We start from the raw sequence: 57,671 nt of genomic DNA, 5'->3' as shown, positions 1-57,671 counted from the left end.
CATGTTAGTTATTGCACTATCATTCATAGGTGTTGCCATTCATAGTGGTAAACGCATCAGCTCAGAAACAGCCCACATGACGAATCGGGATCAGAGCATATCGGATATGTTGTCATGGTTTGAGACAAATCATGATCCACAAAGTTATCTTACAGCGTCAGCATGGTATCAAGAAGGTATGGATGAAGGAGCTATCTATTATAAAATGATGGACCAGTTAAAAGAAGAAATGTCAAAACAGTTTCCAGATAAAGAACAAAAAATCGTTAATTCAGCAGCAGAAATTATCTTTGAAAAGATGATGAATGACAGATAGGGCTAATAATAGCCCTTTTAATATACTGGAAAATATGAATTGCACTAAATATGTGGGGGATAGTATGAGCGTTCGATGGAAATATGCTGTAGCATTTATTTGTTTATTCTTAATTGAAATTATAATTGCGTTATATGTGGATGACCTATGGGTTAGACCCTATATAGGTGATGTGTTAGTTGTGATACTCTTGTATACATTGATAAGAAGTTTTACAGAGAAGCCTAAGCGCTATTTGCCGATTTACTTGTTCCTATTTGCTAGTGGTATTGAATTATTACAGTATGTTAAGTGGGTAACGTTCCTTGGCTTACAAGAAAATCATGTCTTAGCAACCATTATGGGAACAACGTTTGATGTAAAAGATATAGGGTGTTACGCTATAGGCACACTTTTACTGATGGTTTGGGAAATAAAATGGTCGAGTAAGTAGCCAGCGTTGAGTAATTAAGATAAATGACAGTTTAAATGATAATTTTTTAGGAGGTTATTGGATGTTTGAAGGGAATGCGTATTGGAAGAATTATATGGTAGGTTGGTTTGGTGAAGGGTTAATTGATAAGTGGTATCAGCATGTTAAGGTAGAAAAAATCCAATCCAACCATCAAGACATCAACCTTGAGGTATATGATACAGGTAATAAGGATGCAACCACCTTTATATTTGCTCATGGTATTGCAGGGTATGCAAGAGTTCTATTACCATTTACAATGCCACTATTTGAATGTGGGTATAACCTAGTCGTACCTGATATGCAGGGATACGGTTATAATGATGGGTTAAAAGGTGATTTTGAATGGAATGCACATAAGCAAAATCTAAAAGACTGTATTGATTATGCTAAAAAAAGATTTACAGGAAAAATCGTAATTGGCGGTGCTAGTATGGGGGGGCCATTAGCATATGCAGCAGCATGTGAAAGAGAAGACATAGATGGTCTTGTTTGCTGGTGTTTATGGGATTTTAGTGACAGGGAATTTATGCTAAATGAAACCAACACTAAAGGTTTTACATATGTCTTAATACCTATATTAAAATGGGTATCCAAGTATTTGCAGAAGGTAAGGATTAAGACATACAGCCTTATTTCCTATGATACATTGACAGACTCAAAAGAATTTAATGACTTAATTAAGCGTGACCCTCAAGCAGGTACCCATATCACATTAAAAGGAGCGGCAAGTCTTGTCTTACAAAGTAAACCTTATATACCCCATGATAAATTTAATAAAAAAGTACTTATACTACAACCAGAAAAAGACGAAATGACCCCTAAATATTACACTGAAAAAGTGTATAAAAAACTTGGGTCAAAGGAAAAAAAGTACATAGAGATTAAAAACTCAGCCCATTTTCCTGTAGAAAAAGAATACTATTTGCAATGGAAAGAAGCAGTCAATGCTTTTTTAGAAACGGTATAAGGAGTAGAACATAGGTGGTAAGCGTTCTTAAAGAATCAACTTGCTTTGCAAGGCGCGACATAGTCGCTTTATTGTGGTTATTCTTTCTTTACAAGCTCTGAGATGGGGTGGTCCACTTTTGACAGCAACATGCCAGTGATAGCCACAGTTAGCCCTCTAGGCATACACCGATTAAGTTGCCTTAGTAGATTATTCTTAAAACCAACGACTTTATAAGACTGATTATTCATAAGCGCTTTATAACCTAAGTAAGCAACCTTTTCTACGGGGAGCATGGATTGGAAAATCCGAGCTTTACCAGAACCTTTTGCATGCTCAGTAAAATCTGTTTTGGTAGGACCGGGACATAATGCTGTCACTGTGACACCATAGCGATTAAACTCATGATGAAGAGCTTCACTGAAATGAAGGACATAAGCTTTTGAAGCAAAGTAGACTGCCATATAAGGACCTGGTTGGAAAGCACTAGTAGAGGCTATATTCAAAATCTTTCCATAGCCTCTTGCTGCCATGTCTTTTGAAAAAAGTTTGGTCATATGCGTCACACATTGCATGTTAAGTTGAATTAACTGTAACTCTTTTTCCAGGTCTGTTTCTATGAATGGCCCGTAGGTGCCAAACCCAGCATTGTTGACCAATATGTCAATTTGGATTTTTCTATGTTGTAATAATGTATAGATAGCTTGAACATTCTCTTTTTTAGTTAAATCCCTCTGAATAAGGGAAACGGGGACATGATAATCGTTTTTAAGTATATCCCTTGCCCGATAGAGAGCCGATGCATCTTTACCAACTAAAACTAATGGATGGCCATTTTTTGCAAATGTTTTTGCAAGCGCTAATCCAATCCCTTTATTACCACCTGTTATTAATACGTAACCTTTTAACATGTTGATCACCCTTAACCATTTATAGACGTATTTTTAGTATTAACGGGTCAATTTATTCTACATTCATATAGAAAGATATGTGAAACGTATTAAAAAGGATAATCGTTCTTTTAATTAGGGAAAAGGTTTTTGAAAGAACCTTGTGTTGTAGTTGGTTCTTTTATCAGTAAGTGACCAAATAGAGTGAAAAAGCTTAATTGACACACTATCATTCATATGATATGCTTATTTGTGTATGTTTCTTAAGTAGAATGATGAAATAGAAATGGTGGGATGTTATCCGTTCGCCTTAGTGTTATAGATAATCACATAACATAAGTAGTCTGGAGAAGATAAAAATTGTTAACTGCATGATTAGGAAAGCTGTTACATAACAGTTAAGTGGTATGTAAACCATACTTTTTTTAGTGAACCTAATTATGCGTTAACAATCAATCTTCTCTAGGACTACTTTTTTAATGCCCTAGAGTAAAATTAAGATACTTTAGGGCATTTTTTGGTTAGCATACATCATCTACTTAAGATACTTCATTAAAATGAATAGAAAAAAGGAGATTAATCATATGAAATTTGAATCAATAAAGAAGCTATTACAAGATGTAAAACCTTATGATAAAGGAACCCACACCATGTGGACAGATCCTTATATATCTAAACAGTTACTTCATTATCACTTGAACCCAGATATGGGTGCTGCAAGTCGAACAGAAGAAGCCATTCACCATACCATCCAATGGATTGTAGAATGCTTGAATCAAAGCACTGGTACAATATTGGACCTGGGATGCGGGCCGGGTTTATATACCAGTCGATTAGCTAAAAAGGGTTATACTGTCACAGGTGTAGATTACGCTGCACATAGCATCGCCTATGCAAAGCAATATGCGAATGAACATCACTTGACCATCGATTATATGTGTGGGGATTATCTTGAAATAGAAATGGATACCCGTGAAAAATACGATATGGTGATGATGATTTATTGTGATTTTGGGGTATTGATACCAGAAGACAGAAAAAAGCTGATTCAACGTGTTTACAACTTACTGAAGGTTGGTGGCATTTTTATTTTTGATGCATTGGATCAAGAAGGTATTGTAGATATGTCTTTTCAAAAACACTGGGAATGTGATGAAGGTGTTTTTTGGCAGCCTGAGCCTTATATGCTTTTAACCAACAGCCTACATTTTCCAGATTACAAGGCATTACTTGACGAGCATATTGTGATAGATAAAAGGGGGGACTACAAGCTGTACCGCTTCTGGAACCACTATTTTAGCCCACAAGATGTCGAAGATATATTTAAAACAGAAGGCTTTCGGCGTATAGACGCCTACCCACAGCTTCTTAAAGGAGAGGGCGCATATAATGATAAACATGTTACATTTTATAAAGTAACGAAGTAGACCAAGTTTAACATTAAACATGCTGACTGATAGTTAAATACTTAATGAAGGGAATTAAGTCTATGTTGATTGTATAAAGACTTAATTTCCTTCTAAAATATTAAGATTTACCTTTTTGGATATGATTCATAAAGGTCTTAGAGGCTACGGATAGAGGAACATTTTTATGGGTAACCATGGCCAGTTGACGTTTTGGAAATGGTGTATGGAGCTTAAGGGGAAAGACCCGCTCCATAGGCTCATGTTTAATGCAGTAGTCAGGGACAAGGGAGATACCGATATTGATTTTAGCCAATTCAACCAAAAGGTCGATGCTGGTTAACTCTACTTCTGGCTGAAGCTTAAGGTGATGTTTTGTAAAGATCGATTCTGCATATTGGCTTGTGGTTGTGTTTTTTTCCAGCATAAGGAGAGGGTAGTTTAAGATATCCTCTAGTGATAATGTTGTATGCCGCAGGTGGTCAAAGCGCGTACCTGCTATGAAGATATCTTGAAAGGTGTAAAAAGGTTCCATGGTCATGGTAGAGGTAATCTGTTCATTAGGTAGGTTGGTGATGATAAAGTCGACGGTACCCTGTTTGAGGAGTTGTACACATTTCAGGGAGGTTCGGTTGGTGACTTGAAGGTGGATGTCAGGGTAGGCTTGGTGAAACTGTTGGAAATAAGGTAGGAGTATATGTTTGCAGATGGTATCGCTGGCTCCGATACGTATTTTACCTTGCTGTAAAGAGCGGTTAGCCAGAATGTTATTTTCACCGTGGTGGATCAGGTGGATGGCTGGTTCAATGTGTTGAAGGAGCAGTGTGCCTTCATGGGTGAGAGTCACTTTTTTTGTGCTTCTATGGAAGAGGGTGGTTTGGAGTTTTTCTTCAAGGGTTTTGATGGATTGGCTGACGGCGGACTGGGAGATATAGAGGTTGGTTGAGGCTTTGGAGAAGCTGAGGGTGGTGGCTACGTGGTAGAAGACTTTGTAATGTTCGTAGTTGATATTCATATATTAGTACTCCTTATGGATTGTATTAGTATTATTAATTTTACTTAATAATGGTAGCATGGTATGATGGGGATGTAAAGAAAATATTTGATTTTATGTATTTAGATAAGTGTAAGACGGCGTAGAGGGGTATATGCATGTAAATTCGTTCATGTCAAATGATTGAAGTCCTTCTAAGTTCGCTACAATACTTCTTACTAAACCTTAAGAACTCCTGCTAGTCAGACACTTAAGGTTCTTAACGTAAGAAGTATTTTCGCTCACTAAGAAGGACTAACAACCATTTGAAAATCACTCATTTACATGCATATACCCATCTACTGGGCTATGTGATGGCTATATGGTGGTTGTGTGGTGTAGGGTGTATGTTGGTAGGAAGGTTGGATAACCAGGTATTTAGTAATGTGTGTGTAGGTTATTCGAATAATATATCTTGAAATGTTACCATGGATTGTTGAGTAATTGGATAATAAATATAATATGACTTAGGAGGTACAGTGTGATGGAGAGCATTAGGCGTGTGTTTGTGGAGAAGGTTGATGGGTGTGATGTGCAGGCTAGGCAGTTGTTGGGGGATTTGAGAGAGCAGTTGGGTCTTGGTAGGTTGGAAGGTGTTCGGATTGTTAATCGTTATGATGTGGCTCATGTGACGGATGAGGCTTATGATGAGGCATTGCATACGATTTTTTCGGAGCCTCAGGTGGATAAGGTCAGTGAAGAAGAGATGATTATGGGGGAAGATGAGGTAGCTTTTGCGGTGGAGTTTTTACCGGGACAGTATGATCAGACGGCAGATCAGGCGGCTCAGTGTATTCAGATTTTGAATGGGGATATGCGGCCTACTATTCGTGTGGCAAGGGTGATGGTTTTAAAAGGTGATCTGAAGCAAGAGGATATTGATCGGGTGAAGAAGTATTGTATTAATCCGGTGGATTCCCGTGAGGCTTTGCTTGAGAAGCCTGAAAGTTTGGCATTGGCTTTAGATATGCCAGATAGTGTGGACGTTGTGGAAGGTTTTATAGCCATGTCTAAGGAAGAGATTAGGGGGTTATTGGAGACCCTTTCCCTTGCCATGAGTGAAGAGGATTTATTGTTTACCCAAGGGTATTTTGCTAAAGAAGAGAAGCGTAATCCTACGATTACGGAGATTCGTGTTTTGGATACTTATTGGTCAGATCATTGTCGGCATACGACTTTTTTAACGGCTATTCAAGACGTTGATTTTGATGATGGTCATTATAATGAGCCAGTGAGGAAAGTGTATGAGCAGTATCTTGAAGACCGTTCTGTCATATTGGGTGACAAGGATAAGGATAAAGATGTGTGTTTGATGGATATTGCGTTGTTAGCTATGCGTAAGTGTCGGGCTAATGGGCTGTTAGATGACCTTGAAGTATCGGAAGAGATTAATGCTTGTAGTATTGTGGTAGATGTAGATGTGGACGGGCAGGATGAAGAATGGTTAGTGATGTTTAAGAATGAGACCCATAATCATCCCACAGAGATTGAACCATTTGGTGGAGCGGCAACATGTCTTGGTGGGGCCATTCGTGACCCGTTGTCAGGGCGTTCATATGTGTATCAGGCTATGCGTGTGACAGGTTCAGCTGATCCAAGGACATGTCTTAGCGAAACATTACCCGGGAAATTATCTCAGCTAAAAATAGCCAGGGAGAGTTCACATGGGTATAGTGCATATGGTAATCAAATAGGACTAGCTACAGGTATGGTTCATGAAATCTATCATCCCAATTATGTGGCGAAACATATGGAAATTGGTGCTGTGATAGCTACAGCTCCAAGGAAGAATGTCATAAGAGAGACATCAGACCCAGGGGATATGATTGTGTTGCTTGGGGGACGAACAGGTCGCGATGGTTGTGGAGGTGCAACAGGTTCTTCTAAAGAGCATACGGAGGATTCTATTCATACATGTGGTGCAGAGGTTCAGAAGGGTAATCCGCCAACTGAACGAAAGATACAACGTTTTTTCCGTCATGAGTATGTGGGGCAGATGATTAAAAAGTGTAATGATTTTGGAGCAGGTGGTGTATCCGTAGCTATTGGGGAATTAGCAGATGGTTTAATTATTAATCTTGATTTGGTGCCTAAGAAATATGAAGGACTAGATGGGACAGAACTGGCAATATCCGAGTCACAAGAGCGGATGGCTGTCGTTCTTGACCCGAAGGATGTTGAAGCATTCATACAAGCTGCTCATGAAGAGAATCTAGAGGCCGTGGTGGTGGCTCATGTGACTCAAGAGAAACGCTTAGTCATGAAGTGGCGGGACCAAGATATCGTTAATGTGAGTCGTGATTTCTTGGATACCAATGGTGCAACGGCAACAACGGATATTCATGTATTAGCGCCAGATATGCAGGATACGTATTTTAATATACAGGATAAAAAAGAAGAGCAATCGTTTGAACAGCGGTGGTTAGGTAAGATGGGTGAGCTTGAGATGGGTTCACAAAAAGGCTTGGTGGAGAAGTTTGATAGTTCCATTGGGGCATCCAGCGTTTTCATGCCCTTTGGAGGCCAATACCAATTAACACCAACAGAGTCCATGGTGGCTAAGCTTCCATTACTTAAAGGGGATACAACGACAGGTACCATTATGAGTTACGGTTATAACCCTTATCTCATGTCATGGAGTCCATTCCATGGTGCCGTCTATGCAGTGGTAGAGTCATTAGCGAAGGTTGCAGCCACTGGTGGAGATTACCGTAAGACACGTTTGACATTCCAAGAATATTTTAAACGCTTAGGTAAAGATAAGTGTAGATGGGGTGAACCCTTTAGCGCTTTATTAGGTGCATATCATGTTCAAGATGTATTAGGCATTCCATCTATTGGAGGGAAAGATAGTATGTCGGGTACATTTGGTGATATTGATGTACCACCTACTTTGGTTTCATTTGCGGTGAATGTAGTGGATGTGAATCATGTTATTTCACCAGAATTAAAGCAGGCAGGAAGTCAACTTATTTTCTTGCCCTTGCATCGTGATGCTTACAATTTACCTGATTTTGAACAGCTGAAGATGAATTACACAAGAATCCATGAGCTTATACAAGATGGAAAGATTTTATCCGCCCATACCGTATCAGATGGAGGTTTAGTAGAAGCTATATCTAAGATGGCCATGGGGAATAAGATAGGTGTTCATATCAATGAAACCATTGGTGAAGAGCGTCTTTATATGAAGCAATATGGTAGTATCCTGTTAGAGATAGATCACGCACTTGATTATGGCAAGTTATTAGAAAATCTCGATTACATCCATGTTGGTCATACCCAATGTGAACAAGTGATTCAATATAAAATGAGACGTATTCCATTGGATGAAGTGATTGACGTATGGGAAAATGTGTTAGAGAAGGTATACCCAACCAAGACAAAAGAGGAAGGTGACATCCTTCAACAGGTATATGAGAGCAAGCATGTCTATGTGTGTAAACATAAAACAGCTAAACCTAAAGTGTTTATGCCTGTATTCCCTGGGACGAATTGTGAATACGATACAGCGAAAGCTTTTGAACGAGCAGGGGCAAGTGTGGACATGTTGGTGTTCAAAAATCTCACATCTCAGGATATTAAGGGGTCCATTACCCAGATGACAAAACGTATAGAAGATAGTCAAATGGTGATGATTCCAGGTGGCTTTAGTGCTGGGGATGAGCCAGAAGGTTCTGGTAAATTTATCGCTACTGTGTTCCGCAATCCTTCTATTAAAGAAGCCGTATTCAAGATGCTCTATGAGCGTGACGGATTGATGCTAGGTATTTGTAATGGTTTCCAAGCGCTGGTTAAATTAGGCCTTGTACCCTATGGGGATATTCGCCAATTAACCCATGAAGCACCAACCTTAACCTACAATACCTTAGGACGACATATCTCTTGTATGGCACATACGAAAATTGTGTCCAACAAGTCACCTTGGTTAGCTAATGTTCAAGTGGGGGATGTACATGCCATTCCAGTATCCCATGGTGAAGGACGTTTTATTGTAAGGGAAGAACTTGCTAAGGAGCTATTTGATAACGGACAGGTGGCAACACAATATGTGAATTTTGAGGGTAACCCAACCATGGATATCACGTTCAATCCCAATGGTTCTATGTATGCCATTGAAGGGATAACCAGCCCAGATGGTCGTATTTTTGGTAAAATGGGCCATTCCGAGCGGATTGGTAGTCATGTGGCAAAGAATATTATGGGTAAGAAAGATCAGATGATTTTTAAATCTGGCGTTGAATATTTTACAAAATAGGTTTAGTTAAGTAATAGCTAGAAGGAGATAGGTAAGTTAATCATCTATCTCCTTATTTTTTTGTACACACATGTGTAAAAGTATATAAAAAGTTTTTTTTAGTCCTAGAAGGATGTCATATGGATATGGTAAAATAGAGGCATACATTTTATGATTGATTTTAGGAGGTAATGAAAAGATGAATAACCCTGATAAATTATATATACTATGGACCAACGCAGATGTATTAACTTCGGATAAAATGGTGATGATGTATGCAATCAATGGTAAGATGCATCATTTTTGGAAAGACATTACCATTATTATATGGGGGGCAACAGCTAAGCTTGTATCAGAAAACCTGCTTATACAAGAGAAGATTAAGCAAGCCCTTCATGTAGGTGTTCACGTATCTGCTTGTAAAGCTTGTGCAGACCAGCTAGGTGTAACAGAAACATTAGAAGGATTAGGCATAGAGCTGAAGTATTGGGGAGAAGGTTTAACGGAGATTTTAAAAGAAAATGAACGGTTATTAACCATTTAAACTGTTTAGTTGATTTCACACCCATGTACAAGGGATATGTATAAGGAAATAAAACTTTGTGAATATTGTTGATATATGATTTGTTTTTAGCTATAATTAGAAACAGCCCAATAGATGTGCACGAATGTTGAATAAAGCTATCGGGAAAACTTGATTTAATGTTCATTAACTTTCAAGGGATAAGATGGAGGGAGCGTACAAATGGAAAAGAGGCAGTCAAAGAGTAAACGCCTTATGTTGATGGTGATTGTTCTAATAGGCGTTTTGTTGTTCTTTTGGTTAAAAGATATGATAGCTGTTAGAGCGAATACGACGAAAAAAGACGCATACATGGTTATACAAGTGAATAATTTAGAACCCAATCATGTACAAGCTTTAGCTGTAGGTGATGTGGTAATTGGTGAGAATAGTCGTCAAAAGGATGTGATTGAGGCTATTGAAGTGACCGATGCAGATATGATAGCAGAGGCTAAGGATGGGGAATTAACCGCTGCAAAAGACCCAACAAAGAAGAACATAACCATTGGTATGAAGTGCAAAGTAAGTGTAAGTGGCCCATATATGACTTGCGGTGGCCAGGAGGCGAAAATTGGATTGTCTTACACCATATACACCCATAATGCTGAATTAGTAGGTATGATTCAGGATATCAAGTTTGATTAAGGTCATTGTGTTTTTCGTAAAATATGATTTAATCCAAGCTAAGCATATGCCAAATACATGATTATAGGCACCAGAAAATCCATGAAGGATTTCTGGTGCTTTTTGTTTGCCTTAAGAAAAGACCTTGAATTTAGCATGTATTTCTATAATGTATTTTACAAAACTTTACTAACCCTTTTATTGTTGACTTATTATAATTATCTCATTCTGCTTATCAGGATAATATTATTAATAAGAAGCTGCAATTACCCAGTTAAATCAACCATTGGCATGAATTTAATCATAATATGATGACTTATCACATAGTGTTAACATATATGGAAATTAGAACTTGGTTAAGGTGTATGACGTTGAAGTTGACTCTTTATGTCTACAGGGTGTCATAGAAATGGACATACAGGAGGACATCAGTCACAATATACAGTGGTATGGTGATCAAAAGATAATTGACAAGTTGCGGGAAACACGTGTACTTAGATTAATACATTTCAGCCTCTAGCATGTTTCGCTTTCATACGAGACTTAAGGATTTTAAAAGTGGTAAACAGAATGGTCTGTTTATCCCTTTAAAATAATACAAAAAAAGGGGAAATGAAAATGAAAAAAATAGTATCACTTTTTTTAGTATTCATCCTTGCCTTTACCATTGTAGCATGTAACAAAAAGGCAAAAGACCCAGAGCCAGATAATGACCCTGTTGTTGCGGATGAACCATCTGAAAAAGAGAATGAGGAGGACGAAAAAGAGCCAGAGCCAGAACCAGAACCAGCAGAGCCTTCTGGTCACATCATGATTGGTAACCCCAACTTCAATGGCGAATTCATTGAAGGATGGGGGAATAGTAGTTATGACAAAAATATACGTACACTTATATTTGGCGGTGGTTTGCTAACGGCTGATGAAGGTGGTAAATTCTTACTCAACTATATGACGGATTCAAGAGATATGAGCGAAGATGGTTTAGAGCATACGTTTACATTAAAATCAGATATTGTCTTCTCTGATGGAGCACCCCTGACAGCAGATGATGTACTGTTTACCTATGAATTTTTCCTAGACCAAGATAACTTACTTGGAGCAGGAGGCTCTTCGTCCATTAATGAGTATTTGGAAAGTGTAGAGAAAATGGATGACTTAACCATTAAATTTAAGGTAAAAGAGAAATTCTATACGACAGATAGTTCGGTGTTTACTTATAACATTATGAGTAAGGCTTGGGCGATGAAAGATAAGCCAGAAGATAAGTCTGTTCAACAACATGTAAAAGATACCGTATTCAGTAATCCCATTGGTTCAGGACCCTATAAACTTGTGGAATTTGTAGAAAATCAATTTGTTAAGCTAACGATTAATGACAAGTTCCCAGGGGATTTCAGAGGTCAGAAGCCCATGATTAAAGATATCATTGTGAAAGTTGTATCCGATGAAACAGATATTGACGAGTTACTAACAGGTAATATTGATATTTTACCTGGCGTTGTAGAGGCAGAGAAAATTGATGCGGCTAAAGCAGATGGTTATAAATTCTCTAATTATCCAAGACATGGTTATGGCCACCTCACTTTCCATAATGATTATGGTCCTGTAAGGCATAAGGAAGTGCGTCAAGCCATTGCTTATACCATTGACAGAGGCGTGTTTAGAGAAGCTTTCCTTGGTAAATATGCTATGAGTACCGATGGACCATATTCCACCAACTATTGGATGATTGATGAAGACTGGGTAGATGATAATCTGACTAAATATACAGCAAATAAAGATAAAGTAGATGAGCTGTTATCTGGAGCAGGCTGGGCGAAAAATGCAGATGGTATATGGGCGAAAGATGATGAAGTACTTGAAATAGAGTTATTAGCACCAGGTCAAAGCTGGGCAGATACACTCAATCTAACCCTTGGTAAGACAGGTGAGGAGTTTGGTATTAAGTTCAATGTATCCGTTATTGATTTCTCCATCCTTCTTAATCACTACTATGGTAAAGAAATTACCGATGTTAATGAAAGAAAATACCATATGTTTGCTTTGGCAACAGGTTTGACCATTGTATTTGATGGTTATGTCAACTGGCATTCGGATAAAGTTCAAGAGCCATGGGGAAGTGCTACAAGTACCAATAACTCTCGCTTTATAAATGATAAAAACGATGAATTGCTCATCACTATGCGGTTAGCCGAAAATGATGATGTATACAAAGAAGCTTATAGAGAATGGGTGAAATTAATGAATGATTATATGCCTATATTACCTCTATATTCCAATGATTACCATGATCTTTATAATCCAAGATTAAAAGAGTTCAAAACCAGTGCTTTGTGGGAATGGGCAAAAGCCATTGTATATTGTACCGTGGAATAAGTTGTAGCGTATCATAAGATTTATATTTTGATAAAGTCCCTATCTTCTTAATAAGTAAGTTTGATAGGGGCTTTTAGAAAAGGATGGTATAAAATTGGAAAACAAGGTTATGAATCATGATACATTGTATAAAAAACCTTCCCTCTATGAAAAGTATAGAAAACTAGTTAAGTATATTGCTAAGAGACTAGTACTTATTATACCCGTCATCCTCATTATCTCCCTGATTATCTTTACCATCATTGAATTTATGCCTGGTGACCCTTTAAATGCTTTTTTGAATCCAGAAGAGTTAACAGGTACTGCTGAAGAAGTCATTAAAAAAAGAGAATTTTTCATTGAAAAGCTTGGTCTTGACGATCCTTTTATTATACGATTTGGTAGATGGTGGGGGCAATTATTAAGAGGTGAATTAGGCTATTCTGTCATTAAGAATAGACCTGTAAAAGATTTTATTGGCAGGTACTTTTTTAATTCATTTAAGGTCAATATATTTAGTTTTGTATTAGCATTCAGTATATCCATTTATATCGGTATTAAGTCTGCTGTTAAGAAAAATTCATGGTTTGATAAAGGTTGGACCATCTTTTCCATATTAGGCATATCCCTGCCTCATTTTTTTATAGCTATGCTGCTTATTTTTATATTTGCAATTATTTTACGTTTATTACCTTTATCAGGGATGGTAGACCCTATGGGTATAAGACCAACCTATCAGTACTATATCTTACCCATCATGGTGGTGACACTAGGTTCTCTTGCTCCCCTTATTAAGTATGTGCGTAATTCCATGTTGGAAGTATTAAAGCAAGATTATATTCGAACGGCAAGGGCAAAAGGGCTTAATGAAAAGGTTGTAATTTATAGACATGCATTCAGAAATGCCCTTATCCCCATCGTCACATTAATTGGTTTCTGGATTCCAGGATTATTTGGAGGCTCTATCATTGTTGAGAATATCTTTGTATGGCCTGGGATTGGTAATCTCATGAGGCAGGCATATGATTTTAAGGACAGGAGTGTCTTGGTCATTGCATTGGTCTTTATGGCTTTACTTACCTTAATAGGCAATCTGATGCAAGATGTGGGCTACTCATTGGTTGATCCACGTGTGAGAGAAGGAGGGAAAAAATAATGGCAAAAGATAGCATGAAGTCCCATGAAAAAATCATTTCTCCTACTCGACTAATCATGATGAAGTTTAGAGCAAATCGTATGGCCATGATTGGCTTTTGGATTTTTATTGCCATTGTTGTTATTGTTTTATTAACGACGCTATATACACGCCTTATTCATTACGATTTTGCGGATTTATCCAATATTTCCGGAGGTAAATATGAACCACCCAGCAGTGACAATTGGTTTGGCACAGATAAGTACGGACGTGATTATTTTTATCGTGTGATTACAGGTGGTTATATTGCACTTCAAGTTGCGGTACTAGCCACTTTATTGACCATTGGTATTGGTGTTGTCATAGGTGCTATATCCGGTTATTTTGGAGGTTATATTGATCTTGTATTAATGCGAATCGCTGAAATCGTCATTTCATTTCCATTTTTAGCTATAGCCATTGCTATATCAGCCATATTCTCAGATTATCCAGCTAAGGTTAGGCTATTCATTATGATTTTCATCATTGGTATTTTACGCTGGCCAGGATTAGCAAGAATGGTAAGGGGACAGATTTTATCCCTCAAAGAGCAAGAGTTTATGACAGCAACTCGTGTCATGGGCATATCCACCTTCAGTCAGATTACCAAGCACTTGATTCCCAATGTTATTGCCTATGTGATTGTTTCTGCCACCATTGGGTTTGCAGGAGCCATTATGTCAGAGGCAGGTTTATCTTACTTAGGACTTTCTGTTACAGAGCCAGTTGCTACTTGGGGCGGGTTACTGCAACGTTCAGCCACATCAACCGTAATGAAAAATTATTGGTGGTTGTGGGTATTTCCAGGGGCCTTGTTAAGTATGATGGTGATGAGTGTGAATCTTATTGGGGAAGGGCTGCGGGATGCTGTTGACCCTAAGTCAGATATCATTAAACGAAGGAGCCTATTTTCATGGTTATTTGGTAGTTTTATAGCAAAAAGATTCGGAGGTGCAAATGGTGGCAAACGTACTGGAAGTAAATAACCTATCCACGTATTTTTTTACGGATAAAGGCACCATAAAAGCTGTTAATGGTGTGGATTTTTCCATAGAGGAGGGCAAAACCCTTGGTATCGTTGGCGAATCAGGCAGTGGTAAGTCTGTTACAGCTTTAAGTATTCTGAATCTATTAGAGAGCCCAGGAGAGATTGTTGAGGGGGACATTATTTTTGGGGGGCAAGACTTAGTTAAGGCAAGTATACATCAGATGAGAAGTATACGAGGCAATAAGATTTCCATGATTTTTCAAGAACCCATGACATCCCTTAATCCTGTACTGCGCATTGGTAAACAATTGTGTGAACCCCTTATGCTGCATCAGAAGTTATCAAAAGACGAGGCATGGAAAAAAGCCATTGATTTATTAAAAGAAGTCCAGATTCCTATGCCAGAAAGAGTCATCAATAATTATCCTCATGAATTTTCAGGGGGCATGCGGCAACGTGTTATGATTGCCATGGCACTTGCATGTAAGCCTAAGCTGCTGATTGCTGATGAGCCCACTACTGCCCTTGATGTCACTATTCAAGCCCAGATTTTTAAGTTGATGAATAATCTAAAAGCAGCGCTGAATACGGCCATTATGTTTATCACCCATGATCTAGGTGTGATTGCTGAATTAGCCGATGATGTGGTGGTGATGTATTGTGGGCAGGTTGTGGAAAGAGCATCTGTTCAGAAGATATTTGGTAAAAAAAACTATGAACATCCCTATACAGGTGGGTTATTAAACTCCATACCAAAGCTTGAGGAAAATGTGGATAGATTGGATCAAATAGAAGGTAGTGTACCTCATCCTCTCAATTTACCTAAAGGGTGTCGATTTGCACCTCGTTGTAAGCATGCCACACAAAAATGTCACATGGAAATGCCAGAATTAATTCGGGTGGAAGAAGGTCATCATGTCAGATGTTTCTATCCAGAAATGAGGAAGGTAAGATGAAGAATAAGATAATCGTAGAAACCCAAGGTTTGAAAATCTATTTTGCTACGGAGAAGAGAGATAAGCAGCATAAGCTTCTATCTGTAAGAGCAGTTGACGGGGTTAATTTACAAATATACGAAGGAGAAACTTTAGGACTAGTGGGGGAATCAGGATGTGGGAAATCCACCATAGGTCGAGCGATTCTTAAGTTATACAAACCCACAGATGGTACCATTAAATATAAAGACATGGATATTACCCATTGGTCTGTAAAGAAGATGAAACCTCTTAGAAAAGAGATGCAACTTATATTCCAAGACCCGTACTCATCCCTTAACCCAAGAATGACGGTGGGGCAAATTATTGGCGAAGCATTAGTAGCACATGGTATGTATAAGAAGAAATCAGAAGCACTAGAAAAATATGTGATGGACATTATGGCAACTTGTGGCCTTGATCACTATATGATTCACCGATATCCTCATGAATTTTCTGGTGGTCAGCGTCAGAGAATAGGTATTGCTCGTGCTTTAGCCGTAAAACCAAAGTTCATCGTATGTGACGAAGCCGTATCCGCTCTTGATGTTTCCATTCAATCTCAGATTATTAATCTGTTAGATGACCTTCAGAAAGAATACGGTATGGCCTACCTGTTTATATCCCATGACCTGAGTGTGGTTAAACATATTAGTGACCGCATATGTGTCATGTATTTAGGTGATTTTGTGGAACTGGCTTCAAAAGATGAGATATACAACGACCCACAGCATCCCTATACCAAATCCTTATTATCGGCTATTCCAGTAACAGATCTTGATATTATAAAAAATAAAAAGAAGATTGTTCTTGAAGGTGACATTCCATCCAATGTAACACCACCATCAGGGTGTAAATTTCATACCCGTTGTCCTATCGCAACAGAAAAATGTGCCAAAGAGACACCTCAGTGGGAAGAAATATCAAAAGGAAGATTTGTAGCATGTCATTATAAAGGAGCTGAAATCGGATAAATGAAAAGAGGACTAACGGATGTTAAACAGTCCCATAAAAACAAAGAACGCTATCTAAATGGTGTAAAATTAGAAAAAGGCGATACGACAGCTATCATTATAGCTGCATTGACCACGGTACTGCCTTTTGCTGTTATCATTATCATGATTTATATGGTGTTAATAAAAATATTTTTTAGGGTTTAAGAAAAATAGAAGATTAATCTAACTTAAAGGAGATTGCGTTAGATTAATCTTTTGTTACGTATGTTAGTTACTGTTTCATATTGTACCTTTTATGATGTAACCTAAATCAAGCATAATGACAAAACTGTCATCTTGGCTGTCATGCTACTGTCAGATACGTGTGATATACTGGTAATAATCAGGGTATGAGGGAAGTCATAGTTTTGAATAACCAGATGAATTCTCCAGATACTATTGATTGGAATGGTGAGTAATGCTATCATCAAGTAAGGCGAGTATATGACCATCGTTCAAGTGAAAGATGGATGATAGGGTATAATTAATGGAATGAGGTTATATGAGGATGAAAAAAATATTATTGGTAGAAGATGATAAAGCGTTAGCCTACGGCATGGAAGTGGCTTTAAAGAGTAACAAATACCTTGTAACAATATGTAGAGATGTGGCTTCAGCAAAAGAAGCCATTACACACCATGTCTACGATATGGCTATCTTAGATATTGATTTACCTGACGGTACAGGGTATGAAATCTGCCAATATATTAGACACAAGAGTGACCTGCCCATTATCTTTCTAAGTGGTCTTAGTGAAGAGATTAATGTGGTAACAGGGCTTGATATGGGTGGCGATGATTACATCACCAAGCCTTTTCAATTGAGTATCCTTATATCACGGATGAATGCCATTTTTAGGCGATTGGACAAAAAGGATTATGCCACGCTGACATCTGGTAATATCTGTTTTTGGCTTAATGAAATACGGTTAACCAAAGATAATGTACACATACCGATATCCATCACAGAATATAAATTATTAAAATTACTCATGAACCATGCCCAGACTATTGTGACGAAGGAACAAATCCTCCATTTTGTTTGGGACATGGATGAGAATTATGTGGATGAGAATGCCATTGCCGTTAACATGAAACGCATACGTTCAAAGATTGAAGACAACCCCGCACAACCCAGTGTGATTAAGACTGTTCGGGGTTTAGGCTATATTTGGAATAGAAGATGTGAGAAACGTTAGATTTTTCAGGTGCTTCATGTGGATAAAAAGAATATTTTTATGTGAGATAACACATCCTATCTATAGAACATCATGTTGTGAGAATCAATATATGTATAGAAATCTAAGGATGTGACGATTTGAACCTTATTGACAATCTCTTAATTAATTTTAATACCATTACAAGTGGTCTAGAAGATTTACTGATTAATGAAAATTATATATTTGTTAGTGACAAGAAAGGAAATGTACTGTGCACGGTATATAATGATGATAAAGGCAGATCATTATTAGAAGAATACTTAGACAAGCAACATATGACAAAGGAAGATGTCAGCGTATCTGTTATGGATACTTTAGACAATGATGAGTTAGAAGGAATATTTAAATCCCATCAGTTATAACAAATACCTTATTAAAGGAGCCAGTGATTCCGTCGGATGCACTGGTTTTTATAGTGTATAAATAGGAAGTAATTCATCATTTACTGCATTCATTCCCTTCGTGCTATATGCTAAAATGAAAGTTATGAAAATTGGATACTAAAGGTATATCGATTATAATGGTGTGTAGGAGGTGTATCCATGAAATTGCAAAGTAAATATTGTTTAGCCTTTTTCACACTGTTTTTTATCCTTTCTATTGCTCTAAGTTTTAGTTCTTACTTTATTTCAAAGTCCATTATCATCAACAAGTATAAAGAGCTGACAAAAGAAAATCTGGATTACTTATTGGAAATGACAGATCGAGAAATGCAGCAATTATCAACCACCTATAGTTTTATTGGCTTCTATGAACCTCTCCATCACCGTATTGGGACCCTATACAACGAGGATGAGACTTACCAAAGAATGAAAGATGATCTCATGGTAACCAATCTTTTCTTTTCATTAAGCGTTGACGAAGCATTTGATGCCACCAGCCTTATTTACATTGAAGGGGTTAATGGAGAAAAATTTTGGTATAGTGTGGATAAAACGTATTTTCAACAGAATAAAATGAATCAATTATTTAAAGGGCTAACCATTGAACCTGGACAATTAAAATATATGGGTGTGGGAAAGAGCTTAAATCGTTTGGAACAAACGGATGAAGTCCTTTACTTTATTCGGTTATTACTCGATTTTAACGGTAACCTACTAGGCAAAATGTATTTTGAATTGGATGCCGATTATTTTAGCAAAATCTTTGGTCGAGAGCGATTACTGACAGATACCAAACTCAATTTGGTAGATGATAAAAATAGAGTATTGTACAGTGATGAAGCCTTAGAAATTGGCTCCGTATTGAGTAAAGAGTCAGCAGAGGTCATCAAAGTGGAGGGTATGTTGACCAGTTATCCTTGGAAAGTAACGAGTGAAACACCAGAAAGCTACATTGTTGATGATAGTAGTGAGATCATCAGAAGAATTATCATCATGACAGGTATAAGTCTTCTATTAGCCGTTGGCGTTATTATCATCATGTCATCGAAATTTGTTAAGCCCATTAAGAAACTCATTCATGCGGTCAGTGACGTCACAGAGGGAGACTTTAATGTGAGTGTTAATCATATAAGCGGTGATGAAATTGGCGAGTTAACCCAACGATTTAATATGATGACAATCCGTATTCAAGATCATCTTGAACGAGAAATTGCTCATACAAAAGCAATGAATTATGCCGAATACAAGGCATTGCAAGCTCAGATTAATCCTCATTTTATGTATAACTCATTAAACACACTAAAATGGTTAGCATCCATACAAAAAGCAGAAAACATCATCAAAATGGTGGATGCTTTATGGGTTCTCCTTAAGAAAACCAGTAATTCAGACCAGATGGTTACCTTAGCTAATGAGATGGATGTGATACAGGCTTTTGCCATCATTTTACAAGCAAGGTACAATGGGAAATTTCATATGGTATATGATGTGGAGGAAGAACATATGAGAGCTTTAATTCCCAAGTATATTCTACAACCCCTTGTTGAAAATGCTATCTTCCATGGTATCGCACCAAAAGAGGGACAAGGGATTGTCACCATTAAGAGTTATCGCAAAGAAGGGGATTTGTTCATAGATATATCGGATGACGGCGTTGGTATCCATGAGGATAGATTACAGCATATGTTAGAACAGGGTATGCATGCTGCACATAAAGAGGGCTTGAACAATATTGGTATCAAAAATGTCAATGACCGTTTATTACTGCTTTATGGAGAAACATATCATCTCTTGGTAAAAAGTGAAATCCATAAAGGAACAACATTTACGGTTAAAATGCCATGGTCCTTAGATGACCCTATGAGGGAGGTCGAAGATGCTTAATGTTATAGTAGTTGATGACGAAATATTATCACGTCTTGGTATCGTCAATCTTATTGACTGGTCACAGCATGGTTTTAACCTCATTGACCATGTGGCAAATGGTAGGGAAGCCATTAACCTTATCAGAAATGGGGATATTGACCTGATCATTACAGATATAAAAATGCCCGTCATGTCAGGCATTCAATTGATTCAGCAAGTGATAAAAGAAGGATTTGACTGTGAGTTCATCGTATTGAGTGCATTTGATGACTATGCTTATGTTCGTGAAGCATTGAAATTAGGTGCCATGGATTATGTGTTGAAATTGGATATGGAAAAAGAAAAGCTTGTTGCTTTATTACATAAAGCAAAAGAAGTCATTGGGCGTAAAAAAAGGAATGAAAACAGTAGGGTCTATGAAAAAGGAGTTTTGATTAATGCAAAAAAGGAGTTTCTAAAACAACTGTTATATGGAAGAAGGCATGTTAAAGAGACATGTTCAAAAGAATTAAATCAGTATCGTCTTATTCTGCCTTATGAAAACTACAGTGTGATGATGTTTAAAGTGGATAACATGGAAGGGCTTTTAGGGGATGACAGGATGCGTCAAGTCATTGAAAGCGCTTTAAAAGATAGTAAATATACCTATGTAACGGATACAGCTTATGATGAGTTGAGTATACTATGTAATTTTAAAGGAAAAAGCACAGCAGAACTTATACAAGCTATTCAGAGACTCTCTCAGCGTATTCATTACATTATGAAACAATATTTTAATCAAGATATACAGATTTTTGTCAGCCAGTTTCACAAAAAGACAGATGATATATCCTTGGCCTATCTTGAAGTATGCCAAGCATATAGTCTGAAGAGTTATGCAAATGAAGATGGTGTTGTTTATTATGAGCAAATACTGATGAATCGTAATTATGTAGATTATCAGTCCTTTCAATCGTATATTCGTCAAATTGAAAGCACACTTCAAGCTTTAAATAGAGAGAGATTTGAAGAAGTATTTAACGATTTAATCATGTTTATCTCCAAAACCAAATACATGGAACTCAGCCAAGTTCGACATGTGACGTCTTCTATTATCTATATTTTCAATAAATACATGAGTCATTATGGTTTTATAAAGGATGAGTTTTGGAATGGTGAAGAAGAGCAAAGGTTAATAAACGAAGGATTTAAAAGGAAAAAGCACTTTATCGCATTTTTAGTTAAGTTAAAGGACAAACTTGCGGAGACTTTTTTAGATATGGATGATAATCACCTTGTGCGATCTGTGAAAAAATATTTAATGGCACATTATAAAGAAACGATTGTGATTAAAGACTTTCAAGAAAGGTTTGGTGTAACCAGTGCGTACCTGAGTATGCTGTTTAAAAAAGAAACAGGGGAGACCATAAAAGAGTATTTAATCGGCTTAAAAATAAATCGAGCAAAGGTATTATTGAAAGAAACCAATCTTCATATTGTGGAGATAGCTGACCATATTGGCTATGATAATGAACATTATTTCAGTCGGCTTTTTAAGCAAAAAACAGGTGTAACCCCTAGTCAATATAGGAATGATTCAGGCATGCTGCCATGAGGAAGTGCACAAAAATATTTTATGTACTTTTCAAGTATAAAAGGACTATTTTTTCGTTTATGAATTCTTACATTTCTGCATGTGTTTTCTTGGGAAGAATAGGTATACTGTTATTGTTATCTGCTAGATGACATGGTTATAACAATAATAGGACAAAAAGGAGAAAAAAAATGAAAAAAATGATTGCTTTCATGTTAGCTTTAACCGTTATGTTGGGGACAATTGCAGGTTGTAGTCAAACACAAGAATCATCACCTGCAAAGGATAAAGACAATGAGGTAAGTCAATCCGAAAATAATAATAAGCCAGAAAAAAAAGAACCTATTAAAATGGTTCTTAACCTTGGGGGTTTTTTAAGCGACCCAAGTGTTGTGGCAGCTCTTGATGAGATTCAAACATTGGAGGAATTCAGCCATATGGAGTTTGTGATTCTGGAAGATGATGCGGATTATGATACTAAGATGCCCATTGCCGTGGCCAGTGGAGAGCAAATGGATATTATTGGCGTCTTTAATTCCATTAACCGTACAAGGTATGCAGAAGCAGGAACAATCATACCCATGGATGATTTGGCAGATAAAATGGGTATTGATTTTGAAGAAGCCTTTGGTTCTCATGCTGCAAATGCGAAAATAGGCGACGACATATTTATTGTGCCACAGAGAAGATCATCATGGGTACTCTACTATAATAAAGCTGTTTTTGATAAAGCTGGCATGGACTATCCAGATACAGATGTACCCATGACCTGGGATGAATATGCTGCCCTTGCAGCAAAGTTAACCATGGGAGAAAGCTCTAATAAAACGTATGGTGCATTACATATGTTATGGCCAATTTTCTGGTATGGTGAGGCTATTATGGCTCTTGGCGGCGGTGATAAATTCTATGACCCTGAAGGTTTATCCAATATCGAGGAACCTATATTTGCAAAAGCTCTGGAAAGAACATATAAGATGATGCATGTGGATAAAAGTATACCCACCCATGCGGATATGGTGGTTTCAAAAACGTCACCCCAAGCTTTTATGAACGGACAATATGGTATGATGGTTTCTGGTTCATGGGTCTTGAACTGGTCCATGGATAAAGAGACCTATCCAAGAGATTGGAAACTGGGTATAGCACCTATGCCAGTTGATGCAGGAACAGTGCCTAAAACATGGGGAGATACAAGAGGTTACGGCATTCCAGTGACTTCCACCCATCCAGAAGAAGCCATGAAAGTAGCCATAGAACTGGCGAGACTTGGTGCCAAACATGCCATCTCTGACCCTGCGTCTTACAAGTTAGAGGAATCACCCAATCTCTATGTTAAAGCGGAAGAAATATTAGTGGAAGATCAGATTACCATTGATTTACTTAAAAAAACATTTGCTAATCCAGATACTGTTTTTGCTGTAGAAAAGATCATGGGAAAGAACAATGTAGACTATGACCAAGTGATTAAAGAAGAATCTGAGAAATACTTTGTTAAAGAGCAAGACTTAGAAACAACCATAAAAAATATAAAGGAAAGAATGGATAAAATTCTTGTGAAATAGCAATAAACAAGCAAGTTTTTATAACGTGTGCTTTATGAGTACACGTTATTTTTGAAAGGAATCGTGATATGGTTAAACGAAATAGAATGAAACATATAAAAGAAAATGCAGTAGGATATTCCTTTATCCTACCATCCATTATTGGTTTTGGTCTCTTTATGGCATACCCGCTTCTCCATTCCCTTTTTTTAAGTGTTATGGATTGGAACATGTTTAAAGGGTTATCGGGTTCAACCTTCGTTGGCCTTGAAAATTATAAAGCTGTATTTGAGAATGAGTATTTTAGAGCTGCCATTATGAACAATCTAAAATTCATGGTAATGGCAGTCCCCTTGCTTCTTATCATTTCACTACTTCTAGCAGCACTACTCAATCAAAAAATATATGGGCGTGGTATGATAAGAGCCATGTATTTCATGCCTTATATAGCCACCATAACAGCTGCGGCAGTTGTATTCTCTGCCCTCTTTCATCCAGAATTTGGACCTGTTAACGGCCTATTAAAACTAGTTGGTATAGCTGATCCCCCAGGTTGGATAGCCAGTGTCAAGTGGGCCCTGCCAACGGTAGCTTTATTTTGGATATGGAAGAATATGGGCTATTGTGTGGTGATTTTCTTAGCTGGTCTACAGGGTATATCAAGAAGTTATTATGAAGCAGCGTCCATAGACGGTGCTAATAAATATCAACAGTTTCGACATATTACAGTACCTCTTGTTTCACCGACAACATTCTTCTTGGCCGTAACATCTGTTATTGCATCTTTTCAAGTATTTGCAGAGATTAACGTGATGACTCAAGGTGGACCAGGTACCTCTACCGTAACCGTTGTGTATCATATCTATGATACAGCATTTAAACGGTTCATTATGGGATATGCATCAGCTGTATCTTGGGTATTTTTCTTTGTTGTTATTTGCATAACAGGTCTTCAATGGCTTGGACAAAAAAAATGGGTCAATTATTAGAGGAGGTATCAATCAATGCGATTCACAATGCGTAAAACCAGTATATCTATTATTCTTTTCCTAATTGGTATAGCGATGATTCTACCTGTATTATGGATGGTTTCATCATCGTTTAAGTATGAAAGTGACGTTTTTAAAATGCCCATGGAGTGGATTCCTTCATACTTTAATCCTCAAAACTATATAACAGCTATCACAGAGTTTCCTTATGCTGCATGGTATCTCAATACGGCTAAAACCACCATAGTCGTCGTGTTTCTTGTTTTGAGTATAAGTGCTATGTCAGGCTATGCTTTTGCAAAATTAAATTTCAAAGGTAAAGACATTATCTTTTTCCTTTTTATTTCGACCATGATGATTCCTATACAGGTACGTATCATTCCGCAGTTTATGATGTTTAAAAGCTTTGGATGGATTAATTCCCATTTGACAGTGACCATGCCCTGGGCTTATAATGCTTTTTCAATTTTTTTAATGCGGCAGTTTTTTATGTCCATTCCTAACGACCTTATTGAAGCATCAAAAATTGACGGAAGCAATGCGTATGGTACATTTTTTAAAGTTGTATTACCTTTGGCTAAGCCTTCACTAACAGCTTTAACAGTCTTATCATTCACATGGGGATGGAATGCTTATTTTGGACCATTGATCTATATTAATGATAATGCAAGACAACTGCTAGCCGTTGGCATTGCTACGTTTAAAGCAGAATACGCTGATAATTTTGCAATCCAAATGGCTGGTGCTACGTTGGCACTAATACCGATTATTATTGTATACATTATTGCTCAACGTCAGTTTATTGAGGGTATTGCATTATCAGGTGTCAAAGGTTAGTTTGCCTGTTTTATCTGGCTAGTAGACTTAATGGCCATAGATGGTAAGGTTTATCGGGTGTATCATAGGGAATGCTTTGTGCATAGAGGCTTTATCTATCTAAAGAGTCAGTTAGAAGATTTGGATAGATGATAGCCTCTATTTTATAGGCCGTAACTTCACAAAGACTTCACAAAATTGAGATACACTAAACATGATATCAACATAACGAGAGATGTAATCAAAAAAAATAAAAGGAAGTAAATGGATTCGAAGAGAAAGGTTGGTGGTATCATGGAAAACAAATATTTTATCTTATTAAAGGCTTTAATCATTATCATATCCTTAGCGATCCTTATTGGTAATGCTATAAATGCCAAAACAACATTAGGACGTGACCTCATCATTGAATCAAATCCAACGTTGCAAGTATCTCCTTCTAAACATCATGAAAGACCACTAGGAAGAAGACCACAAAAAAGCTCTATCTTATCGATTGAAGAAGCTAATGCCATAGAGACTCAACGAAATGGTAACAGAAGTACCACTTCTCTCATGGGTAATTATCCCATTGTGGATACTGGGCTTGTGACAAGCTATTCAAATCATGAGTCGATAAGCCTGCCACATGCTGGTGAGCAATTTTATGGTCAGGATTCTAACTATATAACCCATGACTTTAGTTATACAGACAATGGTGATGGTACAGTAACGGACCATGTGACAGGACTCATGTGGCAACAAGACCCAGGAGCTAAGATGACTTGGCGTGAAGCAGTTGCTTACGTGGATACATGTCAGTTAGCTGGTTATACAGATTGGCGTTTGCCAACGATAAAAGAGCTATACTCACTGATGGATTTCTCAGGTGAGACAAAACATAAGCCATACATCAACTCGGATTATTTTGTTTTTAGTTATGGTGATGTAACAGGTGAGCGTGCCATTGATTCACAATACGCCACCAGCACAATCTATGAATCAGGTACCATGGGCGGGAACACCACAGTTTTCGGTGTGAATTTTGCTGATGGGCGTATTAAAGGCTATCCTGTTGATAAGGATTTCTATGTGATGTTGGTTCGAGGGAACACATCTTATGGACTTAATCATTTGGTTGATAACGGTGACGGTACCATTACAGACCTATCTACAGGACTTATGTGGTTAATGTATGATAGTGGACATTTTCTTGAGGATGGTGCCATGGATTGGGACGATGCACTCTATTGGGCAGAATATCTTGACTATGCCGGTTATACTGATTGGAAGCTGCCAGATGCTAAAGAGCTGCAAAGTATAGTGGATTATACAAGATCACCAGATACAACTCAATCTGCAGCCATTGACCCCATGTTCCATGTTACAGCCATTGAGGCGCTAGACGGTTCTCTTGATTACCCCTATTATTGGAGTTCAACAACCCATAAAGATGGGCGTAAGTATGGAGAATATGCAGTTTATATTGCTTTTGGAGAGGCTCTTGGGGAGATGCAAGGACGGGTTATGGATGTACATGGAGCAGGTGCACAAAGAAGCGACCTAAAAACCGGTGATCCATCCCATTATCCCGTAGCTGGTCATGGACCCCAGGGAGATGTACTATCTGTTTTTAATTATGTGCGGGCAGTCAGAGTGGTAAATTAATGTGTTTATGGTATAATAGATTGACAGGCTATAATACAAGCGGTAGGAGGTAAAAACATGAAGATTATGGTCATTGATGATGAGAAAAATGTCCGAAGAATTATTGGTGACTATTTAAGGCACGAAGGGTACGACGTGGTTTATGGGGAAAATGGCATTCACGGCATTGAGCAACTTATTAAGCATAAGGATATTGCTTTAATTTTATTAGATGTGCGTATGCCAAAAATGGATGGTTTTGAGGCACTGAAGGAAATCAAGGAAATCACAGAGGCACCCGTCATCTTTCTTACTGCTCTAGATGATAGTTTTGATGAAGTCAAAGGTTTGGAGATTGGAGCAGATGATTATATCACCAAGCCTTTCAATTATAAGGTTCTTATGGCAAGGGTAAAATCATGTCTTCGTAAGCACTCTAAGCATACCTCTCAACCAACAATTTATAAGGCGATGGCTGTTAATTTTTCCAAACATGAAGTGAAAATTGATGGTTTCAATAAAGAGTTGACACCGAAAGAGTTTGCTATACTGCAATATTTAATGAAGAATAAGAACATGACCATAGAGCGTACGAAGCTATTGGATCGCATATGGGGTTACGATTATTACGGTGACCCAAGGACTGTGGATACACATGTAAAGACATTACGAGCTAAATTGGGTAAATATAGCAGCATCATTAAAACAGTAAGAGGAGTTGGCTATAGACTTGAGTTTGAAGAAGATTAAATCCATTCGTACAAAAATAATATTGGTATTTTCAATGACTTTTTTTATATTGCTGTTGTTGCTGTTGTTATTGAATAAATTTTTTTTAGATGATTTTTATATTAAATCTAATTCTAATAATATGATTAAAGCCTCAAGAGAGTTTGAAACAGAGTATAAACCAGAGGCATTCCAAGAGCAAATAGCTGAACTTGTAAAGAGAACAGGAGGCGACGTTTTTCTTTTTCCAGAGGAACTATTTCCTGTACGGGCTGCAAGTGGTCGCCATAATAAGCCACCGGTTAAACTTGAGCATTTAAAAATAATCAGAGATAAAGCAGTCCAAAGTGCTGAAGAAGGGCACTTAGAAATATTGGGTTCTGGTGATATAGAAGATCAGAGAATTATATATGCCAGGGCAATGGCAGACGGACAGCTTGTACTCATTGTTAAAAGAATGGGACTTGTCTCAGAAGCAACGGGGATGTTCTATAGTTTTATGTTACTGACATCGATTGCCGTATATCTTGTAGGCATTATCATTAGCTTTATCATTGCTAAAGGTGTTAGTAAGCCCATTATTAAAATGAAAGAAACAACCTATAAAATGGCTGATTTACAATTTGATGAAAAATTGATAGTCAGAAGCTACGATGAAGTGGGTGAACTCATGAATAGTGTTAACCAGATGGCGGATGCCTTATCAGAAGCTATTCATGCCCTAAAAGTTAGTAATCATCAATTGACACGAGAGTTATCCAAGGAAAAAAGTCTAGAGAAGATGCGACGTCGATTTGTTTCAGATGTTTCTCACGAACTTAAAAATCCCATTAGCTTGATTTTAGGTTATGCAGATGGCCTTGTACAAAAAATTCCCAAATCGGAGGAAGCAAAAGAAGAATATTACAGTATTATCGTTGATGAAGCAAGTAGAATGCATACATTAGTTAAGGATTTATTGGATCTATCAGGTTATGAATCCGGTACATTTACCATTGATATGGAACCTTTTATTGTGAACGAATTAATTGATAACGCTTTGGAACGCTTACATTTCATGACAGATAATAAAACAGTGCGCATTGATTATGATACCCATAGACAATATGTGTTAACAGCTGACCGATTAAGGACCAGCCAGATCATCATCAATCTGCTGAGCAATGCCTTTAAACATGTCAATGATAATGGCACCATTAAAATTGAATTGTCTAAGCAAACACAAGGTTTAAAGATTCTTATTGCCAATACGGGTGTACTCATACCAGATAAGGAATTGGATCAGATATGGAACAGCTTTTATCAGATTGATACGGAGAATAGAGGGAATGGACTTGGGCTTGCTATCGTTAAAAGTATTGTGAAATTACATGAAGGTAGTTATCGTGCATATACCCAGAATGGCTACAATTGTTTTGAGATTATATTATAAAACTTCTTATTTTCTTCTTTATTTTATAGGTCACATCTAGTAGAATAAGTATGGATGGATTTTAATCTTGAAGGAGGAAATGTCATGGCAAGTAACAATAGAGGAGCAGTTTTATGTTTTACAGGTAATGGAAAAGGCAAGAGTACAGCGGCTTTTGGTATTGCACTAAGAGCATATGGGCATGGGCAGAATGTCTGTATTATACAGTTTATTAAATCTTCGGATATTGTAATTGGTGAGAGGGAAACCTTCAAACAGCTTGGTATAGAGATGCATCAAATGGGCAAAGGGTTTACCAATAAAAACGAAATAGAGGCTCACAAAGAAGGGATTAGAGAAGCGTGGGCATTAGCAAAAGAGAAAATCATGAGTAATGCCTATGATGTGGTCATCTTGGATGAGATTAATAATGTTTTTGGTATTAAACGATTTGATCACCGTGAAGTATTAACAGCAGATATGTGTATGGATTGCTTTAAAGATAGACCAGAACGGACAAACATAATTTTAACAGGCCGTAGTGCACCAGATGCATTGCGAGAATATGCAGATTTAGTCACCGTGTGTCATGAAGAGAAACACTACTATCAAGCAGGCAGACAAGCCATCAAAGGCATTGATTATTAGGGCTAAACTATTCAGTTATCAAAAAAAGGCTTCATCTATTGAAAGTTCCTTAGTACATATTCAATGGATGTCAGCCTTTTCTTTATTGTCACAACACATGATTGTTGTTCAGTTAAGATAACCTTTCTTAGCCATAACGGATAACACAACTTCCTGGCGTTGTTTTGCTTTTGCAAGATTACGAATAGGATTGTAGCGGTTTGGTGATGGCGGTATACCTACAAGCATGGCACTTTCTTCAAGAGATAGCTCGTCAGGTGTCTTATCAAAGTAGATTTCACAGGCTTCCCCAATACCATAAGCACCAGAACCATAATAAATCACATTAAGGTACATCTCCAGTATTTCTTCTTTTGTGAAGAGTTGTTCCAGCTTGGAAGCAATGATTAACTCCTGAAATTTTCTATTTAGTGATTTCTTATGATTCAGAAAGAGGTTTTTCGCAAGCTGCTGAGTAATGGTGCTGCCACCTTGAACATAGCGCCGCTCACGTATGTCCACTAAAACTGCTCGTACAATAGCAATAGGGTCAAACCCTATATGTCGATAAAAACGCTTATCTTCCATAGCCACAGTGGCATTTATAAGGTCTTGCGATACCTCATCTAATGAAACATAGTCCGGTACATGAGACTCTATCTGATGCATAAGCGTTTCATTAAGATCATAGATTTCGTGTTTGGGTGTATATGAATGTATGTATGACATGAACAAGATGGTACATGCCATGGTAACAAAGAGTATTTTTTTGTAAAAATTCTTCACACTATAGGCCTCCCCGATATCATGCATCTATTTTAATATCATCGCATATTTTTTGACAATACTATTGTATAATAGAACAGGTGTATTATCCATTTTATTAGATGACAAAATAGGCCATTAACCTTACAGTTTTGTAAGAAAAGATGCAAGAGCTCCCCAAAACCCTTGCACCGATCTTTTATCCATTATTTGCTCGCATATAGATCAATGATTTTCACAATGGTTTGCACGGATTTTTCCATGGATTGAATGCAGATGTATTCGTGTTTTCCATGGAAGTTATGACCGCCAGTAAATAAGTTAGGACAAGGTAATCCCATGTAAGATAACCTGGAGCCATCTGTTCCACCCCGAATAGGAACAATAATAGGTTCAATATCAAGAGAATTCATGGCTTCTACAGCAGTATCAATGATGTGCATAACAGGTTCTATCTTTTCTTTCATGTTATAATACATATCCTTTAATTTTAAATCAACGGTACCTTCACCATATTTTTCATTCAGGTAACGGATGACACGTTGGAAGTAGGTTTTTTTCTGCTCATATTTGTCCAGATCATGATCACGAATAATATACATGCTCTTTACCTGTTCAACATTACCTGCCATGCGAACGAGATGATAGAAGCCTTCATAATCTTCCGTGTATTGGCATCTTTGTTCTGGAGGCAACATATAATCCAGCTCAAAACTGATTTCCATAGCGCTTAACATTTTATTTTTAGCTGAGCCTGGGTGAATGTTTTTGCCGTTAATGGTTAACCAAGCGTTGGCTGCATTGAAATTTTCATACTCCAATTCACCAATTTCACCACCATCAATGGTATAACCAAAATCTGCATTGAATTTCTCCACATCAAATTTGTCGGTGCCACTACCGACTTCTTCATCAGGTGTAAAAGCAATTCTTATTTTACCATGCTTAATTTCAGGATTCTGAATCAGATAGTCCATAGCCGTGATAATTTCTGCAATACCGGCTTTATCATCAGCACCAAGCAAAGTGGTACCATCTGTAACGATCAAATCCAATCCTACATAGTTTTTTAGCGAGGAAAAATCATCAGGTGATAAGATAATATTCAGGGATTCGTTAAGAACAATATCATTACCTTTATAATTTTTGATAATACGAGGTTTTATATCTTTTCCAGACATATCAGGTGATGTATCCATATGGGATATAAATCCAATGGTTGGTACATCTTTATCCGTATTGGCTTCTAATGTAGCCATGACGTATCCATTTTCATCAAGGGTTATATCCGTTAATCCAATGTCTTTTAACTCTTCAACAAGTATATGTGCCAAGTCCAATTGTCTCTCTGTACTAGGGCTAGTCTGGGATGCTTCATCAGACGTGGTCCATACCTTAACATACTTTAGAAATCTTTCACTTACGTTCATGCAAATGACTCCTTTCACACCTTATATTTTCTTTTTATTTTGAATGCTATTAGAATTTAATGGTTATATTGTAACACTCCCATCATATCTTTACAAGCCATAAGCAAGTAATTATGACCGTGATATGCGTCGATTACCTATATCATGATGGGTGTTAATTAGATAATGATTAGAATTGTATATATTGGTAGTGTTATAGTATACGTTATGTTATACTATTATACTGTATAAATGGATGGGGCAAGAATTTAATAAGGAGATGAATCAAATGACAGCAACAGGGTTGAAGGTCATTGCATGTATAACCATGTTCATTGACCATTATGCGATGGTATTTGTTGATGAAAGTACCACAGCTCATGTGGTGATGCGTATTATTGGAAGAATGGCTTTTCCAATATTTGCCTATCTCATTGCCGAGGGGTTTTTCCATACCCGCCATATCCATAAATATTTAGCAAGATTATTAATATTTGCTTTTATATCGGAGATTCCTTATGATATGGCACAAGGTGTTGATGTTGGTTTTGGTAGCTTAAATATCTTTTTTACCTTATTCTTAGGGCTACTTGTTATCCATCTTTACCATCACATAAAAAATAAAAAAATAGGTTTAGTTATCGTTCTACTCATTGGTTTTATCAGTGGGTTAGCCGAAATGGATTATGCCATATATGGTATCATGACTATATTTTTCTTCTACCATTATCGAGGTCATTTCCAAAAGCAAGCCATTAGTTTTGGAGGTATGACAGCTTTATTCGTGGGTCTAGGCTTCTTAGGTAATACCACCATAGACATTCGTATGTTTGTTCAACTGTTTGCCATCATCAGTTTAGGCTTTATCTATTTTTATAATGGCAAAAAGGGCAAGAGTATGCGTTATTTATTCTATCTATTCTATCCTGGTCATTTGTTGATTCTTGGATTAGTACGTATGTACTTAGCAAGCTAAATGTGTTGAATAAGAAAAAAGGTCCTATGTGTCTTAGAATGTAATAACCTGGTTATCAATGATAAATAAAGCATGAAAACATCTTATCTTACATATATATATACTGAACTTGTTCTTGTACAATCCACGCTTTATTAAGCTTATATAATAAAAGAGTAAGGGATGCGATAAGATGCGTACACATTATGGCCGAATTAACTTAATGGGTTACTGCTTCATGATACTGGTTAATATACTTGCTTCCACTTTCACGTTTCATGGCAAAACAACTGGCGACATATCCGATCAATACAGGACTCTTTTTACACCTGCATCGTACACCTTCATGATATGGGGACTTATCTATCTGTTGTTATTAGGATTTGTCATTTATGGATTAATGCCAGACCAAAAGAAAAATGGTTATATACATGCTATTGGCTATAAGTTTCTCATATCATGCTTACTGAATGGTTTATGGCTGGTGGCGTGGCAATATGAAAAACTCTGGTTATCTTTAGCCATTATGCTGCTTTTATTATGGACACTTATTCGAATCTATAAGGTATTAGGAGATACCTGCAGTGTGAAAAAAAGTGATAGACGTTGGATTAATATACCTTTTAGTATCTATTTATCCTGGATATGCATTGCAACCATTGCTAATGTTGCCGTGGTGCTTCAGTGGACAGGATGGAACGGGTTAGGTCTGTCGGATACGGTGTGGACGTGTATCGTAATTGTTTTTGCTTTGCTATTAGCCTTATATGTATCCATGACCAACAATGATTTGGCTTTTATGCTAACAGCCATATGGGGGCTGGTTGGCATTCTAGTGAAGCATCTAGGGCATAATACACCTATCAGCATAACAATCATTGCTGGTTTAGTTATAATGGTTGTTGCTGTCTTAACACATCTGAAGGAATACCTGTGCCTAAAAAACTAATCTTTCTTATGAATACCAAATAATTTTCGAGATGTTTTACCAAAGACAAAGATAATGGCAACAGGCCATAAAACCGTTGTGATGATGTGGCTCAAGGCTGCCTGTATGATGACTAACTTTTTCGTCACTTCCGAGTATTCAATAGGACGAATATCACCAAAACCAATGGTAAAGAAAGTGGTTGTACTAAAATACAAAGCATCTAAATGACTAAAAACTTCACCTTTTCCTACAATGCCTTCATTGAATACATTACTTAAATGTACATACAGCAAGGCAAACGAATCAATGACTGAAAAAAGCAAGGATAGATATAAAAAGAAGATACATAATATCTTGAAAAAAGGACGTCTAAAAGTAGTAGGCACATTTCCATGATTATTATCATAACTATTAATCTGATAGGCTAAAATCAAAAAGTTTAATATGGTCATAAAAAAGATAACACATAAAATAAAGATTAATGAAGACGTATGGTCTTTGTTAAGAAAGAGGTACTGATTCTGAACGATCATAAAAGGTAAATAGATGAGTATGATAATGTTGACAATACATCCTGTGTAAAAATACCTGATACACATGATGAGGAGTGATACAGCTAGAAAGACAATCAAGACACCTTTTGTGTTAAGTATAGGTGTAAAGATAAAAATCAATAATAACATAATGGTAAGGAGTGTATGAAACATACTGCTTTTTATGTATTTCATATTGACGACCTTTCTTTTTCTTAATCATAAAATTTAGGGGCTATCCCATCAAAAATATATTGTATGTGACAGCCCCTTTAATACATCTATTCTGTTTCGTTAATTTGATCATATAAGTCTAAGGTGCAATGGCTATTTTCCCAATTCTTACAATTAAGACAGGATGTGCTTTCTATTGTTGAGTTTGATAAGGACTCTACATTTTCTCTTGGATTATATGCGCTGCATTCTTTGGCTGTTTCACAATAATTCATCAAAGTGTCCATGATTAATCTCCTTTCACCTATTCATTAAGCTTATTTTCTTGGATGTTTTTCTTGACTTAAGTTCTATATCCTGCCATTCTTCCAATAAAAACTGGCTCAATGGATGATAGAATTTCATAACGCCATCATGCCATGGTAGGTGGATGCATGACGATTTTGGATACCTATAGATCCGTCGGTTATTAGAATATGTCATCATAATATCCCTCCATATTGATTTAAAGTCAAAAGACATATAAAGGATAAGCAGTAATGTTAAGAGCATGCATATGAAAACATGGTGTTATGTCATGGTTTATTAAGTTGTGTTTTCAATCGCCTATGCATGAAATCTCTCATGGATATTATGTGTAGTTTTTCATAAAATATTACTTTGATAAAAGAATAAGCTTTAGAAAATAAATACAAAAAAAGCTACCTAAGTAGCTTATGAAAAGATATCATTTAAAGATAAATATGATATGTATAGAAGTATCATACAAACGAACCTAAGAAGGGTAGATAAGATTCTTTTCTTCAATATCCTTAAGGGTTTCTTCTAAAAATTTTTGGGCTTCGTATCTAGCCATGGGCAGATTCATATCTAAATAATTACCGCAATCCCTGGCAGAAGCTCCTGGAACATCACCTTCATATGTGCTGATAAAATCAAACATTTCTTTTAATAAAGGTATAATTTCTTCTGAACTTCTTTTCCCTTTAAGAATTACATAAAAGCCTGTACGACAACCCATAGGTCCAAAATAAATCACATCATCAGCGTAAGTTTTATGATTTCTCAGAAACGTCGCTGCAAGGTGTTCAATGGTATGCATTTCTGCGGTTTGCATTACGGGTTCTTTATTGGGTTGTTTCATACGTACATCGTAAGTTGTTAAGACTTGTTCACCAATAGCATCGATACGCGATACATAAACGCCTCTTAATAAATCAAGATGATTGACTGTAAAACTCGGTATTTTTTCCATCATCATCGTCCTTTCATTTATAAAATCCATATATAATAACTTAATTAAAACATATAATGATGGATTAGTAAATAGGGTATAACTGAAGTGATAAACCATTTATAGGAGAAGATATACTACAACGAAGTAACGGTATATCTTGAATTAAGATTTATTATATGCTAAACTAACACGTAAATAAAGATACCTTGTTAAGACTGGGTATCAATAGTAGGAAAGAAAGGGTGACATATGTGGGTGCTCAAGCTGAAAAGAAAAAAGTCATTTTTAGTGGCGTTCAACCAACAGGCGTTATTACAATTGGTAATTATCTAGGAGCGATTAAAAATTGGACAAAGCTGCAAGAGGATTATAATTGTTTGTTCTGCGTGGTTGATATGCATTCCATCACAGTAAGGCAAGATCCTGTTTTACTTAGAAAACGAGCTAGAGATTTATTATGTATGTATATAGCAGCTGGACTTGATCCAGAGAAAAATATAATGTATTATCAATCCCATGTTTCAGCACATGCTGAACTTGCTTGGATTCTTAGTTGTTTCACTTATATGGGTGAGCTCAATCGGATGACCCAATTCAAAGAAAAATCATCAAAACAAGGAGCTAATATTAATGCAGGACTCTATACGTATCCCATATTAATGGCTGCTGACATTTTATTATACCAATCAGATTTAGTACCTGTGGGCCACGATCAAAAACAACATCTTGAGTTAGCCCGGGAGATTGCTACCCGATTTAACAATGTTTACGGTGACGTTCTAACAGTGCCTGATCCATATATCGCAAAAATAGGTGCAAAGATTATGAGCTTACAAGAGCCCACCAAGAAGATGTCCAAATCCGATGAAAATCCTAATGGCTTCATTTCCTTATTAGATGAACCCAATGTGATATTGAATAAAATTAAACGTGCTGTTACAGACTCAGACCGTGAAGTCACTTATTCCGATGATAAACCGGGTGTGAAAAACCTCATTGATATTTATTCATGTACAACTGGTGAGTCCATTGAGACCTCCATAGAACGTTTTAATGGAAAAGGTTACGGTGAGTTAAAGTCGATTGTGGGGGAAGCTGTTGTAGAAGAACTTAGACCCATACAAGAAACATTCAAGGATTTGCAGAAAAATAAAGATTATATTGATGGTATCATTAAGAAAAATGGTGAGACAGCTAATTATCTAGCAACAAAAACACTTCGAAAAGTGCAGAAAAAAGTTGGATTTCCTGTCCGCATTCGATAAGGCATAAAAAGTAAATAAAAAGACTATCACTCATGTAAGAAACAATGTGGGAGATAGTCTTTTTCATGTGTAATCTATTCTTTTGTAATGGATACCTGAACATTATCAATATAAATGGAGCTGGACCCTTCTCGAGATGTGTCCGTACCAATAACAACCCAGAGTTCACTAAGATTATTGGTACTTACATAAAATGTTTTTTCAAAAGCTTTTTGTCCATAGATTTGTTCATGACTTGAACCAATTGCTACACTTCCTAGTGTTGATAGGTCATTGCCATCTGCTGAGGGTTCTCCTTTATCCAGATTCACCCGATAAAAGTTTTCATTATTTTCCACAGTAAGTTCTGGCTCAGGTAGAACGTTAACAACACCTGCTTTGACATAAATCTGCTTTTCTGGGTCATCATCAATATGGGTTGGCATGGTTGATATGGCGTCAAAACGCAGGTGAACAGCATAGGCTGTTAAAGGGCTTAAACCATCGGGTTTACCAAATTTTTTCATGGTGTACATAAACAAATCACTTTCAAGATTGTTTCCTGCAAGATAGATCCCTTTATTGGTTGTATCCATGTAGGTATAATCACCGTGGGTAAAATTCATGTCATAACCTTTAGACAAATAGTGCTCACTAATGCCTGAGAATCCGCTTGTCCATCCATGCATATTTTCTTCAAAATCATAATCAAAAGATAAAGATGAAGGATCATTTTTCATGTCCTTATCAGGGGCTGGTTGAGAGGACTGGGCACAACCACTGAGTGTTACAAGGCAAAGTAATATAGTGACAATACATATTTTTCGTGACATCATGCAACCTCCTATGCAGAATCCATAATCAAAAGTAAAATTCGGAATTTTACACAAAAGTCATGTTCTGCTTTATATTATATATTTTTTGTCTTATATTTCTTTTTTTATGCATGGATAAAAGGAAAGTCATTAATTTTTATGAGATTGTATACTTATCAGTACATTTTTTTAAGGTATACATCGATACAAAAGTATGCTATAATTTGTTTAATTACATTAGACTACAAATGTAGCTAACACAATCTAAGCAAGTAGCAATGATGATCGCAACAGTGCATATGTGTAAGTTAAACGTATAGAAAACTCCATGCTAAAGATATTGGTAGGTAGTAAAGTATCATACTAGGTAAGAATGGAGGGGGTAGCATGTATAAAGAGATTAGCCAATTAAAAAAATGTACCGATAAAGAAAAACAAAAGGATGGTATATGCACAAAGGTTGAAAGTTCAGACCGCATTGACTTTGAAAAAAATCAACATGCGTACAAAGAATCTGTTCAACGTCTTAAGCAAGAAGGTATTCGAGAAATCGTGCTGCACTTGTGGTTAACTTAATACATGGGAGATAAGATAAAAAAAGGGCTGCTGTACCAAAGCATATAATAATGCTTTGGTACAGCAGCCCTTTGACATGACTTAGGGGGTTACTCTTGCAACACGTTCTTCTACCAAAATGATAATAACAGAAGCTATAGGAACAGCCAGAATCATACCCATAGCACCAAAGAAACTACCACCAATGGTTACGGAAGCAACAACCCAGAAGGGTTTTAAACCAACCGTATTGCCGATGATTTTTGGACTAACAATAATATTGTCAATTTGCTGCATCACAATGACAACAATCAATAGTGCTACAGCTTCCCAGACACCTGAGAATAAAGCAAAGAATAGACAAGGTATCGTACCAATAAAAGGTCCAATATAAGGAATAATATTGGTAAGACCTATGATAAGCCCCATAAGTGGCGCATATGGAATATGCAGAGGCGATAACATATTGACCACATATATAGCAATACTAACTAATAAACCAAGAATGATACAGGTGTACATCTTACCAATTAAGAATTGCTTGAGAGCTTTATCCGTTAGTCTGCCGACTCTTATGGTCCAATCGGCATATTTCTTTGGTAAGAAAGCCCGTACGAGTCTTTTTAGCTTAGGTGGTATTTCTTCTGAATCTCGTAACGCATAGAAAGCCATAAATAAGGATAAAATCAGTAAAGCCAAGTTACTGATAAAACCAGTAATGGATGAAATAACAGACGATGAAAAGCTTAATATATTACTAGAAAACTTGACGACGGATTGATCAATGGTTTCAATGAGATTGTCGATGGTATCCGCACTGACAAATTCTTGTAAAAAGGAATTGTTCACGTAGGCCATCATTTCTTCTGTACTTGGGAAATTATTAATGAGTGCATTGACACTATCCGTAATGGTTGGAGCAATTAACATAATAAAGAGTGCGATAAAAGCAAACACTATAAAATAGGTCAGCAAAACACTAATGGTGTGACGAAATTTTAATTTGGTTTTGATTAGCCTAACAACGGGGCTTAATAAATAAATAATGATGGATGCAAAAATCAAGGATTTAAAAGACGATAAAAACCATGTTAGGTTGCCTGTCTTAAATATGAATTTTGCAATTAAAAAAACAATAATAAGAAAAGGTATATATTTGTAGGGATCAAATGGTTTATGATTGTTTTGCATAACTCACCTCACGCTTTCTGTTATCTTACCCAAGTTCTACATGCATATGTAACTGCTTACCCCTTAACGATCACTTAGGAAGATAATACACATTTTGTCTTACCACGAACCAATTCAAATACAGTTGTTTATCATTTTATGGATCAAACAACTTAATATTATATTAAAGTATATTTTAACTTTATGCAATAAAACTTTCATAAACAAAGGGAAAAATTTTTGCCCTAAAATAATAAAATTTTGTGCAAAAGTATTGACAAAAAGATTATAAAAACGTAATATATAAATATAATAATAAAGCAATATAGCTGTTTGTTAAAATAAAAACAATGTAGAGGAAAGAGAGGGCATTAAAATGGCAAAAAAAGTATTGATTGTGGGCGGTGTAGCTGGTGGGGCTAGTACGGCTGCTCGACTTAGAAGAATGGATGAAACCATAGACATCATAATGTTTGAGAGAGGTAAATACATCTCTTTTGCTAACTGTGGATTACCCTATTATATAGGTGGAACAATTGAAGAAAGAAAAGCATTGCTGTTACAAACACCAGAAGCTATGAAAGAAAGGTTCAATATTGATGTAAGGGTTGAAAATGAAGTGGTAGCCATCCATAAAGAGGATAAATACTTGGAGGTAAAAGATTTAAAAACAGGAGAAACCTATAAAGAGCATTATGATACATTAGTGTTATCACCTGGTTCTACTCCTATTAAACCTCCCATTCCAGGTATTGAAAAAGACAATATTTTCTCTTTATGGAATATACCCGATACAGATGCCATAAAAGCTTATGTGGATAACCAGGATATAAAAACGGCAACGGTTATCGGTGGTGGCTTTATTGGTATCGAAATGGCAGAGAACCTATATGACTTGGGCTATCAGGTAAATCTTGTTGAGATGGCTAATCAGGTCATGGCACCAGTGGACTATGATATGTCTCAACTTATACATGGGCATATTGCTTCAAAAGGGGTTCACCTGTATTTAGAGAATGGCGTGGAATCTTTTGAAGAAGAAAATGGCAGCACTTACGTGAAGCTGCAAGACGGTACCATGCTTCAATCGGATATGGTTATTCTATCCATTGGTATAAGACCAAATGGTGAATTAGCAAAAGAGGCAGGTCTTGAAACCAATAAGCGTGGGGGTATTGTGGTGAATGAATACCTTAGAACAAGTGATGAACACATCTACGCACTAGGTGATGCCATTGAAGTTGTGGATTACGTTAACGGTGAAAAAACCATGATTCCTTTGGCTGGACCAGCCAATAAACAAGGACGTATTGTGGCCAATAACATTGTAGGTCGTCAAGAAGCCTATAAAGGTACCCAAGGTACATCAATCGCAAAAGTCTTTGACCTGTCCGTAGCAGCAACAGGTAATAATGAGAAAAACTTAAACCGTCTTGGAAAAGTATATGGAAAAGACTATATGATGACTGTGGTACAACCTAAATCCCATGCAGGCTATTATCCTGGAGCAATACCTATGACCATAAAGCTCATGTTTGACTTAGAAGGTAAGGTTCTTGGAGCAGGTATTGTAGGTTATGATGGTGTAGATAAGCGTATTGATGTCATCGCTACACTCATGCGAATGGGTGGTACAATTCATGATTTAAAAGAACTAGAATTAGCTTATGCACCACCATTTTCCTCAGCAAAAGATCCTGTTAACATGGCTGGGTTTACGGCTGAAAATATATTAAGAGGTGATATGGAGCCTATTATCTGGTCAGAGATTGAGCAAGCAGATCAAGATAAAAGTATCCTTCTTGATGTGAGAGACAAAATTGAACTGGACCTTGGTTACATTGAAGGTGCTAAGCATATACCTGTCAATGATTTAAGACAACGTATGCATGAATTGGATAAAGAAAAAGAGATCCTTATCTATTGTGCTGTAGGTATTCGGGGATATATAGCTGCTAGATTGCTGAATCAGCACGGTTATAAAGTGAAGAACTTGATAGGTGGTTATAATTTCTATAAATGTGTTATAAAAGATTTCACAAAAGAAGTAAATCCTATAGAGTGCGATTATAGTGATAAAAAAAAACAAGATATCCCATTGATAAATGCAGCTGAATCCGATGAGATAACCATTCGCCTTAATGCTTGTGGTCTACAGTGCCCAGGACCTATTCTTCAAGTGAGTGAAAAGATGAAGGAAGTGAATGAGGGCGATATTCTCGAAATATCTGCTACAGACCCAGGATTTCCAGTAGATGTAAGGGCTTGGTGTGAAAAAACAGGTAACGTGTTTATGCGAACAGAAAAAAGAGCCAAGGAATTTGTTGTCTGGATTAAAAAAGGTTCGGGTAAAGCTAAAAAGCAAGAGGTGAACCATTCAGATAAAAGTACCATGGTCGTATTCTCAGGGGATATGGATAAAGCATTAGCTTCATTTATCATTGCTAACGGTGCTGCTGCAATGGGAAAAGACGTCACCATGTTTTTCACATTCTGGGGACTTAACATTCTTAGACGAGCTGAAAAAGTAAATGTGAATAAATCCTTTATTGAAAAAATGTTTGGTTTTATGATGCCTAAAGGTGTGAATAAATTGCAACTTTCTAAAATGAACATGGGTGGTATGGGAACGGCCATGATGAAAAAAGTCATGAAAGATAAAAATGTTAATTCCCTTGATGACTTAATTGGATCAGCTATGAAAAACGGCGTTAAGATAGTAGCATGCACCATGTCCATGGATGTCATGGGTATTAAAGAAGAAGAATTAATTGATGGTATTGAACTAGGTGGTGTGGCGGCATATCTAGGCGAAACGGATACCGCTAACCACAATTTATTTATTTAATGGTGATGCAATACTCATTCACTTTTTTATCAAACTAATTCGGTTATAGTCATTGACATATATGTACGCTCAGTTTAGAATATGTATTAGAAAAAGATAATATAGAAATTGGGGAATGTATATGAACGATCGATATATTGTTTACTTTATCAGTAGTACAAAGAAAAAGATGACCAAGTATATTGAAAGCCAGTTAATAGAAAATGAATTGTTTGATTTAATACCATCTCATGGAAATATCCTTACAAATTTGTACGATCATCATAAAAAATTAACCATGAAGGAAATTGCAAAACGTATTGGAAGAGATAAATCAACGGTGACACCGTTAGTGAATAAGTTAGTCAAGCTTGGGTATGTTGAAAAAGAAAAATCACAAGAAGATAAACGAACAACGTATTTAGTCCTCACCAATAAGGGAAAAGAAATTGAATCCAAGTTTAGAGCCATTTCCGATGAAGTTATTTCAACTGCCTACGAAGGATTTACAGAAGAAGACAAAGAAATATTTCTTAAATACTTGAAACGATTAAATAATAATTTTGATGTGGACGTAAAAGCCACTTGAAAAGGTGTAAATGAATAAAATACCATGAAACAGGATGGGATAGCTTGGTATGGAGCTATCCCATTTAATATAAGCACATAAAAGGCACTACATTTGCATGTCGACAAGTGTACGGCCTTTATTTTTGCCTTGTAGAATCCTATCTATTTTTATATCCAATTCTTCTAAAGCAATGACTTCAGTATCAATATCCAAATTATTGGGTTTCCATTCATTAGCCAATAGGTTCCAGATTTTACGTCTTAGGGGCATTGGGCAAATACCTGAATCAATACCAAATAGCGATACACCTCTTAAGATAAAGGGGTAGACTGAAGTGGTAAATTTATGGGATGCAATATTGCCGCAGCATGTGACACTTCCACCATATTGAGTAGATTTTATGGCTGTTGCAAGGGTATTGCCACCTACCACATCAATAACACCTGCCCATCTAGCTTTTAAGAGAGCTTTTCCAGAAGCATCATCTATCGCTTCACGTAAAATAATATCTTTAGCTCCCATGTCCAATAATGTTACTTTTTGCTGGGATTTTCCAGTTGATGCAATAACGTGATAGCCTAGTTTAGAAAGAATACGTACAGCAATACTTCCTACACCTCCCGTAGCACCAGTCACTAATAGTTCCCCATCTTCTGGTTCAATGCCAGATTCAATGATTTTATTAACCGAAAGACCTGCTGTAAAACCTGCTGTACCATAGATTTGACTTTCTTTTAAAGAAAGATTAGGAGGTAGCAAGACTACCCAGTCAGCAGGTACCCTAATGTATTGGCCATAGCCTCCAGGAGTATTCATACCTAAGTCATAACCTGTAACGAGCACTTCATCACCGTGTTTAAATGCTGGCGTTTTACTTTCAACAACTATACCTGATGCATCAATGCCAGGTGTATGAGGATATATTTTCGTCACGCCTTTATTTCCAGTGGCTGAAAGTGCATCTTTGTAGTTTAGAGAAGAATATTTAACCTGAATTAATACGTCGCCATCAGGAAGATCTTTAACTGAACGATAAACAATGGAACGTGTAAACGTATTGTTTTCATGTTCTTTTATTTGCATGGCTTTAAATTTATCTTGTTTCATATTTTCCACTCCTCATTAAAAAAGTTTGATACAAAACTAATTATATAGAGTATACATCACCATGTCAAGGTGTAGCAAAAAAAAAAGTTTGATGCAAAACTAAAAAAGTGTTGACAATATAATATGGATTGATGTATACTTTAATTATAATAAATCGACAATAAATGATAATATAATGCATATAATTTGTATAATATTGCCAATTGAAATAAAGGGGGGTTCAAAAGTTATTATTAATTTATACGAAAGATTACAGTATTCAATTTTTCAAACCAACTAAGTTGTGTTTTTTTGGTATGACAGTTTTATAGGTTTTTTCATGTAATTGGTTTCTTAACCAGTGTATTTTTTTACGCTTTTTTTCAACGACTTGGCATGAATCAATGGCTAAAAAGATTTTTGAGAATGAATCCTTGAAATCTTAAGAAAAGTAAGGAGTGTGAAATATTTGCTCAATTTAAGAGGTGTGACAAAGAAATTTGGGGGACTTACGGCAGTTGATGATGTAGGCTTTCATATTAAGCAAGGTTCAATTGTTGGATTAATTGGTCCAAATGGATCAGGCAAGACCACATTATTTAACCTTGTTTCAGGTGTTTATCCACTAACTGCTGGGTGGATAGAATTCAATGGTATTGACATCACGAAGATGAAGAGCCATGCTATTGCAAAACTTGGATTGGTTAGGACGTTTCAGATTGTTAAACCCTTTAATAACATTACAGCATTAGAAAATGTGGTGGTGGGCGCGTTTCAGAAGTATAGTAATCGTGTAGATGCAGAAAAAAAGGCCATTCAATCCATGAAGATGCTTGGATTATTAAAATACAAAGACATCCAACCACAGCATCTGCCTCTAGCCATTAAAAAGAAACTTGAAATAGCACGTATCATTTCTACTGAACCGGAGATTGTTTTGTTGGATGAAGTTATGGGAGGACTTAATCCCCAAGAAACAGAAGAAATTGTTGAAACGATTATTAAGATTAATCAGACAGGAATCACTGTGTTACTCATTGAACACAAGATGAAATGCATCATGAAGCTATCAGAAGATGTGGTCGTGCTGAACAACGGTGCTATGATAGCTCATGGTGAGCCTGAAGCAGTGGTTAATGATACGGAGGTAATTAGGGCATATTTAGGAGATGACTATCATGTTGAAAATTAGCAGCCTAGAAGCAGGTTATGGTGAAAGTCAAGTATTATTTGGTATCACGTTACATATTGAAAAAGGCGACATTGTGAGTATGGTTGGTTCAAATGCAGCAGGAAAGACAACTTTGCTTAACATCATTTCAGGCATTAACAAATCATGGAGAGGCAAAGTTGAGTTCTTAGGTCAAGATATCACAGACATAACACCTGAGAAAAGGATTGAGATGGGCTTGATCCAATGTCCAGAAGGCAGGCGATTATTCCCGGGAATGACAGTTCTTGAAAATTTATTATTAGGTGCTTATGCACATAGGGCACAACACAATATGGATGAGAATCTTGAGAAGGCTTATCACATGTTTCCCAGATTATATGAAAGAAGGTATCAGCTTGCAGGGTCTTTATCAGGAGGGGAACAGCAGATGTGTGCCATTGGACGGGCTATCATGGCCAACCCAGAACTGCTTATTTTAGATGAACCGTCATTAGGTTTAGCACCTATTATCGTACAGCAGATGTTTGAAATCATAAGAGAAATTAATGCAAAAGGAGTCACCATATTTTTAGTGGAGCAAAATGTGAATAAGGCACTGTCACTGGCTAAAAAAGGTTATGTAATTGAAAGTGGCGAAATCGTTATGGAGGGTACGGGTCAAGCATTATTACATAATGATGACCTTAGAAAAGCATATTTAGGTGTTTAGGGACTTATGGTGTATTGAGAATCGCCTAATAAAGGGGATTTATTAATAGTCAAAACTAAATTAAATTAAAATCGAGGAGGAAGAAGGATGAAAAAATTATCAAAAAGGATCAGTATTATCTTAGTGTTATCTATGATTTTAAGTGGCTGTGGAAACGCTGGTAAAGAGACAACAAGTGGTAGTACAGATAAAGAAAATACTGATACCCCTATTAAAATTGGTGTTATTCAACCTAGAAGTGGTAATTTAGCCGTTTCCGGTGAAGATAGTTACCTCGGATCAAAAATAGCTTTTGACTTGATAAATGAACGTGGAGGTATCAATGGTAGACAAATTGAAATCGTTGCAGCAGATGTTCCAGACCAAACTGCGGCACAAAATGAAGTGAACAGGCTGATTCAGAATGAAGGAGTAAAAGTGATTACGGGCATATACGGTAGTGCAATGGCTGAAGTTGCGGGGAATGTCACCAATCGAAATGATGTCCTTTATTGGGAGTCCATATCTGTTACAGATAAATTAACATCTAAAGGCTACAAAGGTGTCTTTAGAACTCATGTTAATGGTAGTGGTTTTGGTGCACAAGCAGCTAAAATAGCAGGAACATTTGCAGATGACATTGGTATGGATGTTAAAGATATGAAAGTGGCTATCATATGTGAAAATGGTGATTTTGGTCAGTCAGTTGCAAGAGGTGTGGAAAAATACGCGGAAGAAACAGGTATGCAAATCGTCCTTAATGAATTATACGACAGCAAATCAACGGATACATCACCCATCGTATTACAAATGAAAGCAGCTGAACCAGACGTTGTTATTGCTACATCTTATATCAATGATGGTATTGACATTACAAAGCAATCAAAAATATTGGACTTTAATCCTAAACTATACATTGGTATTGGATCAGGCTATGGTTTACCTGCTTATTATGATGCGTTAGGTGAAAATGCAGAAGGCATAATTGATATTGATCCATCTAAAAAACCTGTGTATGACAGTCTTTCTCCTGAACTTGCGGAAGCGGTAAAAGAATTTGAAAAAAGATTTGAACAAGAAAGAGGTTATGAACCTCCAGTAATAGGCTATTTAACTTTCCAATCAGCTTGGGTACTTGCCTATAACGTAATTGAAGTTGCTGGTGGGGTTGATGATTACCAAGCTATGATTGATGCTGCACATGCAATTGACCTTCCAGAAGGTTCATTACCTACAGGTGCAGGTATTAAGTTTGATTCATTTGGACAAAACATGCGAGCATCATTGGTTGCTATGCAGTGGCAGAATGGTCAATTAGAAACAATTTATCCAGAAGCTATGGCATCAAAAGAAGCGATTATGATTCCTCGTCCAAAGTGGTCAGAGCGATAGTGCTTATTGATGAAACACTCACCAGCCATATGGCTGGTGAGGTATTAATAGGGTATCTTGACATAATTTAGCAATACAATAGGAGGAAATATCATGCTAATACAATTGATTGTATCAGGCATATTGTTAGGTGGGATATATGCATTATTAAGTATTGGTTTATCGTTAATGTTAGGTGTGTCAAAGTTTATTAACTTTGCCCATGGTGATTTTGTGATGATCGGTATGTATTTAACCTACTTGTTCTATGCATCATTTAAATTAAACCCTTATATTTCTTGGCCTTTAGTCTTGGTCGGTGGAGCTGTCTTTGGTGTAGTCATATTTACCATCGCTAAACGTGCCATTGGTAAAAGTCCCGTTAATCAAATCTTGTTAACACTTGGGCTATCTATGATCTTACAAAATGTGATTCTCTTAATTTTTAAATCCGATTTTAAAGCTATTCCTTCGGAGTTTTCGAATAGCATCAAAGTAGGTACAGTTTTTGTTTCTGGGGCTCAACTGATTACATTTGGGTTAGCCATTCTTACTACCGTTGGCTTTTTAATTTTTATTAAGAACACAAGGCTTGGAAGAGCCATGAGAGCTGTTGGAGAAGATAGGAATGCCAGTAAACTCATGGGCATCAATGTACCCAAAATTGATCTCATGGTATTTTGCCTTGGAACAGTGATGGCCGCTTTTTCAGGAGCATTATTGATGACCATGTATCCCACATATCCAACAGTTGGTTCTGGCTATAATCTATTGGCTTGGATAACCGTTATCTTGGGTGGATTAGGACACCTTCAAGGGGCATTAATTGCTGCATTGATAATAGGTATAAGCGAAACGTTAACAGGATTTTACTTGGGTGCAGACCTTAGACAATTGGTGTATTTTGTCATATTCATTATCGTATTGGTTGTTTCACCTCAGGGTCTATTTCACAAATTTTCAATAAGGAAGGTGAAGAGACTATGAGAGAATTCATTAAGCGTAAACAAAAAGATTATGTGTTGGTTTTTGGTTTAATAGCTGTATTGGCATTAGGACTTTTTATTGATAATAAGTATCTATTAGATATTTTCATCACCACCATATACTTTTGTGTCATTGCAGGTGCATGGAATATTATGTGCGGTTATGCTGGGCAATTATCCTTAGGACATGTGGTTTTTATGGGGGTTGGGCAATACACATCCACCATACTGTTTGTGAGATTAGGTATTTCACCATGGATTGGTATGTTTGCTGGCACAATCGTTGCCATGATACTAGCATTTTTTGTTGGGTTATTAGCCTTACGGTTAAAATCGTTCTTTTTTTCACTTTCAACTATCGCTTTGGTAACTATTTTTCAAGTGCTTGCCATTAAGCTTGATGGGTTGACTGGTGGTTCAGTGGGTATAAGTATACCTTACGAACCAAGTTTTGTTAATATGATTTTTAAAGAATATAAGCCTTCCCTCATTCTGTTTCTGCTGTTACTACTAGCTGTATTATTAACCACAACTTATATCAGTAAATCAAAATTAGGTGCAAACTTAGTCGCCATGCGAGAAGATGATATGGCTGCCTCATCGCTAGGGGTTAACCTTTTAACCAATAAGATTACCGCATTATGTATCAGTGCATTTTTTACAAGTATCGCAGGTACCTTGTACTCCCAATACACATTATATGTTGACCCTAATGGTTCCTTTAACTTAATTACATCTCAAAAAGCTGCAATATTAACAATTGTTGGTGGGTCAGGTACAATTTTTGGTCCAGTCATAGGCGGCTTGATATTAGGACCAACAGAAATATTTCTAAGAGGTTGGCTTGGTAGTACTTTTCAAGGGGCTTATCTGGTTATTTACGGTATTCTACTTGTTGTTGTTGTATTGGTTATGCCACAAGGTATTGTTGGTGCCATTAAAAATAAAAGAACCAAGAAAGCACGGCATTTGCAAGAAGAAATGCTAAAGGCGGAAGTTAACAAGCAACACAATCATGTGCATAAGAAACTATAAAATACAGTATTTTACATACTAACCATTTAAAAGCTGTTAATGAACAAGGGTTAATGGCTTATCTACAGGAGGATGTTTATGGATTTTAAACTGACCAAAGAACAAGAAATGGTCACACTAGCAGCTAGAAGATTTGCAAAAGAAATATGTGAACCTATAGCAGAAGAAATTGATAGGGAACATCGTTTTCCCAGGGAAACATTTGATCTATTAACCAAGTATGGTTTTGTAGCCATGGGATTTCCTACAGAGTATGGTGGAACAGGTAATGATAAGATTGCGCAGTTAATTGTGGTTCAAGAAATTGCTAAGGTATGTGCAGCGACTTCCTCCATATTATCCATTCACCAAGGGATGGTCAACTGTTTATTGAAATTCGGTAATCCTGAGCAAAAAGATAAATATCTCAGACCACTCTTATGTGATGGTGTGGTTGGGGCGTTTGCTTTAACGGAAGACAATGCAGGTTCAGATGCATCCAATATTCAGACCACAGCTATTGAAGATGGTGATAGCTATATTATCAATGGCACGAAACGCTTTATAACTGGAGCAGGTCAGGCAGGTTTATACATCGTATTGGCTTATACAGAACCTGAAAAGAAAACAAGAGGTATCACAGCGTTCATTGTTGATCCCGAAATAGAAGGTTTTTCAGTGGGTAAAATTGAAAATAAAATGGGTATATGTGCTTCCCATACCGGTGAGTTGGTATTTGAAAATGTTAAAGTTCCCAAAGAGAACATCTTAGGCAAGTACAACCAAGGATTTAAAATTGCACTGACCAGTATCGATGAGGCAAGGGTATTAACAGTTGGTGCCCAAAGTTTAGGTATAGCAGAAGGAGCCTTAGATTTAGCTGTTGAGTATGCTAAAAACAGAGTACAATTTGGAAAACCAGTAGCAAAGCAGCAAGGTCTGCAATGGTATTTAGCAGAAATGGCAACAAAAATAGAAGCGGCTAAATGGATGACGTACTATGCAGCCCAAATGATACAGGAAGGTAAAAGAATAAGCAAAGAGTCAGCCATGGTTAAACTGTTTACATCAGAAACAGCCAGATATGTTGTGGAAAGGGCGTTACAAATACATGGTGGTTATGGCTATATGAAAGATTATGCCATTGAAAGAATGTATCGCGATGTAAAAATCACAGAACTATATGAAGGTACCAACGAAATACAAAAGCTAGTCATAGCAAGAGCAGTCATCAACTAGGACATACGGAGGTGTAAACCAATATGAAGATCATTGTTTGTATTAAACAAGTGCCCAATACCAATGAGGTACGTATTAATAACGAAACAGGGACGTTAATTAGAGATGGTGTAGAAAGTATTATTAATCCAGATGATATGAATGCATTAGAAGAAGCATTAAGGATAAAAGACAGTAGAGATGATGTGCATGTGACAGTAATAACCATGGGACCATCTCAAGCAGATTCAGCATTAAGAGAAGCCTTAGCCATGGGTGTAGATGAAGCTATACTCATTTCAGATAGAGCTTTTGCCGGTTCAGACACTTGGGCTACGGCAACGGTTTTGGCATCAGCCATCAAGAAGATGGATGGATACGATATCATATTCTGTGGCAGACAAGCCATCGATGGAGACACGGCGCAGGTTGGACCAGAAATAGCAGAGTTCTTAGATATTCCACAAATCACCTATGTGAAAGCGTTAAAAGTGGAGGATGATAAAGTCATAGCCACAAGAGCTTATGAAGAAGGAAGTTTTATCATTGCATGTAAAATGCCTGTTTTATTAACAGCTATTAAAGAATTGAATGAACCAAGGTTTATGGATTTAAGACTTATTTATAAAGCCTATAGCCCAGATGCAGATTATAAAATATGGACAGCCGATGATATTGAAGTAGACAGAACACAAATTGGTGTCAAAAATTCACCCACAAAAGTGTACAAAACCTTTGTGCCTGTAAAGGAATTCAACGGAAAGCAGATTACGGGTAATCCAAAAGATGTAGCCGCTAAATGTGTGGAAGAAATTGACCAATTAAATATATTATAGGGAGGTGGCTTAGCATGTCCAATGCCAAAGTTAATCAAATTAAAGATATGACAGATTATCAAGGTGTATGTATTGTTGCACATCAGGAAAAAGGTGTTAACTTACCGATTTCATTTGAATTAATCAACGAGGGCAAAAAACTTGCCGAGAAAACAGCGTCTCATCTACATGTGGTGATCCTAGGTCACACTATTAATGAGGCTGTAGAGGAGTTATCCTATTACGGTGCAGATAAAATATATTATTATGACCATCCATTATTAGATACTTACACAACAGATGCTTACACAAAAGTGATCAGTACCTTTATACAAAATATTAAGCCGGAAATAGTTATTTTTGGAGCATCTTCAATTGGGCGAGACTTTGCACCTAGGGTTGCAGCCCGCGTAGGTACAGGCTTGGTAGCCGATTGTACCCGTTTAGACATTAATGAAGATTGTAAATTCTTACAGACGCGACCTGCATTTGGTGGTAACTTAATGGCAACCATTATATGTCCAAATGATAGACCTCAGATGGCAACCGTGCGACCAGGTGTTATGGAAAAAGCAGAACCAATAGAAGAATCATCAGAAATTATTAAAATAGTACCGGAGTTAACAGAAGAAGATATTATAGCAAAAACCATTGAGATCATCATGGATAAGACCAAAAAAGTATCCTTGACAAATACAGAGATTATCGTTTCAGGTGGTAGAGGTGTTGGCAATGCAGAAGGCTTTTCATTACTTGAAGAGTTAGCAGACGTATTAGGTGGTGTTGTTGGGGCATCACGGGTACCAGTGGATAGTGGATGGATCAGCCATTCAAGACAGATAGGCCAAACGGGACAAACAGTTCGGCCGAAATTATATATTGCTTGTGGGATTTCAGGTGCTATTCAGCATATGACAGGTATGTCAGAGTCTGATTATATTATTGCGATTAACAAAAATCCCAAAGCGCCTATTATGAAACAAGCCCATTTAGCTATTGAAGGTGACTTATATAAGGTCATACCTGAACTGATTCAAGAAATTAAGGTTAAAAAAGGGTTAGCATAAAAGCAGATGGGCGTATCGGCATTTAAAAGGAGTGAATATCATGGCTATTCAATTAACCCCTAAAGAGCAAGGATTATTTGAAGAAGCAAAAGCATTTGCCCTCAAAAACTTGGCACCAATTTCTGCTGATTTTGAAAATGGCAACAAGTTACCCAAGAAAGTATTTGAGCTTTTAAGTCATCATGGCTACTGTGGCCTTTTAATCTCTCAGGAGCTAGGTGGTCAAGGATTGAATTTTTTAGAAAGTGCGCTAATCTATGAGGGACTTGCCCACGGTTGCGGTACCATTGCTTTTATGCTTCAGTTACACAATAATATAACCTATGAAATAGCAACGTATTATGCTACCAGTGAGGCTGTTAATACATTAGTGCCGGATATGGTAACAGGTAAGAAGTTGACAGCTTTTGCATTGACAGAAGAATCATCAGGCTCTGATGCTGCATCGATACAATCCTATGCGGAGCAAAAAGAAGATGGTTATCATATTCATGGTAAAAAGTCATGGATTGCTAATGCCCTTGATGCAGATTATTTTAACGTTATTGTTAAAAAAGAGTCTTCAAATAGAGACATGCTGATGTTACTTGTTGAGAAGGATACTGCAGGTTTTACGATTGGGGAAAATAAGCCAAGAATGGGTGGCAATGGCCTATCATGTTGTGACTTAACATTTCATGATTGTCTTGTACCAAAGGATAGATTACTTTCTGAAAATGGCTTTAAAGAAGCGCTAAGGGCCATTGATGTTGCTCGCATCTTTGTTCCCGCAATTGCTATAGGTATAGCTAGTAGAGCCATTGATATGACAGTAACATACTTAGGTAAAAGGATTGCTTTTAACAAACCAATTATAAGTAATCAAGGTGTAAAGTGGGCATTAGCACAACTTTCTGCTGAAGTTGAAGCAGGAAGATGGCTTGTCTATCATACAGCTTCACTGATGGATAGTGGTGACACAGTTGCCATAAAAGCGGCAATGAATAAACTATTTGCCGTTGATTTAGCCATGAAAGTAACCACCCAGTGTTTGCAGCTGTTTGGAGCCAATGGGTATCATAAACATTCTGCTATTGGCCGTTACATGACCTTTGCAAAATTATTACAAATCATTGATGGCACATCGGAAATACAAAAAATAGTTATTGGAAGAGCTTTAGAACGAAAAGTACGACCTTCATAGAACGAATGAGAATGCGTTCACTAACCAATAAGTCAATATGAAAGGTGGTGGCACAACATTAATCCATGCTTATAAGTAGGTTGATGTTGGATAAAAAATGAGAAAAGTAATGCATAAAACCGAAGCCGCACAAATGATTAAAAATGGTGATGAAGTTGTTTTTAATGGTTTTGGCTCCATGGGCTTTCCAGAAGAGTTATGTGAAGCTGTAGGAACAAGATTCTTGGAAACGGGACAGCCTAGGGATTTAAAATATTTTTTTGGCACAGGGCAAGGGGTATGGGATGAATCCAGAATGATTGAACACATGAGTCATGAAGGTATGGTTAAGAGGGTCATCTCATCTCATTTCACACCTATGATAAAAATCAATCGACAGGCAGCTCTTAACCAAATTGAAGCTTATAATATGCCTTTAGGGATAATATCACATTTATTTCGGGCTGCGTCAGGTAGAAAACCTGGTATCATAACAAAAATAGGATTAAAAACATGTGTTGACCCTCGAAATGGGGGAGGTGCTTTAAATGCATCCTCTAAAGAAAAGCTGGTTCAAGTCATGGAAATAGATGGTGAAGAATACTTGTTCTATAAAGCACCAAAACCTACGGTTGCCATGTTAAGAGGGACAACTGCGGATATAAACGGCAATATTACCATGGAAAAAGAAGCCATTTATGTTGACCCTTTCGCAACAGCTATGGCTGTAAAAGCCAATGGGGGGAAAGTCATTGTACAGGTTGAACGGTTATCCAGTGAAATGGCAGACCTTAGGAAAGTAAAAATTCCTGGTATTATTGTAGATGCTATTGTTGTAGAAAGTGAACAGTATCAAAGTATGATTGAAAAATATAACCCTGCTTATACCGGTGAAATCAGGTTGCTTGATGAGGATGCATGTCATGTATTAGAAAAAGTGAAAGCGCTGAATATAGCAGCGGGTAGAAAAAGACATCGAAATATGTTGCATTCAATCATTGCAAAAAGGGCTTCCATGGAGCTAAAAGATGGTGTTGTTGTTAATCTAGGTATTGGCATTCCTGAATTAGTACCAGAAGCAAGTAAAAAAATGAACGCACCAGATAACATTAAATTAACCGTTGAATCAGGTGTTATAGGCGGTTATCCATCCAATGGCTTAAGCTTTGGAGCAGCGGTTAATGGTGAAGTGCTCCACGACGAAGCTTATCAATTTGACTTCTATGATGGAGGTGGCTTAGACATCACATTTGTAGGAGCTATGCAAGTGGATAAAATTGGTAACGTAAATGTCAGTCGTACAGGTAATAAAATAATCGGTGTTGGTGGTTTCATTAACCTTACACAATCTTCTAAAAAGATTGTATACTGCTTTCCTTTTGCTGGAGGTGGTTTAAAAGGTCAATGTCGTGATCATAAGCTTGAAATACACCAGGAAGGTAAATATCAAAAATTCATTGAGCATGTGGAAGAGATAAGTGCAAGTGGAGAGTTTTCTGTAGAAATTGGACAAGAAGTATTATATATTACAGAGCGCTGTGTCTTTACTTTAACCTCTGAAGGAATCATGATTACAGAAATTGCTCCTGGTATCTCTTTAGAAAAAGATATTATTGAAAAAATGCCTTTTAAACCATTAATCAGTGATAACCTTAAACCAATGGACAGCAGATGTTTTACATGCGAGTAAAATAGCTCATGCTATAGCACCCTTAAAACTTAGGTGAATAAAATCAATAGAAGTGCTAAAACTAAACCTACAAATTGCTATAAGCATATAAGATGAACCGATGGTTTATCAGTTATAGGAGGTATTTTCATGAAACATATTGCTGTAGAAAGAGAATTAACACCCATTAGAGAGTATTTAGAAGAAAAAGGTTACGATGTTGAAACCTTTGAAGGGACAGTAGAAGATGCGTGGGAGCATTATAGTGACATTGAAGCAATTGTCATTACAGGAATGAGTGAAGATATGTTAGGCATTCAAGATACTTTAAGTAAAGCAATTGTAATTGATGCAGATGGTATGACACCTGAAGAGGTAGAAGAACGCATTGAACATGAATCCAATTGGCATTGATGGATATAATGATTCAGATATAAGTTATGAAATTAAAAGGTTTCGCCTAAGAGTTCATCTAGTATAAAATAGATGAACTCATTTTTTTTACATAAATGTATGAAATAAATTTGACAGACAATTATTCATATGGTAGAATATGACTATGCAGTCACATGACTACACAGTCACATACAGTAACAGGTATAACATGTAGAATTAATAAAGTGTAACACCATACTTCCATACTTGTTTGTACAAACAATAGATTGGGATGTTTCTCATACAGGTACTTAATCTTGACATAAGCCCCATATTGTGACTGGGTCTACAACATGCAGCATGTTGAATTGAAGAGATTATGGTATAGAGTAGTAAAGCTAAGGATAAATCTCAGTACCCGCTGAGATTTATCTGTATCTAATTGCTTGTAATCTTGACGATCCATAAAGAAATCAGAAGCTGTATCATCTGGATAAGTTGCTTGAAATTTATTGATAGCTTAGATTGTTCATTCAACAGATCCAGCACATTATTTTATTGATAGTATTGGAGGGAGTTTTAATGAAAGGCTATTTTATAAAACGGATTTTTTCAGCGCTCATTACACTTATTTTAATTTCCACACTGACTTTTGTCATGATGCGCTCTATACCTGGAGGTCCTTTTACAAGCGAAAAGAAAGTACCAGATGAGATTTTAAAAGCACTTAATAAAAAATACAATCTGGACGCACCACTTCATGAGCAGTATTTAGATTACATGAAAGGGCTGGTTACATTTGATTTAGGTCCTTCTTTTCAAAAAAAAGGTATTTCGGTCAACGAGTTACTGGCATCAGGTTTTCCAGCTACAGCTAAAATAGGACTAATAGCAACCATCCTTATTATAGGACTGGGATTACCATTAGGTATTATTTCAGCTTTGAAACAGAACAAACCCGTTGATTACTTGGTCATGTTTATGGCCACCATAGGGGTCACGGTTCCCAATTTTGTCATGGCAACATTGTTAATCTATTTCTTTGCAGGTCAACTTGGATGGTTGCCAACTTTTGGGATTGAATCTTCTCTCGGTTACATTGGACCCTCTTTAGCACTTGCAGGTTATTCTTTATCATTTGTATCCAGACTAACCCGGTCCAGTATGTTGGAAGTCATGCGGCAAGATTACATACGAACAGCTAGAGCGAATGGTATTAGTGAATATAAAGTCATTGCAAAACATGCTGTTAAGAATGCACTTATTCCTGTCGTCACATATGTAGGTCCAATGGTTGCTGCTATACTTACCGGTTCATTTGTTATTGAGAGGATTTTCGCCATACCTGGTATGGGACGTTATTTTGTTGAAAGTGTGGGTAATCGTGATTATACAACGATTATGGGCATGACCATTTTCTATGCAGCTTTCTACATCGTCATGGTACTCATTGTTGATATCGTTTATGGATTGATTGATCCGAGAATAAAGCTTGGAAAGGAGTCGTAAATCATGGCAGATAATCGATTTGTATTTATAAAAAATAAAGATGAAGAAGCTGAAACCACACGACCAAGTCTAACTTATTGGCAAGATGCTTGGAGAAGACTGAAGAAAAACAAATTATCCATGATAGGTTTTGTAACCATTATCTTGATTGTTTTATTTGCTGTAGTAGGCCCATACTTCACCCAGTATAGTTATTCCGATCAAAAAAATGAATATAAGAATTTGCCGCCAATTCTTGAAGTATTCAATATTGGTGAGGATATGAATCTATATCTATCCAAAAATTATAATATGTTTCTCGTTTCGGATAAAGGTTACTTAGTGAGAAGGTTAGAACTGGATAAGAAGAGAAAAGACATCAAGAATAAAATTTATTACTATATGTTGGACGACAACAAAGAGATAAAACTTGATTTTTCTTATAATCTTTTGAAAGATAAGCAAGGGTATGATTATGATTTTACCATTGAATATGAAGGCACCGTTTATACGAAATATTCCCATAAGAAGTTAAATCGAACATACTTATTTGGTACAGATGATTTGGGAAGAGATATGCTAACACGTATTATGTATGGTGCAAGAATCTCATTGCTCATTGGTTTTATAGCTAC

The 57,671-nt window shown here is 36.8% G+C and carries 54 protein-coding genes (2 of these 54 running past the window's edge); 43 read left to right on the top strand and 11 right to left on the bottom strand.

The annotated features are described in order from the left end of the window. From HZI73_RS19525 to HZI73_RS19515, 3 genes are all read left to right on the top strand, one after another. Positions 1-316: the final stretch of a B-box zinc finger protein gene (locus tag HZI73_RS19525; protein ID WP_212695043.1), read on the top strand. The gene continues 524 nt to the left of window position 1, outside the view; the window shows 316 of its 840 coding nt (coding positions 525-840); its start codon lies beyond the left edge, outside the window; its stop codon occupies positions 314-316. Positions 317-380: 64 nt separating this feature from the next. Then, complete coding sequence (locus HZI73_RS19520; protein ID WP_212695042.1) at positions 381-749, top strand: ribosomal maturation YjgA family protein; 369 nt, start codon at positions 381-383, stop codon at positions 747-749. A 61-nt stretch (positions 750-810) separates the two neighbouring features. Next, positions 811-1,737, top strand: coding sequence for an alpha/beta hydrolase (locus HZI73_RS19515; RefSeq protein WP_212695041.1), 927 nt, complete (start codon positions 811-813; stop codon positions 1,735-1,737). 77 nt (positions 1,738-1,814) lie between these two features. Here HZI73_RS19515 and HZI73_RS19510 read toward each other — a convergent pair whose 3' ends face one another. Beyond that, positions 1,815-2,627, bottom strand: coding sequence for an SDR family NAD(P)-dependent oxidoreductase (locus HZI73_RS19510; protein WP_212695040.1), 813 nt, complete (start codon positions 2,625-2,627; stop codon positions 1,815-1,817). Between the two features lie 563 nt (positions 2,628-3,190). On the opposite strand from HZI73_RS19510, the gene HZI73_RS19505 reads away from it, so the two are divergent. Further along, positions 3,191-4,033 (top strand): class I SAM-dependent methyltransferase, encoded by an 843-nt coding sequence (locus tag HZI73_RS19505; RefSeq protein ID WP_212695039.1) that lies wholly within the window; start codon positions 3,191-3,193, stop codon positions 4,031-4,033. 100 nt (positions 4,034-4,133) lie between these two features. On the opposite strand, the gene HZI73_RS19500 is transcribed toward HZI73_RS19505, so the two are convergent. Further along, positions 4,134-5,027, bottom strand: coding sequence for a LysR family transcriptional regulator (locus HZI73_RS19500; protein ID WP_212695038.1), 894 nt, complete (start codon positions 5,025-5,027; stop codon positions 4,134-4,136). A 502-nt stretch (positions 5,028-5,529) separates the two neighbouring features. Between HZI73_RS19500 and HZI73_RS19495 the strand changes: the two genes are divergently transcribed. From HZI73_RS19495 to HZI73_RS19400, 20 genes are all read left to right on the top strand, one after another. Continuing rightward, on the top strand, positions 5,530-9,303 hold the full coding sequence (locus tag HZI73_RS19495; RefSeq protein WP_212698872.1) for a phosphoribosylformylglycinamidine synthase: 3,774 nt from the start codon (positions 5,530-5,532) through the stop codon (positions 9,301-9,303). Between the two features lie 178 nt (positions 9,304-9,481). Then, complete coding sequence (locus tag HZI73_RS19490) at positions 9,482-9,826, top strand: DsrE family protein (RefSeq protein ID WP_212695037.1); 345 nt, start codon at positions 9,482-9,484, stop codon at positions 9,824-9,826. A gap of 201 nt (positions 9,827-10,027) precedes the next feature. Further along, positions 10,028-10,489 (top strand): DUF4330 domain-containing protein, encoded by a 462-nt coding sequence (locus tag HZI73_RS19485; protein WP_212695036.1) that lies wholly within the window; start codon positions 10,028-10,030, stop codon positions 10,487-10,489. Between the two features lie 597 nt (positions 10,490-11,086). Next, entirely contained in the window at positions 11,087-12,844 is a 1,758-nt protein-coding gene (locus HZI73_RS19480; RefSeq protein ID WP_212695035.1) for an ABC transporter substrate-binding protein, read from the top strand. A 94-nt stretch (positions 12,845-12,938) separates the two neighbouring features. Beyond that, positions 12,939-13,979, top strand: a complete 1,041-nt coding sequence (locus tag HZI73_RS19475; RefSeq protein WP_212695034.1) for an ABC transporter permease — start codon at positions 12,939-12,941, stop codon at positions 13,977-13,979. Further along, positions 13,979-14,983: an ABC transporter permease gene (locus HZI73_RS19470; RefSeq protein ID WP_212695033.1), complete on the top strand. Its 1,005-nt coding sequence runs from the start codon at positions 13,979-13,981 to the stop codon at positions 14,981-14,983. The genes HZI73_RS19475 and HZI73_RS19470 overlap by 1 nt, the downstream gene beginning before the upstream one ends. After that, positions 14,955-15,941, top strand: coding sequence for an ABC transporter ATP-binding protein (locus tag HZI73_RS19465; RefSeq protein WP_212695032.1), 987 nt, complete (start codon positions 14,955-14,957; stop codon positions 15,939-15,941). Before HZI73_RS19470 ends, HZI73_RS19465 begins: the two co-directional genes overlap by 29 nt. Further along, on the top strand, positions 15,938-16,933 hold the full coding sequence (locus HZI73_RS19460) for an ABC transporter ATP-binding protein (protein WP_212695031.1): 996 nt from the start codon (positions 15,938-15,940) through the stop codon (positions 16,931-16,933). Before HZI73_RS19465 ends, HZI73_RS19460 begins: the two co-directional genes overlap by 4 nt. Then, positions 16,934-17,119 (top strand): hypothetical protein, encoded by a 186-nt coding sequence (locus HZI73_RS19455; protein ID WP_212695030.1) that lies wholly within the window; start codon positions 16,934-16,936, stop codon positions 17,117-17,119. 343 nt (positions 17,120-17,462) lie between these two features. Further along, on the top strand, positions 17,463-18,152 hold the full coding sequence (locus HZI73_RS19450; protein ID WP_212695029.1) for a response regulator transcription factor: 690 nt from the start codon (positions 17,463-17,465) through the stop codon (positions 18,150-18,152). A 119-nt stretch (positions 18,153-18,271) separates the two neighbouring features. Next, positions 18,272-18,535 (top strand): hypothetical protein, encoded by a 264-nt coding sequence (locus HZI73_RS19445; RefSeq protein ID WP_212695028.1) that lies wholly within the window; start codon positions 18,272-18,274, stop codon positions 18,533-18,535. Between the two features lie 180 nt (positions 18,536-18,715). Next, positions 18,716-20,440: a sensor histidine kinase gene (locus HZI73_RS19440; protein WP_212695027.1), complete on the top strand. Its 1,725-nt coding sequence runs from the start codon at positions 18,716-18,718 to the stop codon at positions 20,438-20,440. Continuing rightward, on the top strand, positions 20,433-22,016 hold the full coding sequence (locus tag HZI73_RS19435) for a response regulator (protein WP_212695026.1): 1,584 nt from the start codon (positions 20,433-20,435) through the stop codon (positions 22,014-22,016). Before HZI73_RS19440 ends, HZI73_RS19435 begins: the two co-directional genes overlap by 8 nt. Positions 22,017-22,186: 170 nt before the next feature. Then, positions 22,187-23,560: an ABC transporter substrate-binding protein gene (locus HZI73_RS19430; RefSeq protein ID WP_212695025.1), complete on the top strand. Its 1,374-nt coding sequence runs from the start codon at positions 22,187-22,189 to the stop codon at positions 23,558-23,560. Positions 23,561-23,628: 68 nt separating this feature from the next. Next, the gene (locus tag HZI73_RS19425) at positions 23,629-24,528 is read left to right on the top strand and encodes a carbohydrate ABC transporter permease (protein WP_212695024.1); all 900 of its coding nucleotides are present in this window, start codon (positions 23,629-23,631) and stop codon (positions 24,526-24,528) included. 15 nt (positions 24,529-24,543) lie between these two features. Beyond that, a complete protein-coding gene (locus tag HZI73_RS19420) occupies positions 24,544-25,365 on the top strand; it encodes a carbohydrate ABC transporter permease (RefSeq protein ID WP_212695023.1) in 822 nt (273 codons plus the stop codon). A 243-nt stretch (positions 25,366-25,608) separates the two neighbouring features. Continuing rightward, the gene (locus HZI73_RS19415; protein ID WP_212695022.1) at positions 25,609-26,991 is read left to right on the top strand and encodes an Lcl C-terminal domain-containing protein; all 1,383 of its coding nucleotides are present in this window, start codon (positions 25,609-25,611) and stop codon (positions 26,989-26,991) included. A 57-nt stretch (positions 26,992-27,048) separates the two neighbouring features. After that, a complete protein-coding gene (locus HZI73_RS19410; protein ID WP_212695021.1) occupies positions 27,049-27,720 on the top strand; it encodes a response regulator transcription factor in 672 nt (223 codons plus the stop codon). Beyond that, positions 27,707-29,131 carry a sensor histidine kinase gene (locus HZI73_RS19405; protein ID WP_212695020.1) on the top strand — a complete coding sequence of 475 codons (1,425 nt, stop codon included), beginning with the start codon at positions 27,707-27,709 and terminating at the stop codon, positions 29,129-29,131. Before HZI73_RS19410 ends, HZI73_RS19405 begins: the two co-directional genes overlap by 14 nt. A gap of 84 nt (positions 29,132-29,215) precedes the next feature. Beyond that, the gene (locus HZI73_RS19400; RefSeq protein ID WP_212695019.1) at positions 29,216-29,758 is read left to right on the top strand and encodes a cob(I)yrinic acid a,c-diamide adenosyltransferase; all 543 of its coding nucleotides are present in this window, start codon (positions 29,216-29,218) and stop codon (positions 29,756-29,758) included. Between the two features lie 108 nt (positions 29,759-29,866). Here the strand turns inward: HZI73_RS19400 and HZI73_RS19395 are convergent, their stop codons facing one another. Further along, positions 29,867-30,523: a transglycosylase domain-containing protein gene (locus HZI73_RS19395; protein ID WP_212695018.1), complete on the bottom strand. Its 657-nt coding sequence runs from the start codon at positions 30,521-30,523 to the stop codon at positions 29,867-29,869. 185 nt (positions 30,524-30,708) lie between these two features. After that, complete coding sequence (gene pepT, locus HZI73_RS19390; RefSeq protein ID WP_212695017.1) at positions 30,709-31,932, bottom strand: peptidase T; 1,224 nt, start codon at positions 31,930-31,932, stop codon at positions 30,709-30,711. 268 nt (positions 31,933-32,200) lie between these two features. Between pepT and HZI73_RS19385 the strand changes: the two genes are divergently transcribed. Together HZI73_RS19385 and HZI73_RS19380 are read left to right on the top strand one after the other, a co-directional pair. Beyond that, the gene (locus HZI73_RS19385; RefSeq protein ID WP_212695016.1) at positions 32,201-32,887 is read left to right on the top strand and encodes a TraX family protein; all 687 of its coding nucleotides are present in this window, start codon (positions 32,201-32,203) and stop codon (positions 32,885-32,887) included. Positions 32,888-33,059: 172 nt separating this feature from the next. Then, complete coding sequence (locus HZI73_RS19380) at positions 33,060-33,815, top strand: hypothetical protein (protein ID WP_212695015.1); 756 nt, start codon at positions 33,060-33,062, stop codon at positions 33,813-33,815. Here HZI73_RS19380 and HZI73_RS19375 read toward each other — a convergent pair. The 4 genes from HZI73_RS19375 to HZI73_RS19360 form a co-directional block, all read right to left on the bottom strand. Then, positions 33,812-34,525, bottom strand: coding sequence for an ion channel (locus tag HZI73_RS19375; protein ID WP_212695014.1), 714 nt, complete (start codon positions 34,523-34,525; stop codon positions 33,812-33,814). The genes HZI73_RS19380 and HZI73_RS19375 overlap by 4 nt on opposite strands. A gap of 86 nt (positions 34,526-34,611) precedes the next feature. Next, positions 34,612-34,791 (bottom strand): hypothetical protein, encoded by a 180-nt coding sequence (locus tag HZI73_RS19370; RefSeq protein WP_212695013.1) that lies wholly within the window; start codon positions 34,789-34,791, stop codon positions 34,612-34,614. A 13-nt stretch (positions 34,792-34,804) separates the two neighbouring features. Continuing rightward, positions 34,805-34,990 carry a hypothetical protein gene (locus HZI73_RS19365; RefSeq protein WP_212695012.1) on the bottom strand — a complete coding sequence of 62 codons (186 nt, stop codon included), beginning with the start codon at positions 34,988-34,990 and terminating at the stop codon, positions 34,805-34,807. A 289-nt stretch (positions 34,991-35,279) separates the two neighbouring features. Continuing rightward, the gene (locus tag HZI73_RS19360) at positions 35,280-35,759 is read right to left on the bottom strand and encodes an S-ribosylhomocysteine lyase (RefSeq protein WP_212695011.1); all 480 of its coding nucleotides are present in this window, start codon (positions 35,757-35,759) and stop codon (positions 35,280-35,282) included. A gap of 224 nt (positions 35,760-35,983) precedes the next feature. Here HZI73_RS19360 and trpS point away from each other — a divergent pair, with 224 nt between their 5' ends. Beyond that, positions 35,984-37,006 carry a tryptophan--tRNA ligase gene (gene trpS / locus HZI73_RS19355; protein WP_246552218.1) on the top strand — a complete coding sequence of 341 codons (1,023 nt, stop codon included), beginning with the start codon at positions 35,984-35,986 and terminating at the stop codon, positions 37,004-37,006. A gap of 74 nt (positions 37,007-37,080) precedes the next feature. Here trpS and HZI73_RS19350 read toward each other — a convergent pair whose 3' ends face one another. Next, positions 37,081-37,821: an LptM family lipoprotein gene (locus tag HZI73_RS19350; protein WP_212695010.1), complete on the bottom strand. Its 741-nt coding sequence runs from the start codon at positions 37,819-37,821 to the stop codon at positions 37,081-37,083. 366 nt (positions 37,822-38,187) lie between these two features. On the opposite strand from HZI73_RS19350, the gene HZI73_RS19345 reads away from it, so the two are divergent. Next, positions 38,188-38,376, top strand: coding sequence for a hypothetical protein (locus HZI73_RS19345; RefSeq protein WP_212695009.1), 189 nt, complete (start codon positions 38,188-38,190; stop codon positions 38,374-38,376). 81 nt (positions 38,377-38,457) lie between these two features. Here the strand turns inward: HZI73_RS19345 and HZI73_RS19340 are convergent, their stop codons facing one another. Then, positions 38,458-39,546 carry an AI-2E family transporter gene (locus HZI73_RS19340; protein ID WP_212695008.1) on the bottom strand — a complete coding sequence of 363 codons (1,089 nt, stop codon included), beginning with the start codon at positions 39,544-39,546 and terminating at the stop codon, positions 38,458-38,460. A gap of 355 nt (positions 39,547-39,901) precedes the next feature. Here HZI73_RS19340 and HZI73_RS19335 point away from each other — a divergent pair, with 355 nt between their 5' ends. After that, positions 39,902-42,373, top strand: a complete 2,472-nt coding sequence (locus HZI73_RS19335) for a DsrE/DsrF/DrsH-like family protein (protein ID WP_212695007.1) — start codon at positions 39,902-39,904, stop codon at positions 42,371-42,373. Between the two features lie 121 nt (positions 42,374-42,494). After that, positions 42,495-42,941, top strand: coding sequence for a MarR family winged helix-turn-helix transcriptional regulator (locus HZI73_RS19330; RefSeq protein WP_212695006.1), 447 nt, complete (start codon positions 42,495-42,497; stop codon positions 42,939-42,941). Positions 42,942-43,028: 87 nt separating this feature from the next. Here HZI73_RS19330 and HZI73_RS19325 read toward each other — a convergent pair whose 3' ends face one another. Continuing rightward, positions 43,029-44,030 carry a YhdH/YhfP family quinone oxidoreductase gene (locus HZI73_RS19325; RefSeq protein ID WP_212695005.1) on the bottom strand — a complete coding sequence of 334 codons (1,002 nt, stop codon included), beginning with the start codon at positions 44,028-44,030 and terminating at the stop codon, positions 43,029-43,031. 466 nt (positions 44,031-44,496) lie between these two features. Between HZI73_RS19325 and HZI73_RS19320 the strand changes: the two genes are divergently transcribed. The 13 genes from HZI73_RS19320 to HZI73_RS19260 all read left to right on the top strand — a co-directional run. Beyond that, positions 44,497-45,201 carry an ABC transporter ATP-binding protein gene (locus HZI73_RS19320; protein WP_246552216.1) on the top strand — a complete coding sequence of 235 codons (705 nt, stop codon included), beginning with the start codon at positions 44,497-44,499 and terminating at the stop codon, positions 45,199-45,201. Next, entirely contained in the window at positions 45,188-45,892 is a 705-nt protein-coding gene (locus HZI73_RS19315; protein ID WP_212695003.1) for an ABC transporter ATP-binding protein, read from the top strand. The genes HZI73_RS19320 and HZI73_RS19315 overlap by 14 nt, the downstream gene beginning before the upstream one ends. 87 nt (positions 45,893-45,979) lie before the next feature. Then, the gene (locus HZI73_RS19310) at positions 45,980-47,263 is read left to right on the top strand and encodes an ABC transporter substrate-binding protein (RefSeq protein ID WP_212695002.1); all 1,284 of its coding nucleotides are present in this window, start codon (positions 45,980-45,982) and stop codon (positions 47,261-47,263) included. A 93-nt stretch (positions 47,264-47,356) separates the two neighbouring features. Beyond that, positions 47,357-48,229 (top strand): branched-chain amino acid ABC transporter permease, encoded by an 873-nt coding sequence (locus HZI73_RS19305; protein WP_212695001.1) that lies wholly within the window; start codon positions 47,357-47,359, stop codon positions 48,227-48,229. Further along, positions 48,226-49,263: a branched-chain amino acid ABC transporter permease gene (locus HZI73_RS19300; protein ID WP_212695000.1), complete on the top strand. Its 1,038-nt coding sequence runs from the start codon at positions 48,226-48,228 to the stop codon at positions 49,261-49,263. The genes HZI73_RS19305 and HZI73_RS19300 overlap by 4 nt, the downstream gene beginning before the upstream one ends. A gap of 78 nt (positions 49,264-49,341) precedes the next feature. Then, positions 49,342-50,481, top strand: a complete 1,140-nt coding sequence (locus HZI73_RS19295) for an acyl-CoA dehydrogenase family protein (RefSeq protein WP_212694999.1) — start codon at positions 49,342-49,344, stop codon at positions 50,479-50,481. Positions 50,482-50,504: 23 nt separating this feature from the next. After that, positions 50,505-51,296: an electron transfer flavoprotein subunit beta/FixA family protein gene (locus HZI73_RS19290; protein ID WP_212694998.1), complete on the top strand. Its 792-nt coding sequence runs from the start codon at positions 50,505-50,507 to the stop codon at positions 51,294-51,296. A gap of 14 nt (positions 51,297-51,310) precedes the next feature. After that, a complete protein-coding gene (locus tag HZI73_RS19285; RefSeq protein WP_212694997.1) occupies positions 51,311-52,342 on the top strand; it encodes an electron transfer flavoprotein subunit alpha/FixB family protein in 1,032 nt (343 codons plus the stop codon). A gap of 40 nt (positions 52,343-52,382) precedes the next feature. Then, positions 52,383-53,525, top strand: coding sequence for an acyl-CoA dehydrogenase family protein (locus tag HZI73_RS19280; protein WP_212694996.1), 1,143 nt, complete (start codon positions 52,383-52,385; stop codon positions 53,523-53,525). A 109-nt stretch (positions 53,526-53,634) separates the two neighbouring features. Next, positions 53,635-55,194 (top strand): acyl CoA:acetate/3-ketoacid CoA transferase, encoded by a 1,560-nt coding sequence (locus HZI73_RS19275; RefSeq protein WP_246552214.1) that lies wholly within the window; start codon positions 53,635-53,637, stop codon positions 55,192-55,194. Positions 55,195-55,323: 129 nt separating this feature from the next. Further along, complete coding sequence (locus tag HZI73_RS19270; RefSeq protein WP_212694994.1) at positions 55,324-55,587, top strand: YkuS family protein; 264 nt, start codon at positions 55,324-55,326, stop codon at positions 55,585-55,587. Positions 55,588-56,130: 543 nt separating this feature from the next. Next, positions 56,131-57,057 (top strand): ABC transporter permease, encoded by a 927-nt coding sequence (locus HZI73_RS19265; RefSeq protein ID WP_212694993.1) that lies wholly within the window; start codon positions 56,131-56,133, stop codon positions 57,055-57,057. Positions 57,058-57,060: 3 nt separating this feature from the next. Then, a protein-coding gene (locus tag HZI73_RS19260) for an ABC transporter permease (RefSeq protein ID WP_212694992.1) crosses the window boundary here: on the top strand, positions 57,061-57,671 show its 5' portion. Its footprint extends 586 nt past the window's final position; the window shows 611 of its 1,197 coding nt (coding positions 1-611); it begins with the start codon at positions 57,061-57,063; its stop codon lies beyond the right edge, outside the window.

Origin of the sequence: Vallitalea pronyensis (assembly GCF_018141445.1) — a bacterium.
Taxonomy (GTDB): domain Bacteria; phylum Bacillota; class Clostridia; order Lachnospirales; family Vallitaleaceae; genus Vallitalea; species Vallitalea pronyensis.
Note: the sequence above shows the minus strand (reverse complement) of the source record. Positions and strands in the feature narration are given on the sequence as shown.

Excerpts from the sequence above, each read along its gene's own strand:
- HZI73_RS19450 (WP_212695029.1), top strand. The coding sequence starts at position 17,463 with ATGAAAAAAATATTATTGGTAGAAGATGATAAAGCGTTAGCCTACGGC.
- HZI73_RS19340 (WP_212695008.1), bottom strand. The coding sequence starts at position 39,546 with ATGCAAAACAATCATAAACCATTTGATCCCTACAAATATATACCTTTT.
- HZI73_RS19500 (WP_212695038.1), bottom strand. The coding sequence starts at position 5,027 with ATGAATATCAACTACGAACATTACAAAGTCTTCTACCACGTAGCCACC.
- HZI73_RS19330 (WP_212695006.1), top strand. The coding sequence starts at position 42,495 with ATGAACGATCGATATATTGTTTACTTTATCAGTAGTACAAAGAAAAAG.
- HZI73_RS19350 (WP_212695010.1), bottom strand. The coding sequence starts at position 37,821 with ATGATGTCACGAAAAATATGTATTGTCACTATATTACTTTGCCTTGTA.
- HZI73_RS19515 (WP_212695041.1), top strand. The coding sequence starts at position 811 with ATGTTTGAAGGGAATGCGTATTGGAAGAATTATATGGTAGGTTGGTTT.
- HZI73_RS19465 (WP_212695032.1), top strand. The coding sequence starts at position 14,955 with ATGGTGGCAAACGTACTGGAAGTAAATAACCTATCCACGTATTTTTTT.
- HZI73_RS19275 (WP_246552214.1), top strand. The coding sequence starts at position 53,635 with ATGCATAAAACCGAAGCCGCACAAATGATTAAAAATGGTGATGAAGTT.
- HZI73_RS19440 (WP_212695027.1), top strand. The coding sequence starts at position 18,716 with ATGAAATTGCAAAGTAAATATTGTTTAGCCTTTTTCACACTGTTTTTT.
- HZI73_RS19410 (WP_212695021.1), top strand. The coding sequence starts at position 27,049 with ATGAAGATTATGGTCATTGATGATGAGAAAAATGTCCGAAGAATTATT.
- HZI73_RS19480 (WP_212695035.1), top strand. The coding sequence starts at position 11,087 with ATGAAAAAAATAGTATCACTTTTTTTAGTATTCATCCTTGCCTTTACC.
- HZI73_RS19470 (WP_212695033.1), top strand. The coding sequence starts at position 13,979 with ATGGCAAAAGATAGCATGAAGTCCCATGAAAAAATCATTTCTCCTACT.
- HZI73_RS19375 (WP_212695014.1), bottom strand. The coding sequence starts at position 34,525 with ATGAAATACATAAAAAGCAGTATGTTTCATACACTCCTTACCATTATG.
- HZI73_RS19520 (WP_212695042.1), top strand. The coding sequence starts at position 381 with ATGAGCGTTCGATGGAAATATGCTGTAGCATTTATTTGTTTATTCTTA.
- HZI73_RS19285 (WP_212694997.1), top strand. The coding sequence starts at position 51,311 with ATGTCCAATGCCAAAGTTAATCAAATTAAAGATATGACAGATTATCAA.
- HZI73_RS19385 (WP_212695016.1), top strand. The coding sequence starts at position 32,201 with ATGACAGCAACAGGGTTGAAGGTCATTGCATGTATAACCATGTTCATT.
- HZI73_RS19435 (WP_212695026.1), top strand. The coding sequence starts at position 20,433 with ATGCTTAATGTTATAGTAGTTGATGACGAAATATTATCACGTCTTGGT.
- pepT (WP_212695017.1), bottom strand. The coding sequence starts at position 31,932 with ATGAACGTAAGTGAAAGATTTCTAAAGTATGTTAAGGTATGGACCACG.
- HZI73_RS19380 (WP_212695015.1), top strand. The coding sequence starts at position 33,060 with ATGCGTACACATTATGGCCGAATTAACTTAATGGGTTACTGCTTCATG.
- HZI73_RS19270 (WP_212694994.1), top strand. The coding sequence starts at position 55,324 with ATGAAACATATTGCTGTAGAAAGAGAATTAACACCCATTAGAGAGTAT.
- HZI73_RS19485 (WP_212695036.1), top strand. The coding sequence starts at position 10,028 with ATGGAAAAGAGGCAGTCAAAGAGTAAACGCCTTATGTTGATGGTGATT.
- HZI73_RS19425 (WP_212695024.1), top strand. The coding sequence starts at position 23,629 with ATGGTTAAACGAAATAGAATGAAACATATAAAAGAAAATGCAGTAGGA.
- HZI73_RS19280 (WP_212694996.1), top strand. The coding sequence starts at position 52,383 with ATGGCTATTCAATTAACCCCTAAAGAGCAAGGATTATTTGAAGAAGCA.
- HZI73_RS19325 (WP_212695005.1), bottom strand. The coding sequence starts at position 44,030 with ATGAAACAAGATAAATTTAAAGCCATGCAAATAAAAGAACATGAAAAC.
- HZI73_RS19345 (WP_212695009.1), top strand. The coding sequence starts at position 38,188 with ATGTATAAAGAGATTAGCCAATTAAAAAAATGTACCGATAAAGAAAAA.
- HZI73_RS19290 (WP_212694998.1), top strand. The coding sequence starts at position 50,505 with ATGAAGATCATTGTTTGTATTAAACAAGTGCCCAATACCAATGAGGTA.
- HZI73_RS19360 (WP_212695011.1), bottom strand. The coding sequence starts at position 35,759 with ATGGAAAAAATACCGAGTTTTACAGTCAATCATCTTGATTTATTAAGA.
- HZI73_RS19460 (WP_212695031.1), top strand. The coding sequence starts at position 15,938 with ATGAAGAATAAGATAATCGTAGAAACCCAAGGTTTGAAAATCTATTTT.
- HZI73_RS19430 (WP_212695025.1), top strand. The coding sequence starts at position 22,187 with ATGAAAAAAATGATTGCTTTCATGTTAGCTTTAACCGTTATGTTGGGG.
- HZI73_RS19305 (WP_212695001.1), top strand. The coding sequence starts at position 47,357 with ATGCTAATACAATTGATTGTATCAGGCATATTGTTAGGTGGGATATAT.
- HZI73_RS19295 (WP_212694999.1), top strand. The coding sequence starts at position 49,342 with ATGGATTTTAAACTGACCAAAGAACAAGAAATGGTCACACTAGCAGCT.
- HZI73_RS19335 (WP_212695007.1), top strand. The coding sequence starts at position 39,902 with ATGGCAAAAAAAGTATTGATTGTGGGCGGTGTAGCTGGTGGGGCTAGT.
- HZI73_RS19490 (WP_212695037.1), top strand. The coding sequence starts at position 9,482 with ATGAATAACCCTGATAAATTATATATACTATGGACCAACGCAGATGTA.
- HZI73_RS19310 (WP_212695002.1), top strand. The coding sequence starts at position 45,980 with ATGAAAAAATTATCAAAAAGGATCAGTATTATCTTAGTGTTATCTATG.
- HZI73_RS19420 (WP_212695023.1), top strand. The coding sequence starts at position 24,544 with ATGCGATTCACAATGCGTAAAACCAGTATATCTATTATTCTTTTCCTA.
- HZI73_RS19300 (WP_212695000.1), top strand. The coding sequence starts at position 48,226 with ATGAGAGAATTCATTAAGCGTAAACAAAAAGATTATGTGTTGGTTTTT.
- HZI73_RS19510 (WP_212695040.1), bottom strand. The coding sequence starts at position 2,627 with ATGTTAAAAGGTTACGTATTAATAACAGGTGGTAATAAAGGGATTGGA.
- HZI73_RS19495 (WP_212698872.1), top strand. The coding sequence starts at position 5,530 with ATGGAGAGCATTAGGCGTGTGTTTGTGGAGAAGGTTGATGGGTGTGAT.
- HZI73_RS19315 (WP_212695003.1), top strand. The coding sequence starts at position 45,188 with ATGTTGAAAATTAGCAGCCTAGAAGCAGGTTATGGTGAAAGTCAAGTA.
- HZI73_RS19365 (WP_212695012.1), bottom strand. The coding sequence starts at position 34,990 with ATGATGACATATTCTAATAACCGACGGATCTATAGGTATCCAAAATCG.
- HZI73_RS19415 (WP_212695022.1), top strand. The coding sequence starts at position 25,609 with ATGGATTCGAAGAGAAAGGTTGGTGGTATCATGGAAAACAAATATTTT.
- HZI73_RS19400 (WP_212695019.1), top strand. The coding sequence starts at position 29,216 with ATGGCAAGTAACAATAGAGGAGCAGTTTTATGTTTTACAGGTAATGGA.
- HZI73_RS19505 (WP_212695039.1), top strand. The coding sequence starts at position 3,191 with ATGAAATTTGAATCAATAAAGAAGCTATTACAAGATGTAAAACCTTAT.
- HZI73_RS19370 (WP_212695013.1), bottom strand. The coding sequence starts at position 34,791 with ATGGACACTTTGATGAATTATTGTGAAACAGCCAAAGAATGCAGCGCA.
- HZI73_RS19265 (WP_212694993.1), top strand. The coding sequence starts at position 56,131 with ATGAAAGGCTATTTTATAAAACGGATTTTTTCAGCGCTCATTACACTT.
- HZI73_RS19455 (WP_212695030.1), top strand. The coding sequence starts at position 16,934 with ATGAAAAGAGGACTAACGGATGTTAAACAGTCCCATAAAAACAAAGAA.